Source organism: Pseudomonas pharyngis (assembly GCF_021602345.1).
Taxonomy (GTDB): domain Bacteria; phylum Pseudomonadota; class Gammaproteobacteria; order Pseudomonadales; family Pseudomonadaceae; genus Aquipseudomonas; species Aquipseudomonas pharyngis.
Window position 1 is genome coordinate 115343 of record NZ_BQID01000001.1, and the last position, 57671, is coordinate 173013.

Genomic DNA, 57671 nt, shown 5'->3' on the forward strand with positions numbered 1-57671 from the left:
CATCGTGGTGCCGGTGTTCCTCGGCTCGCTGTACACCCACGACGACGTCCGCTACCGCGCCACCCTGCTGAGCGCCGATGCGCAACCGGCGCTGAAGGTCGAGGCCCATGACGATTACCTGCAAGTCGAGCCGCTGACACTGGCGGCTGTCGATCCTCAGCGAAGTCTGGAACTGTGGGCGATTCCGGCCGATGGCAAGCCGATCTCGCTGGGCGTGATTCCGGCGGGCGGCAAAGGCAAGGTTGAATTGAGTGAGGCGCAGAAGGCGCTGATCGGCAAGCCGATGGCGCTGGCGGTGAGTCTTGAACCCAAGGGTGGATCGCCGACCGGGCAGCCGACGGGGCGGGTGTTGTATCAAGGGGCGTTGGCGGCGTTGTAACAAATCGCAATCAAACATCAAACCCAAATAGCCATTCTATATAAAAAACTGTCATTTCTAACAGTTACCGCTTCCCCGCGCTTTACATAAATTGAACTGACAACACGGGAAGGCGCAGCAGCACCTTCCAGGTGTTGCGCGTGCGGTTTCAAGTCAGCAAGCGGGAGTAGAGATCATGCCAGAAAGACAATCGGGTACGTGCAAGTGGTTCAACGACGAAAAGGGATTCGGGTTCATCACTCCGGAAAGCGGACCGGATCTTTTCGTTCACTTCAGGGCCATACAGGGTAACGGCTTCAAGTCTCTGAAAGAGGGCCAGAAAGTAACTTTCGTTGCGGTCCAAGCGCAGAAAGGCCTCCAGGCAGATGAGGTGATTATCGAGACTTGAGAGATCTTGACCGATAGTCGGTCAATGCTGAAGCCATACATGTCTGCCAACAGGCTCGGACGGGAGGTACGGTGATGGTAAAGCAATGCGTACAGCATGAAGAACTGGTCGATCCAGACGTTCCGCCGATCATCTTCTGCATCGACCCGGACGATCCGATCATCAAACACATCAAGGCGGGGCTGAAGGTCACTTATGACCTTGTATGTGGTGATAACGGCAAGTATTACGCTGTCGACATCAGACTTGCCCAAGACGAGGACATAGCCAGACCGGCCCGGTTCTCTAAGCGTTTGTAATGCGTCAATCAATCGAAACGGGAAGCACGAACATGTCAGATACAAGATTGTACGGGACCGTCAAATGGTTCAATGATGAAAAAGGGTTCGGATTCATCGTCCCAGACGGTGAAGGTGATGACCTTTTTGTTCATTTCAAAGCCATTGAGTCAGATGGATTCAAAAGCTTAAAAGAAGGACAAAGAGTTTCTTTTATAGCTGAAAGAGGGCGCAACGGATTGCAGGCTGCACAGGTACGCCCCGAATAAGGTCTTTGCCGCACCGAACAACTGCTCGTTCATCAAAAAAAACGGCGCTCAAGAGCGCCGTTTTTCATTTGGATCTATTTACGCCGCACTGAACAACTTGTGCGGATCAATCACAAACTTCTTCGGCACGCCTGCATCGAACTCGCCGTAACCTTCCGGCGCCTGGTCGAGGCTGATGACCTGCACGCCCACCACTTCGGCGATGTTGATGCGGTCCCACATGATCGCCTGCATCAGCTGGCGGTTGTACTTCATCACCGGGGTTTGCCCTGTGTGGAAGCTGTGGGATTTGGCCCAGCCCAGACCAAAGCGGATGCTCAGGCTGCCCATTTTCGCGGCGGCATCGACAGCACCCGGATCTTCGGTCACGTACAGGCCCGGAATACCGATCTTGCCGGCTACGCGCACCACGCCCATCAGCGAGTTGAGCACGGTGGCCGGGGCTTCGGATTTGACGCCGTCGTGGCCATGACCACGGGCTTCGAAACCGACGCAGTCCACTGCGCAATCCACTTCAGGCTCGCCCAGCAGCGCGGCGATCTGTTCGTGCAGCGGGGTGTCTTTCGACAGGTCGACGATTTCAAAACCCTGAGCCTTGGCGTGGGCCAGGCGGACGGTGTTGACGTCGCCGACGATCACCACCGCAGCGCCGAGCAAACGGGCGGAGGCGGCAGCGGCCAGACCGACCGGGCCAGCGCCGGCAATGTAAACGGTGCTGCCCGGACCGACGCCTGCGGTAACGGCGCCGTGGTAACCGGTCGGCAGAATGTCGGAGAGGCAGGTCAGGTCACGGATTTTCTCCATGGCCTTGTCGCGGTCCGGCAGCTTCAACAGGTTGAAGTCGGCGTACGGCACCAGCACGTACTCGGCCTGGCCGCCGGTCCAGTCGCCCATGTCGACGTAACCGTAGGCTCCCCCGGCGCGGGCCGGGTTGACGGTCAGGCAGACGCCGGTGTGTTGCTCCTTGCAGGAACGGCAGCGCCCGCAAGCCACGTTGAACGGAACGGAGACCAGATCGCCGATTTTCAGGCTTTCGACGTCGCTGCCCTTCTCGATCACTTCACCGGTGATCTCGTGTCCCAGCACCAGACCGACCTGAGCGGTGGTACGGCCGCGCACCATGTGCTGGTCGGAGCCGCAAATGTTGGTTGAAACCACACGCAGGATGACACCGTGCTCGATCTTCCTGCCACGCGGATCCTGCATTTTCGGATAGTCGATTTTCTGTACTTCGACCTTGCCAGCGCCGAGATACACCACACCACGATTGCCAGACATGCTTTCACCTCGCTGTTGTTTTTATGGAACCGCGTTGCCCAGGCAGGCAGCGCGTAAATGCTCGGGTTATTGCTTGTTGGTTTTGCGTTGTCAGTTATGACTCTTTCGCGGGCAAGCCCGCTCCCACATTGGCTCTCTTGGGTGCATGCCATCTTGCTCAAACCACAAATCCCCTGTGGGAGCGGGCTTGCTCGCGAAAGCGATCTAAAGAACGACGGTTCTATTGGCGTTCAAAAAAACCCTTCTTTCAATGTGATACCCGACAGCCCGGGCCAGGGTCAGGCCTTCGATGTCGCGGCCCTTGGCGATCAGGTCCTCGGGGTAATGACTGTGATCCACCGCCTCGACGCCCTGGGCGATGATCGGCCCTTCGTCGAGGTCGTTGTTGATGTAGTGCGCGGTGGCGCCCACCAGCTTCACGCCCTTGTTGTAGGCCTGGTGATACGGTTTTGCGCCCTTGAAGCCCGGCAGCAGCGAGTGGTGAATGTTGATCGCCTTGCCATCGAGCTTGCGGCACAGCTCCGGCGACAGCACCTGCATGTAGCGGGCGAGGATCACCAGTTCGGCGCCGGCCTCCTCGATCACCTGCCACACCTGCCGCTCCTGGGCCGGTTTGTCGTTCGGGTCGAGGGGGAAATGGTAGTAGGGAATCTGGTGCCAGTCGGCCAGCGGCTTGAGGTCCGGATGGTTCGACACCACTGCCGCCACGTCCATCGACAACTGGCCGATGCGCTGGCGGTAGAGCAAGTCGTTGAGGCAGTGATCGGCCTTGGAGACCATGATCACCACTTTTGGCCGGTAGTTCGGCGCGGTCAGCTCGAAGATCATGCCGAACGCCTGTCCGCGTTCGGCGAGGCCGGCGCGGAAGGACTGCTCGTCAAAACCGTCGGGCTGGCGGAATTCCACCCGAATGAAGAACCGGCCCGAGAGCCGGTCATCGAACGAGTGGTGCTCGGTGACGTAGCAGCCCTGCTCGAACAGAAAACGCGTCACCGCGTCCACGGTGCCGAGAACGCTGGGGCAGTCGGCGGTCAGAATCCATGTGTCTGGGGCGCGGCTCATGGTGCGGTGACTCCTGTTCTTTGTGCGGGGTGTCAGGGAGTTTCCCCTCACCCTAGCCCTCTCCCGGAGGGAGAGGGGACTGACCGAAGTGTCTGCAGAGCTACATCGACCTGAAAGTTCGCGGTTGAATATAGATCGCAAGAACAACCGAGATCGGCTCCCTTTCCCCCTCTCCCCCCTGGGGGAGAGGGTTGGGGTGAGGGGGTGGCTTTTGATCTTTCAGGCCTGAACGCTGAGGCCGTATTCGGCGGACGCATCCTGCAACCACAACCACCAGTAATCCGAGAAGCTGCGGCGGATCAGCAGTTCCCAGGTGTCTTCGGCGGTGTGGCGGATCATCAGCTGCGACTTGGCGAACACCGTGCCAACAGCCTTGCCGACCGGGAAGTTGTTCGGGTGCACGTCGTAGCTGGTGGATTTCATCAGCACCTGACGCACGTTCGGGCCGCTCAATTCCAGCACCTGCTGGCCGCCGCTGACGTTGACGATTGCGATGTGCAGATCGCCCAGCGCTTCGCGCAGTTTCTGCTCGGCGGCGAACTCTTCACCGCTCGGCACGATCAGCAGCCACTCGTCCGGGCCCATCCATTGCAGGCTGGTTTCACCTTTGACGATCACGCTCAGGGCGCCCGGCAACTCGATGCCCAGCGCTTTGTGCACACCGGCGGCGAACGCGGCATCGTGGCCGTCGCCGCGGATGGTCAGATGGCCGAGGAGTTTCTTTTCGCGCACGGTCACGCCGGCGGTCTTGCGGCCCTTGCCGACCAGGCTGGCGAGGTCGGCGTGATGCAGCGACGACTCGGCCTTGGCCCCGGTGGTCGGGCGTTGTTGGTAAACGTTGGCTGCGGTCATAAAGCACCCTTCCTGAATTCGGTGTCGCTCCCGCGCCAGGCGCGGGAGCGATCAGTTAGATGTTCTGGCGATCGCCTTTCGGATCGAAGAACACCGAAGAAACGATTTCCGCCTCGATCACGCTGCCATCCGCCAGCGGTGCGAACACCCGCTCGCCCATGCGCTTGAGACCGCCCTTCACCACGCCCATGGCAAACGAATAACCGAGGGAGTTGTGCGCGTAACTGGAGGTCACGTGGCCGACCATGGTCATCGGGATCGACTGCTTGGTGTTGAACACCAGTTGTGCACCTTCCGGCAGCCAGACGTTCGGATCGATCGGCTTCAGGCCCACCAGCTGTTTACGCTGGTCACGCACGCAGTCTTCACGGTTCATGCCGCGCTGGCCGATCCACGAGAACGGTTTGGTGCGACCGACACACCAGCCCATGTTCAGATCGTCCGGGGTCATCGAGCCGTCGGTGTCCTGGCCGACGATGATGAAGCCCTTTTCGGCCCGCAGAACGTGCATGGTTTCGGTGCCGTACGGGGTCAGGTTGTACTGTTTGCCCGCCTCGACGATTTTTTCCAGCACGCCCATCGCGTAATCGGCCTGGACGTTGACTTCGTACGACAGCTCACCGGTGAACGAGATGCGGAACACCCGCGCCGGCACACCGCCGACCAGACCTTCTTTCCAGGTCATGAACGGAAACGCTTCGTTGGCCAGGTCGATGTCGGTCACGGCGCTGAGCAGCTTGCGGCTGTTCGGGCCGGACAGGGTCATGGTCGCCCAGTGGTCGGTGACGGAGGTGAAGTAGACCTTCATCTCTGGCCATTCGGTCTGGTGGTACAGCTCCAGCCACTGCAGGACGCGAGCCGCGCCGCCGGTGGTGGTGGTCATGACGAAATGGTTGTCGGCCAGACACGCCGTCACCCCGTCGTCGAAGACCATGCCGTCTTCCTTGCACATCAGGCCGTAACGGGCCTTGCCCACGTCGAGCTTGGTCCAGGCGTTGGTGTACACGCGGTTGAGGAACTCGCGGGCGTCCGGGCCCTGGATGTCGATCTTGCCCAGGGTCGAAGCGTCCAGCAGACCGACGCTATCGCGCACAGCCTTGCATTCGCGTTTGACGGCGGCATGCATGTCTTCGCCGTTTTTCGGGAAGTACCACGGACGTTTCCACTGGCCGACGTCTTCGAACTCGGCGCCGTTTTTCAGGTGCCATTGATGCAGTGCGGTGTAACGCACCGGTTCAAAGATGTGCCCGCAGTGACGGCCGGCTACCGCGCCAAACGTCACCGGCGTGTAGTTCGGACGGAACATCGTGGTGCCCATCTGCGGGATGGTCACGTTCAGCGAGCGGGCGGCAATCGCCAGGCCGTTGACGTTGCCGAGCTTGCCCTGATCGGTGCCGAAGCCCAGCGCCGTGTAGCGTTTGACGTGCTCGACCGACTCGAAACCTTCGCGGGTCGCCAGTTCGATGGCGGCGGCGGTCACGTCGTTCTGCAGGTCGACGAATTGCTTCGGCGCCCGCGAAGTGCCCTTCTCGTGGGGCACCTGGAACAGCGCCAGGGTTGGTTCTTCGAGACGGCTCAGGGCTTTCGGCAACACGGCTTCAACGGCCTGGAAACCGGCTTCGGACGCAGCGCGCACGCCGCCTTCAAAACCGTCAGCCAGAGAATCGCCGAGACCGTAGACGCCGTTGATGCCACCGACGCACACGCGTTTCTGCGGTGCTTCGCCCGGTACGAAACCGAGGATGTCTTCGCGCCAGATCGGCTTGCCGCCCAGGTGCGACGCCAGGTGAACCACCGGGCTGTAACCGCCGGAGCTGGCGATCAGGTCGCAGTCAAGCCATTCGCCCGGGCTGGTGACCTTGTGGCCTTTGACATCGATCGCCGCCACGCGGGCAGCGGTCACGTGCTTGCTGCCACGGGCTTCGATCACTGCGCTGCCGGTGAGGATGCGAATGCCTTTGGCGCGCGCCTCTTCAACCAGTGCGCCACGCGGATTGCTGCGGGCGTCGGCGATGGCGACCACTTGCAGGCTGGCATCGAGCCAATCCAGCGCCACGCGGTAGGCGTGATCGTTGTTGGTCGACAGCACCAGCTTTTTGCCCGGTGCCACGCCGTAACGGCGCACGTAAGTCGACACCGCGCCGGCGAGCATGTTGCCCGGCACATCGTTGTTGCCGTAGACCAGCGGACGCTCGTGAGCGCCGGTCGCCAGCACCACACGCTTGGCGCGGACGCGGTGGATGCGCTGACGCACCTGGCCGATCGGCGCGCGGTCACCGAGGTGATCGGTGAGGCGTTCATGAATGGTCAGGAAGTTGTGGTCGTGGTAGCCGTTGACCGTGGCGCGCGGCAACAGCAGCACGTCCGGAGTACTCTTCAATTCAGCGATGACGCCGGCCACCCATTCCATCGCCGGTTTGCCGTCGAGGCTTTCGCGGGAATCGAGCAGGCTGCCGCCGAACTCTTCCTGTTCATCGGCGATGATCACCCGCGCACCACTGCGGGCAGCAGCCAGTGCTGCGGCCAGACCGGCCGGGCCGGCGCCGACGATCAGCACGTCGCAGTGCTGGTTCATGTAGTCGTAGGTGTCCGGATCGACTTCGGTCGGCGAACGACCAAGACCTGCGGCCTTACGAATGTATTTCTCGTAAGTCATCCAGAACGATTGCGGGTACATGAAGGTTTTGTAGTAGAAACCCGGCGGCATCAGCTTGCCGCCGACCTTGCCGAGAATCCCCATCATGTCGTTGTTGACGCTCGGCCAGCCGTTGGTGCTGGTGGCGACCAGGCCTTGGTACAACGCCTGTTGCGTGGCGCGCACGTTGGGAATCTGGGTGGCTTCGGTCGCGCCGATTTGCAGGACAGCGTTCGGCTCTTCGGCACCGGCGGCGAAGATGCCGCGCGGACGCGAATACTTGAAGCTGCGGCCAATGATGTCGACGCCGTTGGCCAGCAGGGCGGCGGCCAGCGAGTCGCCTTCAAACCCTTTGTAGGTCTGGCCGTTGAAGGTGAAGCTCAGCACTTTGTTGCGGTCGATCCGTCCACCGTTGGACAGGCGATTGGTCTGGCTCATACCTTCTCTCCCAGCGCCGTCGTGGCTGTTTTCGCAGTGTCAGCCTTGTCGGTGAATTGCGGCTTGGTGCCGATCTTGTAGGTTTCGAGAATCTCGTAGGTCACGGTGTCGCGGGTGACGTTGAAGTACTGGCGGCAACCGGCGACGTGATCCCACAACTCGTGGTGCAGGCCCCGCGGGTTGTCGCGGAAGAACATGTAGTCGCCCCACTCCTCGTCGGTGCAGCTGTTGGGATCCAGCGGACGCGGGATGTGCGCCTGGCCGGATGCGTGGAATTCCTCTTCGGAGCGCAGTTCGCCGCAGTGAGGACAGAAGATGTGCAACATGGGATTTCTCCTGTTAGTGGGCGACAGCCGCAGCGCCGTGTTCGTCGATCAACGCACCGTTGTGGAAACGGTCGATGGAGAAAGGTGCGGCCAGCGGGTGCATTTCACCCTTGGCCAGGCTTGCGGCAAACACGTTGCCCGAGCCAGGTGTGGCCTTGAAGCCACCGGTGCCCCAACCGCAGTTGAAGAACATGTTCGGGACCGGGGTTTTCGAAATGATCGGGCACGCATCCGGCGTGGTGTCGACGATGCCGCCCCACTGACGGTTCATGCGCACCCGCGACAGCACCGGAAACATCTCGACGATGGCCTGGATGGTGTGCTCGATCACCGGGTACGAACCGCGCTGGCCGTAGCCGTTGTAGCCGTCGATACCTGCGCCGATCACCAGGTCGCCCTTGTCGGACTGGCTGATGTAACCGTGCACGGCGTTGGACATGATCACGCTGTCGATGATCGGCTTGATCGGCTCGGACACCAGCGCCTGCAGCGGGTGGGATTCGATCGGCAAACGGAAACCGGCGAGCTTGGCCATGTGCCCGGAGTTACCGGCGGTGACCACGCCGACGCGCTTGGCGCCGATGAAGCCCTTGTTGGTTTCAACGCCGATGCACACGCCGTTTTCCTTGCGGAAACCGATCACTTCGGTCTGCTGGATCAGGTCCACGCCGAGGGCGTCGGCGGCACGGGCAAAGCCCCAGGCCACGGCATCGTGACGGGCCACGCCGCCGCGACGCTGAACGGTCGCGCCCATCACCGGGTAGCGGGTATTTTTCGAGCAATCGAGGTACGGGATTTCGTCCGCGACCTGCTTGGCGTTGAGCAGTTCGCCGTCGACGCCGTTGAGGCGGTTGGCGCTGACCCGACGCTCGGAATCACGGATGTCCTGCAGGGTGTGGCACAGGTTGTAGACGCCGCGCTGGGAGAACATCACGTTGTAGTTCAGGTCCTGAGACAGGCCTTCCCACAGTTTCATCGCGTGTTCGTACAGGTGCGCCGACTCGTCCCACAGGTAGTTGGAGCGAACGATGGTGGTGTTGCGCGCGGTGTTACCGCCGCCCAGCCAGCCCTTCTCGACCACGGCCACGTTGGTGATGCCGTGCTCTTTGGCCAGATAGTAGGCCGTCGCCAGACCGTGCCCGCCGCCGCCGACGATGACCACGTCGTAGACCTTTTTCGGGGTCGGCGTGCGCCACATGCGCTGCCAGTTTTCGTGGTGGCTGAGGGAGTGTTTGAAGAGGCCGAAGCCCGAATAGCGTTGCATAGTCATGTACTCCAGAACGCTCAGCGATAAACCGGGAAGTCAGCGCACAGGGCCGAAACCTGCTGGGCGACGTTGGCCTCGACATCGGCATCGCCGAGGTTGTCGAGGATGTCGCAGATCCAGCCGGCCAGCGTCACGCACTGGGTCACCTTGAAGCCGCGAGTGGTCACCGCCGGGGTGCCGATGCGCAGGCCCGAGGTCACGAACGGCGACTGCGGGTCGTTCGGTACGGCGTTCTTGTTGACGGTGATGTGCGCGCGACCGAGGGCAGCGTCGGCGTCCTTACCGGTGAGGCCCTGACGGATCAGGCTGACCAGGAACAGGTGGTTGTCGGTGCCGCCGGACACTACATCGTAGCCACGTTTGATAAATACGCTCGCCATCGCCTGGGCGTTGTCGATCACTTGTTGCTGATAGGCCTTGAAGCCCGGCTCCAGCGCTTCCTTGAAGCACACGGCCTTGCCGGCGATGACATGCATCAGCGGGCCGCCCTGGGCGCCGGGGAATACCGCCGCGTTGAGCTTCTTCTCGATTTCTTCGTTGGCCTTGGCCAGGATCAGGCCGCCACGCGGACCGCGCAGGGTCTTGTGCGTCGTGGTGGTGACCACGTCGGCGTACGGCAGCGGGTTCGGGTACAGACCGGCAGCCACCAGACCGGCAACGTGGGCCATGTCGACGAACAGCAGCGCACCGACCTTGTCGGCGATCTGACGGAAGCGCGGGAAGTCGAGGGTTTTCGAGTAGGCCGAGAAACCGGCGACGATCATCTTCGGTTTGCACTCGACGGCCAGACGCTCGACTTCGTCGTAATCGATCAGACCGGTCTTGGTGTCGATGCCGTACTGCACGGCGTTGTACAGCTTGCCCGAGGACGAAACCTTGGCGCCGTGGGTCAGGTGACCGCCGTGGGCCAGGCTCATGCCGAGAATGGTGTCGCCCGCTTGCAGCAGCGCCAGGTACACGGCGCTGTTGGCCGAGGAACCTGAGTGCGGCTGGACGTTGGCGTAATCGGCGCCGAACAGTTGTTTGGCGCGTTCGATGGCCAGCGCTTCAACCTTGTCGACGTGCTCGCAGCCACCGTAATAGCGCTTGCCCGGATAGCCTTCGGCGTATTTGTTGGTCAGGCCGCTGCCTTGCGCTTGCATCACGCGTTTGCTGGTGTAGTTCTCCGACGCGATCAGCTCGATGTGATCTTCCTGACGTTGCTCCTCGGCATTCATCGCCGCCAGCAGTGCATCGTCGTAACCCTGGATCTGGTCTTGCTTGCTGAACATCGCGTCTCTCCCAGCGGCATCTGTGCGCCATTCGTCTCGGTAAGGCACGGCGTTCAGCCAGTGCCCTTTGATGCGATGGTATGGCCGGCGCAGGGAGGTCAAATGCCTACGGACGCCACGCAAAGGTGCGTTTACGACATGGCGGCGGCGACGGACTCAAACAAGCAGCTGGCGCAAGGCCAGAAGAACCATGAAATGCGCGGGATAGAGCGCATACGCCCAGCGCCGCATGGGTGGCGCGTGGAGGCAAGTGGCGTGTCGCAACAGGAACATTCCGAGCAGTGGCGCGATCAGGCAGGTCGCAATCCCGAGGATGGCGACGATGTTGCCGAACTGCGCGGATTCGTAGAGCACCCGCCATTGATTAGCGGCCAGACACAGCAGGCCCGGCAACAGGCTGAAAAACCAGGGTTTGCGAAACACCAGCAACATCGCCAGCGGCAGCAGGACACCGAACAAACCGAACATCAGTCGCTCCGGGAACAGCGCGGCCACCAGCAAAGCACTGACGCCCAGCAGTCGCGAAATCAGCGCTCGATCCTGCCAGCCCCGCGCCACCAGCAGGCCCAGCGCCAGCGTCGGCATCACGTTCAACGTGTCGGGCTCTGGAATGTACAAACGGTAGGGAATCTCGCTGAGCAGACTGAACAGCAACAACCAGCCCAGATAACGCCATTCGGTCTTGCGCGCGCCGTCCCGTGCCAGATTCGCCGCCATCGCCAGGCAGAACCACGGGAACGCCAGCCGTCCCGGCACATACAGCCAATCGGCGCTGATCCCGACATATCGCAGGTGATCGACCAGCATGCTCAGCAGCGCCAGCCACTTGAGCAGATCGAGTGCGCCGTCGCGCTGGCTCAGGTGCATAATCGGCTCGCATCCTTGTAAAGTTCTGACAGCGACATCCCGTGTGCTCCCCGGATGATCTTCGGTAAAGTGCGCACCATCATTGACCAACGGAGCGCCACAAGCGCGCCGACCACGGAAGCCGGCCATGACCGACAAGAGCCAACAATTCGCCAGCGACAACTATTCCGGTATCTGCCCTGAAGCCTGGGCTGCCATGGAACAGGCCAACCACGGCCACCAGCGCGCCTATGGCGACGATGAATGGACAGCCCGCGCCTCGGATGATTTCCGCAAGCTGTTCGAGACCGACTGCGAAGTGTTCTTCGCCTTCAACGGCACCGCCGCCAACTCCCTCGCGCTGTCGTCGCTGTGCCAGAGTTACCACAGCGTGATCTGCTCGGAAACCGCCCACGTCGAAACCGACGAATGCGGCGCGCCGGAATTCTTCTCCAACGGTTCGAAACTGCTGATCGCCGGCACCGAAAACGGCAAGATCACCCCGGCCTCGATCCGCGAAGTCGCACTCAAGCGCCAAGACATCCACTACCCGAAACCGCGCGTCGTGACCCTGACCCAGGCCACCGAAGTCGGCAGCGTCTACACCCCGGAAGAAGTCCGCGCCATCAGCGACACCTGCAAGGAGCTGGGCCTGAACCTGCACATGGACGGCGCGCGTTTCTCCAACGCCTGCGCCTTCCTCGGCTGCTCGCCGGCAGACCTGACCTGGAAGGCCGGCGTCGACGTGCTGTGCTTCGGCGGCACGAAAAACGGCATGGCGGTGGGTGAGGCAATCCTGTTCTTCAACCACAAATTGGCCGAAGACTTCGACTACCGCTGCAAACAGGCCGGGCAGCTGGCCTCGAAAATGCGCTTCCTGTCGGCCCCGTGGGTCGGCATCCTGGAAAATGACGCATGGCTCAAATACGCCCGCCACGCCAACCACTGCGCGCAACTGCTGGCCGAACTGGTCAGCGACATCCCGGGCGTGGAGCTGATGTTCCCGGTCCAGGCCAACGGCGTGTTCCTGCAACTCTCGGAACCGGCCATCGCCGCCCTGACCGCCAGGAACTGGCGCTTCTACACCTTCATCGGCAAGGGCGGCGCCCGCTTCATGTGCTCGTGGGACACCGAAGAAGAACGCGTACGCGAACTGGCGCGCGACATCCGCGAAGTCATGTCTCACTAAAGTCCCGGCTTATACAGCCGCCCTGTGGGAGCGAGCCTGCTCGCGATGAGGCCAGCACATCCAACATGGATGCAAGCTGATATTCCGCCATCGCGAGCAGGCTCGCTCCCACCAAAGCCCACCTGATCGCCCCTCACCTTCTGCGCCTGAAGACTTGGTCTACATTGTCTGTCGAGCCATCGCTCACATAACAATAAGCAGGAGCTTGCGTATGTCGCTAAAAGGCAAAACCTTGTTCATCACCGGCGCCAGTCGTGGCATCGGGCGCGAGATTGCGCTGCGGGCTGCACAGGACGGGGCCAATATCGTGATCGCGGCCAAGAGCGCCGAGCCGCACGCCAAGTTGCCCGGCACCATCCACAGCGTCGCCGCGGAAGTCGAAGCGGCCGGCGGCAAGGCTTTGGCGCTGCAACTGGATGTGCGTGATGAAGACGCGGTGCGTCAGGCGCTGACCCAGGCCAACGAACACTTCGGCGGAATCGACGCACTGGTGAACAACGCCGGGGCGATCAAGTTGACCGGTGTGCAGCACATCGAACTCAAGCGTTTCGACCTGATGCATCAGATCAACACCCGCGCGGTGTTGCTGTGCAGCCAGGCCGCCCTGCCCTACCTGAAGAAATCCTCCGGGCACATCCTTAACCTGTCACCGCCGCTGAATCTGGCCAGCAAATGGTTCGCGCAATACAGCCCCTACACCGTGACCAAGTACGGCATGAGCATGCTGACGGTCGGGATGAGCGAGGAGTTCGCCAACTACGGGATCAGCGTCAATTCGCTGTGGCCGCAGACCATGATCGCCACGGCGGCGATCGAGTTTCAGCTGGGCAATCGCGAGTCGTTCAAGCATGCGCGCACGCCAGCGATCATGGCGGATGCGGCGCATGTGATTTTGAGCAGCAGCGGGCGGCGGATTACCGGGCGGTTGTTGATCGATGAGCAGGTCTTGCGGGAAAGCGGCGTGACCGAGTTCGATCATTACCGCTTTGAACCGGGGAGTGATGCGAGGTTGATGACGGATTTGTTTGTGGATTGATCAGTGTGCCTGTGGGCCCCTCCCCTCACCCTAGCCCTCTCCCGGAGGGAGAGGGAACCGACCGAGTTGTTTTGGCGAGCTACATCGACCTGCAAGACCTTATCGATTATGGATTCGGCAAAGAAAATTCAGGTCGGCGTATTCCTAGAGCATCCCCCAATCAGCTCCCTCTCCCTCCAGGAGAGGGCTGGGGTGAGGGGGCTTTTGAAGCACCCTCAATATTCGATCCGAACATCCCCCTTCGGCACACTGCAGCAAGAAAGAATGTACCCCTCCGCCTCGTCGTCCTCGGTGATCCCGCCGTTGTGATCCATCTCCACTTCGCCACCCAGTTTGAGCACCTTGCACGTCCCGCAGATCCCCATGCCGCAGGCTTTCGGGATCATCAGGCCGACCTTGGCAGCCGCCGCATGCACGGTCTCGCCCGGCGCAACACGGATGCTCTTGTCCGAAGAAGTGAATTCCACCAGGTGCAGATCCGCCGCCGGGACTTCCGGTGCTTCCGCTGCCTGCTCGGCCTGTTCCACCGCATCGGCGCGGGCTTCCGGCGGCGTGGCGCCGAAGGATTCCTCGTGATAGCGCTTCATGTCATAGCCGGCGTTTTCCAGCAGGCGCTTGACCGCGGTCATGTACGGCGTCGGGCCGCAGCAGAAGACTTCGCGCTCGAGGAAGTCCGGCACCATCAGTTCCAGCATCTTGTGGTTGAGGTAGCCGCGATAGCCGGCCCACGGCTCGCCCAGCCCATGCTTTTCGCAGATCAGGTGCAGGCTGAAGTTGTCGATCCGCGACGCCATGTGTTCCAGCTCGCGGTGGTAAATGATGTCTTTCGGCGAGCGGGCGCTGTGGATAAACGTCATGTCGACGTTGCCGTTGGTGTCGTAGAACCAGCGCGCCATGGACATCACCGGCGTGATACCGACACCGCCGCTCAGGTACAGCACTTTCGGGCTCGGGAAGTCGATGGCGTTGAACAGCCCGACCGGCCCGTGTACCGCCAGCTCCTGGCCTTCATGCAGCGTGTCGTGCAGCCAGTTGGAGACCTTGCCCCCCGGCACGCGCTTGATGGTCACCGAAAAGCTGTAAGGCACCGATGGCGAGCTGGAGATGGTGTACGAACGCATGATCGGCTGGCCTTCGATCTCCAGCTCCAGGGTCACGAACTGTCCGGGCTTGAAGAAGAACAGGATCGGTTGGTCGGCCATGAAGCAGAAGGTGCGCACATCCCAGGTTTCCTGGATGACTTTGACGCAACGGACGATGTGTCGGCCATTGGCCCAGGTCTGGGTGGTGACCGGATTCAGGAAGCTGTTCGACATGCTGTTCTCCACGGCCGACTGTCGGCCTTCATGTGGCGATTCTGCGTATAGCGCGAACGGCCCGTTTACCTATCCGCGACATTCACATACTTATCGCGACCAGCCCCCAACCACCGGGGGTTGCGCGTCGGGAACAGATTGCACCATGTCGCCCATGGATAAGGTTCTCGCCTGCGCCGGCCCCACACTCGCCCTCAACACAAACAGATTCTTTACACCTTGCGCTGCAACCCTGATCAGCCACTTTCGCGGCCACGCAGATGGCCTTGAGGAATTCATCGATGGACACCGCAAAAATCAGCCTGGGCGACCCGCTGGAACCCGCACGCAAGGCCACCGCACAAATGCTGCAGGAACGCGAGCGCACCTATTCGCTGCCGCAGCCGTTCTACAGTGACGAGCGCCTGTTCGATATCGACATGCAGGAGATCTTCCAGAAGGAGTGGTTGATCGCCGGCATGACCTGCGAAATCCCGGCCAAGGGCAACTACATCACCCTGCAGATCGGCAAGAACCCGATCATCGTCATTCGCGGCGCCGAAGGCGTGGTGCATGCGTTCCACAACGTCTGCCGCCACCGTGGCTCGCGCCTGTGCACCAGCGACAAGGGCAAGGTCGCCAAACTGGTCTGCCACTACCACCAGTGGACGTATGAGCTGGACGGTCGCCTGCTGTTCGCCGGCACCGAGATGGGCGCCGACTTCGACATGAAGCAGTACGGTCTGAAACCGGTGAACGTGAAGACTGCCGGCGGCTACATCTTCATCAGCCTGGCGGAGAACCCGCCGGCCATCGATGACTTCCTGTCGACCCTGAACCACTACATGGAACCGTACGACATGGAAAACACCAAGGTGGCGGTGCAAACCACCTTGATGGAAAAGGCCAACTGGAAACTGGTGCTGGAAAACAACCGCGAGTGCTACCACTGCAACGGTTCGCACCCGGAGCTGCTGAAAACCCTGCTGGAATGGGACGACGTCACCGACCCGCGCGCCGATCAGGCGTTCAAGGACCACGTCGCCGCCTCCGCCGCTGCCTGGGAAGCCGAGAAGATCCCTTACGCCCACGCCAGTTTCGGCCTGCGCAACCGTATCGTGCGCATGCCGCTGCTCAAGGGCACCGTGTCGATGACCATGGACGGCAAACAGGGCTGCGCCAAGCTGATGGGCCGGATCAAGAACCCCGATCTGGGCTCGATGCGCATCCTGCACCTGCCGCACTCGTGGAACCACTGCATGGGCGACCACATTATCGTGTTCACCGTGTGGCCGATCAGCGCCCAGGAAACCATGGTCACCACCAAGTGGTTGGTGCACAAGGATGCCGTCGAAGGCGTGGACTACGACGTCGAACGCATGCGCCAGGTGTGGGATGCGACCAACGATCAGGACCGTCGTCTGGCCGAAGAGAACCAGCGCGGGATCAACTCCACGGCGTACCAGCCGGGCCCGTACTCCAAGACCTATGAGTTCGGCGTGGTCAACTTCGTGGACTGGTACAGCGAGCGGATGCTGAGCAACCTCGGGGCCGAGCCTGCGCCGTATCTCAAGGGGGTTCCGGTTCAGGGTTGATTCGCGTCATTGATCGTTCCCGCGCCCTGCGCGGGAACGATCAGAACGGATCACGTCGATGACCACCTCACCGATCCATCCTCCCCGATAAACTCCTCGAAAATCTCCTCCCCCACCAACCTGATCTTCGCGTAGCCGTTCAATACCCGCAGCGGATAGTCCGGATCGTTCGCATCCTGCGTCTCCGAAAACAGTACCCGCGAATGTCCGTTCAGCTCGCTGGTAGTCCCGTAGGGAATCGCTCCATGCCCGGCACAGCGCGCGTGCAGCCCACCCTGCGGCGCATAGACGATGCCATTGTGCAGATGCCCCCAGTACCAGTAATCCGGCTCGCGCCCCAGTGCATCGCACACCGGTTGATACAGCGCGGTCTTGTTGTGTCCGGTGATGTCGAAGCCCTGATGGTGGCTGAGCACCATGAGCTTCTTGCGTTTGGGCAGGCTTTTCATCCACTCGATCTGCGGTTTGTTGAGTGTGCCGTCCATGTACAGGTTCATGACGTCCGAGGCGTACGCCGTGTCCAGCCCGACAATCAGCCAGTCGTCATTGATCAGGGCAAAGTAGCTGGTGCCCTGCTGCCCCGGAAAACGCGCGGCCAGTTCCTTGAAATAACCATGGGCGCCGCTGTACATCTCGTGATTGGAGTTGAGGGTGAACGAGCCGTGGGTGCCCATCGGCCAGCCGGCCATGTCGGTGTCTTCCTGGGAGTGGGTGCCGGCGTAATAGACATCCCCCAGGTGAATGGTGAAATCGGCATTAGCCAATTGCATCTGGTTGGCCACCGACACCGCCGGCGCATGGCTGTTGAACGGCCCGGTGCCCCAGTCGCCGGCAATCGCCAGCGTCACCTCGCGCTCCATGGTCACCAGCGCCGGATCGGTGCCGAAGGTCGCGTGATGGCGCAGGTTCTCGATCCACTTCAGCAGCGCCTCGCTCCACAGCAGATCCAGCAGCTCCCATTTGCGGCAGCCCAGCAGCGTGCCGTCCTTGAGCACCTTGGTCTGCAGTTGATCGGGCGATTGCGGCAACGGCGTCGCGTTGCCGATGCGCAGGATCGACAGGCCGTGGGCCAACTCCCACGGCACTGCCGGCTCGTCGTCCGGCAGCTCGCCGTGCTTGAGCACGTATTGCGCCTGATCGTGACCGCGCTGGAGCAACTTGATGATGGCTTGAAACTCCTGCGGCTCCAGCTCGCTGATGAGCTTCATCCAGGCCATTTCGATGCGCGTGAACAACCCGTGCAGGCGCAGCTTGACCTTGTCGTATTCGTGTTTCAGATGACCGACCGCTGACATGGCGTAATCCTCTATCCGTAGGGGTTCACAGGGTTTTCATGAATTCGATCAGCGCACGCTTGTCGTCGTCCGACAGCGTCGTGCCGTACAGGTGACCGCTGTTGTGGTTGCCCTCCAGGCGCGTGTCGTAGGTGAAATCCGCCGAGGCTTTGGCCTGGGCGCCACTGGTCACGAAGCCAACGTTGACCGGGTCGTAGACATCGGAGCCGGTGATGAACACCTGTGGACGTTTTTCCGGCGGTTGCAGCAAGTCCCACAGGGTCGGCACCGAGCCGTTGTGCAGATACGGCGCGCGCAGCCAGATGCCGTCGGTGGGCGTGTTGCTGTAGCTCTGGGTCTTGCGGTAGGCGCCGAAATCGAACGGCGGTTTCTTGAAGGTGTGGAACGCCGCCACCAGCCCGGTGGTGAACGAGTTCAGCCGGTGCGGATCGGTGCCGAGCTGGTCGATATTGGTGGTGACCTGCCCGGTGTCGACGCGACCGAAATCGTGACAACCCGCGCAGTTAGCCTCCCACACCGGTTTGCCCTGAGCGACCTTGGCCTGATCCAGTGCCCACGGCCACGCCGGCGCCTTGTGCCCGAGCAGCCAGTTGGTCACCCGATTGAAGCTCGGCGGCAGCACTGACTCCGGCGTCGCGCCCACGGCCATCGCGGCGGCGTAGTTGCGCTCGTGGATCTTGTTGTTATTGCCGTCCCAGTGCAGGTACATCGATTCCCGGGGTTTCTGGTTCCACACTTGCGGCAGGTCGACGGTGCCGATGGTCGAGTCATCCGGGAAACCGAACACCACCATTTTCGTCGGGTTGAAGGTGTCGGTTCGCCCCGGTCCCTGTTGCGGGCGCAGCTTCTGCCAGGCGTAGGCCTGCTTCTGTTTGAGCAGCGCGGTCTTGGCCATCGGGATGATCAGGTAACGGTTGTAGAGCTTCTCGAAAAAGCCGAGTTGGAATTTGCTGTTGATCGCCGCCATCACCGCGTCGGTGGTGAATTTCGGATCACTGGCGCAATCGTAGGCGAACCACTGGAAGGCCTGCAGTTGCAGGGTATTGGCCGGTGCGCTCGGCACATTCACCGCGACGTCGCTGGCATTCGCCCGGTAGGAACCGGTGTGGCACAGCGCGCAGTTCGGCTCGACGGTCGGGTAGCCGACCTGTCGCTTGGCCATGCCGATCGGCAGGTCCTTGCCGTTCTCGAACAGGAAACCGAAAACTTCCCAGCCACCGGGTTTCGGCAGTTTTTCCGGGCACATCTGCGGCAGCACCGAGAACAGGTAATAGGGAATCCGCGCTTCGATACCGAGACCGATAGCGGCGTATTTGTAGTGGTCTTCGTCGGAGGCGTAATCCTGCTCCGGCACCACGCGCAGCATCTGATACCAGGTCTGGTAACCGATGAACGCCAGCAGCGCCACCACGACCAGCGTGCCGACCTTGAACCCGTGGCTCTGCCAGTGCCGCGCCCACGCCGCCCGCCATTCGCGCCAGCCATCACAGAGCAGCGCCAAGGGTCGGTTTTCAGGAGGGGTGCCGAGGTACAGCAGGATGCCGAGGATCAGGAAAAAGCCCAGGTCGCCCATCAGCATCGGCACGAACACCGAGCCCTGGCTGCTGGTGTTGATCAGGTAGATCCAGAACGCCACGGCGATCAACCGCGTCAGCACGCACAACCAGGAATGCACCACATAGCGCGGCGCGTTGAAGCCCGACGGCATGTAGAACACGCTGATACCCACCAGCAGCATCCCGGCGTTTTCCAGCCACGGGTCGGAGAGTTGCGGCGGCAGGCCGACCACCGATGTCAGCAACCCCGGCGCAAACAGCGCCGGGATCGCGAACACCATGTTCATCGCAATGCCGAGCCAGATGAAGCGTTGAAACCAGCGGATGTAGCTGTCCATGTCATCCATTTCCTTGTGCAGACCGGAGAGATATAGCGCCCGACACCCCGCCATCGCTGGCAGGCCAGCTCCCACCAATGCGCATCGCATTCCAATGTGGGAGCGAGCCTGCTCGCGATTGCAGTCGACTCGGTTTCAAGTCAACCGAGGGCCGTTTTCTCCAGGTGTTCAAGGATGATCGGATACACATCGACCACCGCGTTCTTGCCGAACATGCAGTCGATGTGGCCGTAACCCGGCACCACATGCCGGCTGTAGCGCTCCGGCCCATGCTTCTCGCAAACCTTCTGATAAGTCTTGAGCGTACTTTCCGGCAGATAACACTGGTTATCGGCGCCGCTGATGAAGCAGATCGGCATGGTCAGCCGATCAAAGTGCGGCATGTACACGTCGTGCCCTTTGAAATCCACCAGATGCCCTTTGCGCACGATCAGCGCCAGGTGCTCGAAGGTCTCGATGTTCGACTCGCCGAACAGCTCGTGCAGGTTGTCGTGCAGCGTTTCATTGAGGGTGTCGTGGCGATACAGCGAGGCGTACATGAAGGTGATGCGGTGGCACACCGGATTGGTGCAATAGCCCTGGGCTTCGATTCGCGCGTAGCCGTTGAGCGCCTTGTCGTAGAGCCGGTTGAACCAGTTCTCCTTGCTGTCGGCGTAGGCGGTCATGGATTTGATGCCGATCGCGTCGAGCATTCCCGGCAAGTGCAGACCGGCCTTCAACCCCGTTGCGGTCGCGACCACCGTGTCGGCGGCAATCTGCGAGCAGACCACCGAACGCACGCCCTGCAAGCCGGCGAGCAATGACATGAAGAACGTGGTCGCGCCATAGCAATGCACCACGCACTGCACGTCCTTGGCTTTGGTTTCCTGCTGGATCTGCGCGATGGCGGCCTTGAAGTCGTACTGGGCGATCTGGTCGCCGTTCCATTCTTTCTTGCTTGCCGGCAGCAGGATGCTCACCCGGAAATCCAGCAGCCACACGTCGTAGTCGTGCTTGCACAGAAACTCAAGCAGGTTGGTCTGGATCGTATCGGTGGAAAAGATATTCGAGCCCACCCCCAGGCCATGCACCAGCATCACCGGGCCTTTGCTGCCGGCCTGATAGCGGGTCAGGCGCAACTGCACGCCGTCTTCGGTGGAGAAGAAATGCACGGCCGGCGTCGGCGCATCCAGTGGCCGTTTCAGCCGTGGCGGTGCGTCGGGGTTGAAGTATTTGTCACCGGCGAACACCCCACCGTAACTCTCCCAGAGAATCCCGGCGAAGAACTTGCCGAACCGCGCCAGCCCTTCGATGCGCTCACGCTCGTTGCGCGCATTGAGGACTTTCATGGTGGTCATCTGCTTGGCGAAATCGGTCGGTTTGATGTGCATCACCCCGGAGCCGATCACCTCGCCGGTCTTGTCCGGCCCGCGATACAGCGTGACGTAGAGGGTGCTGGTGTCATGCCAGATATTCAGCACGCCGTTGTCTTCCGGCACGGTCTTGAAGGCGCTGAAGAAGTAGTCGTTGCCGTCCTCGGCGGTCAGTTTCATGTCGTACTTCATGTGGCGCGTATCGACCTGCTGTTCGAATTGCTCGAACAGGTTGAACACACCGTTGCTGGCGGTCAGCGGTTCTGGCGACAGCGCCGGAGCGATCACCGTGCCGACGATGGTCGCGGCGTGTTCCGGCTCCTTGATCATCCGGTTGAGGTCGTTGGCGGTGATGGTCAGGGTGAAGTCGATCGGCGAGTTGTCCGCCTCGCCGCGTTTGGCGGCCGCCTCGTAAACCTTGAGGTCGGTGCTTTGCGCGGCGGTGAAGGCGCGGGAGAAGTAGCCTTTCATGGTTTCAGTGAACTGCACGCCAAGGGTCGGCGGCGCGGTCTGTTTGCGCGGCGCCGACGGCAGCGTGTAGTCGATCGTCCAGCCTCGGTCTGCCGCCAGCAGGCCCATGTTGCGCTCGCTCACGGCGGAGATGGTCAGCAGCGGATTGACCGCCAGTGACGTCGGGATCACCGCGCCGTCGGTCACGTACAGGTTAGCGTAGACATCGGTGCCACTGGCGCCGCTGAACACCTGGCCCTTGTGGTTGACCACGCCTTGCGCGGCGTCTTCGCCCATCACGCAACCACCGAGCGGATGCACCGAGACGATGCTGTGCTTGAGCAGCTTGGTCCAGATCGGATTCTCGACCCAGATCCCGCCCAGGGCCTTGGTGCTCTGGTACAGGCGTTGGTTGCCGATCTTGAAGTTTTCCTGCTCGCCGACACCCGGCCAGTCGATGCGCAGTTGATCCTTGCTGTCGAGAACCATGCGTCCCTGGCCGCTGTCGTGGCTCATGATCAGGTAGGTCTGCATGTTGTGCAGCGCGCCGTGATACGGGCCGCGCAGGAAGCTTTCAGCTTCGCGCTCCTTGTACTTCACCTTGCCACTGAAGCTGTCGTCGGTGGGCTTGCCGATCATTTCGGCGAACCCGGCCATCGCCGGCACCATCGGCCGGCCGAGCGCGCCGGGGATCGAGCCTTCCTCGATGACCATGCGACTGCTGCGGTCACCCTCGGTGCGCATGTCGATGATCGAGGTGATGCATGGGCCGACCGGTTGCAGTTCCTTGGCCGAATGCGCGCCGAAACCGATGCCGTTGATGGTCTGCTCACAGTTGTGGCCGAAGCCGAGGATGTCGCCGTTGCCGCTCATGTTCTCGCCGAGCTGGCCGGACATCGCCAGGCCTTTGTCCCGCGAACGCAGCAGAATTTCAGTGGAGCCGAGGGTGCCGGCAGACACCACTACGATGTCAGCCTTCACGAACAAGGTCGGGGCGTCGAACTTCTCGCGGCCGCTGTCCAGGTACTGGAAGTGCACGATCCAGCCATTGCCGTCCCGCTCCAGATGCCGCACCTGGGCCTGACAGAAAATCTCCGCGCCGTGATTGGTGGCGTCCGGCAGGTAGTTCATCAGCGTGGTGTTCTTGGCCTTGTTGTTACAACCCGAAACGCAGTCGCCACAGTGGTTGCACGGCAGTTGCTCGACGCCGACGTGGTTGAGGTTGTTCGGCAGTTTGTCGAAGGTCACGTTGATCGGCGGCTTGTAGAAGTGCGCGCCTTGCTTGAGGAAGTCTGCCGATTTTTTGTTGGCATCGAGTTTCGGCAGGTTCGGCGCGGTGCTCGGGTAGGGATTGGGTTTGAGCATCTCCCGGGCCCTGGCGTAACCCGCCTTGAGCAAGCCGTCGTGGTCCTCGCGTACCGCCAGGGGCCAGCGCGGATCCTGAAACACATCGACAGTCGGCTCCAGGGAAACGTTGGCATTGATCAGCGACGTGCCACCGAGGCCGCAACCGACCACCACGTTCTGCTGCGCGTTGACGTGCAGGTCGAACAGTCCGGTGCGCGAGCCGATGTGGCCGTCCGGATCGTGCACCTGCAACTCTTCGGTCGCGGCGATCATGGTGTTGGGGTATTCGCCGGGCTGGATCTCCCGACCGCGTTCCAGCAGACAGACCCTTTTACCGGCCCGGGACAGGCGCGACGCGGCAATGCCGCCGCCATACCCGGAGCCGATGACGATCACGTCGTAGTGTTCCTTGATGTCGCTGATGGGCGTTGCGATCCGTGTCATGAGGTGGTTCCTCTCTCAGGCAGATGGGGCAACTCTGCGGTTGCCTGCAATCGATGGGCGAACGGGCACCTGGCCTTCGGGTAATCCCGACGGCAGTACAGCGGTTTGGGCAGGAATCAGGCGCTACAGACGGGCGTGCTGATTGGCGGCACGACGCAACGTGCGCTTGCGCGGCGAAGGTGCCGGCAGAGCACGAAGCATGCAGGGGTTGAGGGGTAAGCGGTAGGGCCGGGTATCCATCACGCGTTCTCCCTGAACCAGATGTGGATAAGTGACAGCTGTCCTTGTGCCATTGCAGTGAAGACAGGCACCGGATCGAAGTCAAGGCAGGCTCTTAGAACTGTATGAAATCTGATCAATTGCCTTTTGGACTAAGCCCGCCGGGGGTTGCAGGGTTTGGCGAACAAGTTATCCACATAGCCACCCACAGCTAATGGGGACAACTGTGGATGATCTGGAAAAATAATCGCGGTTTTGTGAAGAAAAACCGTGACTTATCCAGAAGCAGGGTTTCCATAAGCGATTGACTGTTTTTTGATCAAGTCGCTACATGGCACGGATTACGTGGCTTACAGAGGATGGCGAACACCTTATCCACAGAAGCGCCAACAGAGTTCGGGGGTAACTTGGCGGATGCTGTGGAAAAGCGCTGGGGGCGTTGATAAATCGGGGTTTGCGTGGGGATCGGTGGTTTAAAAAGCTGAATTGAACGTTTTTTGATCAGATCCTTGTAAGCCACGGTTTATCTGGCTCTTAGCGGATAGCGAACATCTTATCCACAGAAGCGCCAACAGAGATTGGGGGCAAGTCCGGGAGTTGTTCTGGAGAAAAACTCAGAAAAAACCGCTAGTTAGACTGGTTGTTTTTTGATCTGGGGGCTGGAGAGCTTGATTGGCGTGGGGTGCAGGGAGGGGCGAACACGTTATCCACAAATCCGCCAACAGGGATTGTGGGTAAAGCGCCCTCTCCCAAAGGGAGAGGGTCAGCAAAGGTCTCAGCGGACAACACCTTCTTCGATCAGCAGTTTGAGAATGGCTTCAGCACCAGCCTGCGCCGTCACGCCTTTCAGGACTTGCCCACCACCGCCACTGGCCTTGGCCGTCGCCGCCTTCATCCGGTCCGCCCCGCTCTTGGCCTTGATCACCTTCAACCGTTTCGGCCGGGGCTTGGCCGGTTGCAGGGTCGCCACCGCGAGCAGTTCGTCATCCACCACTTCCACGTCTTTCGCCTGAAGAACGCCACGTCGCGCCGGGCCATAAGCACTCTGCCGAGGCTTGGGTGCAGCGTTATCCACAGTCGCCAGAAACGGCAGGCGCACCTTCAACCGGCGCCGCTGCCCGCGAGGCAACGCTTGCAGCACCAGCGCCGAACCGTCGTTGATCGACTCGACCTGCGCCAGACCCACCACCAATGGCCAGCCCAGTCCTTCGGCCAGCAGAAACGGCAGCATTCCCGAACCTTCTCCGGTTTCCGCCTGACTGCCGGTCAGTACGACTTGCGCGCCAGCATCACGCAGATAGTCGGTCAACGCCGGCAGCGCATCGGCGCCCGCCGGTTGTTCCAGCACGTGCAACTGTTCCAGTCCCATGCCCAGATAGGCGCGCAGCGCCGGTTCCGCGATGTCGCCGGCGTGCAGCACTTGCAGGTTATCCCCCGCCAGTTGCAGGCCGAGCTCCACCGCGCGGGCGTCCTGATCGGCGCGGCGCGGGCGGCCGGAGGTCGGGTGGGCGCCGATTGAAACCAGACTGATGATCTTTGTGCTCATAACCGTTCCTTAAGCCGCATCGCGCTTGGCTTCGTTGCGGTAAGCCTCTACCGCCGCGATCAAGGCCTGAAGAATTTCCGCGCTTTCGCCGATCACCGACAGGTCGGCACGCTTGATCATGTCGCAACCCGGATCGAGGTTGATCGCCACCACTTTGTCGCAGGCACCGATGCCCTGCAGGTGCTGGATCGCCCCGGAAATCCCCACGGCCACGTATACCCGCGCCGTAACCCAGGTGCCGGACGCGCCGACCTGGCGGTCGCGGGCCATGAAGCCGTCGTCCACCGCCACCCGCGAGGCGCCTTCGGTGGCGCCGAGAGCGGCGGCGGTCCTGTGGAAAAGCTCCCAGTCCTTGACCCCGTTACCACCTGAGAAGATGAACTCGGCTTCGGCCATCGGAATCGCTGCCGGATCCACCGCCACCGCACCCAGATCCTCGATCCGCGACAGGCTGCGTGCGACGGGTGTGGATAACTCCACCGGCAGCGCTTCGTGCCGGGTTTCGCTGACCGGTTCCGCACATTCGGCAGACGCCAGAATCAACCGCGCCACCGGGCGGGCCAGATCCTGCAACCCGGCACCGGCGCGGCCGATGCACTCCTGATCCTTGACCTGCCACACCCGTGTCGCCGGACGTTCACCCAGAGCAGCAGCAAAGCGCCGACCGAGTTCGCCGCCACCGCTGCGGCTGTCCGGCAGCAGCCAGTGACGCGGGTTGAACTGGTTATCCACAGCCCGCAGGCCCTGGATCCGTTGCTCCGGTGCATAACCGCTGAATTCTTCGCCTTCCAGCACCAGCAAGCGGTCAACGCCTGCGGTGGCGAAAGCGTTTTCCTTGTGCTCACCGAACACCACGGCCAGCACCGCGCCGTCGCTGCCGGCCAGCTGATGAGCCAGACCGAGCAGGTCACGGTCGTGGCTGCTTAGACGACCACCGACCATGTCCGGAACCACGCTGATGTAGAACGCCGGGGCCGGCACCTGATGCAGCGGCAATTGCACTTCGACCGCGGCCGAGCGTTTGACCGCCCCGCCCTGTTGAGCGCCGCTGCGGTCGATGCGCTTGATGCCGTTCGGTCCGATGAAGCCGATGCCGTGCAGGTTCTTGCGGATGATCCCGTTGGGGCCCATCCAGCTGTGTTGCGCCGGTTGCATGGCCGCGTGCAGCGGGTGCAGGCGGTTGCGTGCGATCCATTCGGCGCGGGGGTCGCGGCGGATAATGTCGCTCATCAGTGGGCCTCCGCAGGTTCACGTTTGGCCGGGGTGGCAGGCTTGTTCGGCGCGGCGTCTTCAAGCAGCGCGTCGGCCACCAGTTCGGCAATGTCCTTGATCAGCGGGCGCGGCTCGACCACGCCTTCGAGCATCGCCGTGCACTGTGGACAACCCACGGCCACCAGTTCGGCACCGGTCTCGCGAATGTCTTCCATGCGCATGTCGGGGATCCGCTGCTTGCCCGGAATATCAGTGATCGGCGCCCCGCCACCGCCGCCGCAGCAGCGCGAACGGAAGCCGGAACGTTGCATTTCCTTGATCTCGATGCCGAGCGCGCGCAGCACTTCGCGCGGCGCTTCGTACTCGCCGTTGTAGCGGCCGAGGTAGCACGGATCGTGATAGGTCACGCTGTTGCCTTTGTGCTGACCGAGGTTCAGCGCGCCGGCCTGAATGATTTCCGCCAGATAAGTGCTGTGGTGCTGCACGAGGTAGTTGCCATCGAACGCGCCGTACTCGTTTTTCAACACGTGGAAACTGTGCGGATCGCAGGTGACGATGCGGTTGAAGCTGTATTTGGCCAGGGTCTGGATATTGCGTTTGGCGAGCAGCTGGAAAGTCGCTTCATCACCCAGACGGCGGGCCACGTCGCCGCTGTCGCGCTCTTCCAGACCCAGTACCGCGAAGTCGACCTTGGCCGCTTTCAGCACTTTGACGAACGCCCGCAGAGTACGCTGGTTGCGCATGTCGAAGGCACCGTCGCCAACCCAGAACAGCACGTCGGTGGACTTCTTCTCGCTGAGCAGGTTGAGGTTCAGGTCGGCCGCCCAGTTCATTCGACCGCCCGGGGCGAAACCGCCAGGGTTGTCGGTGGCAATCAGGTTTTCCAGGACTTCGGCGCCCTTGTTCGGGGTCGCGCCTTTCTCCAGGGTCAGGTGCCGGCGCATGTCGACGATGGCATCGACGTGCTCGATCATCATCGGGCATTCCTCGACGCAGGCGCGGCAGGTGGTGCACGACCACAGGGTTTCGGCGTCGACCAGACCGTTGACGATCGGTTGATGCGGATTGCCGCTGTGTTCGCCCACCGGTTTGCCCGGATACGGGCTGCCGGCAAACTTGGCATCGGTGCCGCCAGCAAGGCCGACCACCATGTCCTGAATCAGTTTTTTCGGGTTCAGCGGCTGGCCGGCGGCGAACGCCGGGCACGCCGCTTCGCACTTGCCGCACTGCACGCAGGCGTCGAAACCGAGCAATTGGTTCCAGGTGAAATCCTTGGGTTTCTCCACGCCCAATGGCGCGGTTGGATCATTCAGATCCAGCGGTTTCAAACCGGTCGAACGGCCGCCGCCAAAGCGTTCGGCGCGACGGTGCCAGGCCAGGTGCAGGGCACCGGCGAAGGCGTGTTTCATCGGGCCGCCCCAGGTCATGCCGAAGAACAGTTCCGACACGCCCCACAACACACCGATGCCGAGAATCGCTGCGAGCACCCAGCCGCCGAAGTTCTCCGGCAGGATCCCGGCCACCGGCAAGGTCACCAGGAAGAACGAGGCCGAGAACGCCAGCAGGCTTTTCGGCAGGCGCATCCACGGGCCTTTCGACAGCCGCGCCGGCGGGTTGAGCCGGCGCCGATAAACGAAGATCGCGCCGACGAACATCACCGCCGTCATCAGCAGCAACGCGTAGCCGAGAATGCGGTTATGCAGGCCGAAACCGTGCACCAGAATCGCCAGCACGATCGACGCCACCGCACCGCCCGCCGTGGCGACGTGGGTGTTGGCGATGTATTTGTCCCGCGCCACCACGTGGTGCAGATCGACCATGTAACGCTTGGGCATGGCGAACAGGCCGCCGATCAGATCGACCTTCGAGGCCCGGCCCCGGCGCCACATGGCCACCCGCCGCAACGCTCCCAGCACCGCGAGGGCCAGGGCTGCGAACAACAGGATTGGAAGAAGGGTGTTCAACATGGTGAAGCTCCCACCAGTACAGCCTGGAGAAACACGTTCGGCGTGTTCCTGTGGGAGCGAGCTTGCTCGCGAAAGCGCCGGGTCAGTCGATGCAACGGTGACTGACAGAATGCATTCGCGGGCAAGCCCGCTCCCACAGGGTCTTGTGCAAGCTTTTAGAAATCCTTGCAGAGGCGCAGGGCGTCGTAGATGGCGGCGTGGGTATTACGCTGCGCCACGCAGTCACCGATGCGGAACAGCAAGTAACCGTCGCCGGTGCTGCTCAACGAAGGTTGCGGCTGGATCGCGAACAGCGCCTCGACGTCGATCTGGCCCTTGTTGCGCGAGCCGTCCTTGAGGGCGTAGTAGATTTCCTCGTCCGGGCGCACGCCGTTCTCGACGACCACCTGATCCACCACCCGCTCTTCTTTGGCGCCGGTGTATTCGTTTTCCAACACCGCGACCAGCTTGTCACCTTCGCGGTAGACCTTCTCCAGCATCATGTCGCCGGTCATGATCACTTCTTTCGGGTACATGCTGCGGTAGTAGGTCGGGAACGACGTACCGCCGATGGCCACGCCCGGCTTGATGTCGTCGGTGACGATCTCGACCTGGCTGCCCTTGTCGGCGAGGAAGTCGGCCACCGACATCCCGGTGAACTCGCAGATGGTGTCGTAGACCAGCACGTTCTTGCCCGGCGCGACCTTGCCGTCGAGCACGTCCCAGCTGCTGACGACCAGCCCTTCGGCGGCGCCCCAGTGTTCGTTCTGTTCCAGGTACGGATGCCCGCCAACGGCCAGCACCACGATGTCCGGACGCAGGTCCATGATGGTGTCGGCGTCCGCCGCAGTGCCCAGGCGCAGATCAACTTTCAGCCGCGCCAGCTCCAGCTGGAACCAGCGGGTGATACCGGCAATCTGGTCACGCTGCGGCGCTTTCGAGGCGGTGGTGATTTGCCCGCCGATGAATTCCTTCTTCTCGAACAGGGTCACGTCGTGGCCACGTTCGGCCGCCACACGGGCCGCTTCCATCCCCGCCGGGCCGGCACCGACGATCACCACCTTGCGTTTCGGCCCGGTGGATTTCTCGATGATGTGCGGCACGCCCATGTATTCACGGGAGGTCGCGGCGTTCTGGATGCACAGCACGTCCAGACCCTGGTACTGACGGTCGATGCAATAGTTGGCGCCGACGCACTGCTTGATCTGGTCGATCTGGCCCATCTTGATCTTGGCGATCAGGTGCGGGTCGGCGATGTGGGCGCGGGTCATGCCGACCATGTCGACGTAACCGCCCTCCAGAATCCGCGTGGCCTGGTTCGGGTCCTTGATGTTCTGCGCGTGGAGCACCGGAACCTTGACCACTTCCTTGATCCCGGCCGCCAGGTGCAGGAACGGCTCCGGCGGATAACTCATGTTCGGAATCACGTTGGCCAGGGTGTTGTGGGTATCGCAACCCGAGCCGACGACGCCGATGAAATCGAGCATGCCGGTGTCGTCGTAATACTTGGCGATCTGCTTCATGTCTTCGTGGGACAGACCGTCCGGGTGGAACTCGTCACCGCAGATGCGCATGCCGACGCAGAAGTCGTCACCGACTTCGGCACGCACGGCTTTCAAGACTTCCAGACCGAACTTCATCCGGCCCTCGAAAGTGCCGCCCCATTCGTCGGTCCGCTTGTTGACGCGCGGGCTCCAGAACTGGTCGATCATGTGCTGGTGCACGGCCGACAGTTCGACCCCGTCCAGGCCACCGGCCTTGGCGCGGCGCGCGGCTTGCGCGTAGTTGCCGATCACCCGCCAGATTTCTTCCGGCTCGATGGTCTTGCAGGTGGCGCGGTGCACCGGTTCGCGGATGCCCGACGGCGACATCAGGGTCGGCCAGTGGAAACCGTCCCAACGGGAGCGACGGCCCATGTGGGTAATCTGGATCATGATCTTGGCACCATGCTTGTGCATGGCGTCGGCGAGATTCTGGAAGTGCGGGATGATCCGGTCGGTGGACAGGTTCACCGAACTCCACCATTGCTGCGGGCTGTCGATCGCCACCACGGACGAACCGCCACAGATCGCCAGGCCGATGCCGCCCTTGGCTTTCTCTTCGTAATACTTGACGTACCGCTCGGTGGTCATGCCGCCGTCGGTCGCGTAGACCTCGGCGTGCGCGGTGCTGAGCACGCGGTTGCGGATGGTCAGTTTGCCGATCTGGATCGGCTGGAACATTGCTTCGAAAGCCATGGCGGGTTCCTCGACTTACAACGGCTTGACGGTGAACAGGCCGTCGTCGTGGCCTTCTTCGGAGCCACCGTAAACCTGCTCGGCCACGGTGCGGATCTGGCTGCCGCGCGCGGCGAGAATCTGGTCCATGGCACCGGCAAACCAGCCGGTGAACATGTAGTCGACCTTGCGCCCGACCTTGCCGTAGACGTAGACGAACGCCGAGTGTTCGAGCTTGACGCTGGCGGTGCCTTTGTCGAGGTCGATGTCCTGGATCTTGAACAGGCCCCAGCCGCGCTGCGACAGGCGCTTCATGTAGTGTTCGAACACCGCGACGCCTTCCAGGCCGTGGCACTCGGCTTCTTTTTCACACCAGTGCCAGGCGGATTTGTAGCCGGCCTTGTAGAGGATTTCGGCATAGGCGTCAGCGCCCAGCACTTCCTCGATGCCCATGTGGTTGTTGACGAAGAAATGGCGCGGCACGTACAGCATTGGCAGGGCGTCGGAGGTCCAGACACCGGTCTCGCTGTCGACTTCGATTGGCAATTGCGGGGCGATCTTGGCCATGGAAACTTAACTCCAGAAAAATTTTGGTGTTGCCCCCGGCGCGGACGGCCGGGGGAAAGTATTCGGGAAGCGGCGGCTTATTCGCCCCAGACGTCTTTCAGGACGTTCACCCAGTTTTCGCCCATGATCTTGCGTACCACGCGCTCGGAGTGGCCGCGCTTGAGCAGGGTTTCGGTCAGGTTCGGGAACTCGCCGACTGTGCGGATGCCCAGCGGGTTGATGATCTTGCCGAAGTTGGTCAGACGGCGGGCGTAGCCCTTGTCGTGGGTCAGGTATTCGAAGAAGTCCTGGCCGTGACCCTGGGTGAAGTCGGTGCCGATGCCGATGGCGTCTTCGCCGACCAGGTTCATGGTGTATTCGATGGCTTCGGCGTAGTCGTCGATGGTCGAATCGATGCCCTTGGCCAGGAACGGCGCGAACATGGTCACGCCGACGAAACCGCCGTGGTCGGCAATAAACTTAAGCTCTTCATCGGATTTGTTGCGCGGGTGCTCTTTCAGCCCCGACGGCAGGCAGTGGGAATAGCAGACCGGTTTTTTCGATTCGAGGATGACTTCCTCGGAAGTCTTGGAGCCGACGTGGGACAGGTCGCACATGACACCGACGCGGTTCATCTCGGCGACGATTTCGCGACCGAAACCCGACAGGCCGCCGTCACGTTCGTAGCAACCGGTGCCCACCAGATTCTGAGTGTTGTAGCACATCTGCACGATGCCGACGCCGAGCTGCTTGAACACCTCGACATAGCCGATCTGGTCTTCGAACGCGTGGGCGTTCTGGAAGCCGAAGAGGATGCCGGTCTTGCCTTGCTCCTTGGCCTTGCGGATGTCGGCGGTGGTGCGGACGGGGATCACCAGGTCGCTGTTTTCACGAATCAGTTTCTGGCTGGCGGCGATGTTGTTGACCGTGGCCTGAAAGCCCTCCCACACCGACACGGTGCAGTTGGCCGCCGTCAGACCGCCCTTGCGCATGTCTTCGAACAGCTCGCGGTTCCATTTGGCAATGATCAGACCGTCGATAACGATGCTGTCGGCGTGTAATTCGGCTGGGCTCATCAGGCGTCCCCTTATTGGCGATTCATGCGCCGAATCGTCTGCCGGCGCTTTGGGGCCAGCATATGCCTCGGTGCGCGACCAGCCGGGTGCAAAAACGACAGGGGAATTGCCGAAAGCGTCAATCCGCGACAAAGGGTCGCCAACCGGTCCGACCGGCCACCTGTTCAAGCCCGCGAGCTTGAGCCAGAATCTGCCGCATCCCGGAAACACCACTGGATTAGAGCGGCGACATCAATGAAATCGATCTTCCTGGCCCTGGCCCTGATTGCGACCGGCGTACACGCCGCCGAAGAGTCCGACAACAACCCGTGCGATGCGGTGGAAAACGACATCCAGACCCTGGAATGCTCGGCCTACAGCCGCACCACCGCCGAAGACCTGCTCAAGGACAACTACGCCAGCCTCAACGAACGCATGCAGACAGCCTACGGCAAGAACCCGGCGCAACTGGCGGACATCACCGCCAAACTCAAGACCGCCCAGCAACAATGGCTCAAGACCCGCGACGCCGACTGCGCCGTAGAAGCCTTCCCGGCGACGGACGGCAGCAAGGCGTTCAAGATTGCGCAGAATGACTGCGTGGCGCGGATGAGTGACGAGCGGTCGGAGTTTTTGGAGTCGATTGGACAGGAGTGAGGGCTTGAGCTGTAAGCTGCACCTCTTCAGCCAATCAAGGGATTCACATGAATATCTGCGGTATCGAAATCAAAGGCAGTGAAGCGATCATCGCCGTGGCGTCCCTCGATGGTTCGGGGCTGAGCCATGTGGCTCTGGGCACCAAGAAAATCGCGCTGGACGATGACGACGAGGCGGCCAACGTGAAGCTGTTCGCCGCTCAAGTGGCGTCGTTCGTGCGCGAGAACTCCATCGATCGCATCGCGATCAAGAAGCGCAGCAAGAAGGGCGAGTTTGCCGGTGGGCCGACTACGTTCAAGATCGAGGGCGTGTTTCAGTTGCTGGACGGTTGCGAGGTGACGCTGCTGTCGCCGCAGACGATCAATGCCCAGGCCAAGAAGCACAACTTTGAGCTGCCGGGCACGCTGAACAAGTATCAGCATGAAGCCTACAAGGCAGCGTGTTCGGCATTGGTGAAGAAGTAACTAGCCCTTTTTACGTGCGCTCAGCCAGTCGCCAAAGGACTTGTCTTCCAGCGCATAACCACCACGGCTCGACTTCCACACCAGTTCCTTGTCGCGCAGGGCATCGATGCAGGCCTGAATGGTCTGGGTGCCCGGCACCACGTCGCTGCCCATGTTTTCCAGTGCCTTGCCGACTGCCATGAGTGTGCTGTCGGTGAAAGGGGCAAAAGGCTCGTTGTGCTGTGAGCGCTCCACCATCACCTCCAGCACGGCGCGCTGAGGGATGGTCAGGGCGTTCCAGGCGCTTTCGAACTCGGTCCACACGCCGGCGCGCAACAATTCGGCGCGGCTCTGCAGCAATTGGCCCAGATTGCTGGCCTCGCCCAGCTCCAGCGCGACTTCGCCGATGATGGTGCGCAACATCTCCGGGCGCCGCCCCACCAATTCAAAGGCCTCGTCGATATCGGCCGCACTGAACTGGTTGGTCTCGGCCAGATGGGCGTTGAGGTGCAAGGTGTACGCTTGGGTGAACTCTTTCCCCAGCAACGGAAAGGGCGTGATGCTCGAGCCGAAAAACGGTTGGCTTTTGCCCAGTACCAGGTGGGCGAGTTTGTCGCGATTGGAACCGGTGAACACCAGATGCAAACCGCTGCCCTCGCCTTCACGCCCCTGATTGAGCTGATCCCGTGCAGCCTTCAGGGCAAACATCGCGTTGATGCCTGCGGCGGTGGTGAGCGCGTGCTGAGCCTCATCGATCACCAGCACTACGGATTTTTCGGCGGCGCTGTGGAGCAGTTCCAGCGCTTGCGTCAGGGTCGCGCCGGCCGGCAGTTGCGGCTTGGTGAAATCCCAGGACAAGGTGCGCAGGAAGCTGAGTTTTTCGATGCCGATATTCTTCGCCAGTTTGCGGATGCCCTTTTCAAAGGGGACCAACGCACCTGCAATGGCACTGGCGATCAGGTCAGCAGGGTCTTTTTCCTTGTCGGCCCACAGGTCGACGTAAACCGTCAGCCAGCCTCGGGCCTGACATTCCGGGATCAGGTCCTCTCTCAGAAAAGTACTTTTGCCGGTGCGGCGCGGCGCTGCCAGAAAAAGACCGGAGGTGAAATCCTGCAGACCTGCACCCACCAGACCATCGGCAACGCTGCGGGCCAGAGCGGGGCGGCGGAAAACGAAGCCGTTGTTTCGGGACATGGTTTTACACTCAATTATTCAAACGACTGTAATTTATACCTTGAAGTATAATTAACTATAATCGTCCGTCAAACGGCCTCCCGTCGCCGATCCTCCCGCGGACACCGGGCAAACTTCGCCCGGTAGCTGCGGGTGAAATACGACGGGGATTCGAACCCGCAGGCGATGCTCACTTCGAGCACGCTCATGTCGGTCTGGCGCAACAGCTGCCGGGCCTTCTCCAGTCTCAAGCGCAGATAGAAATTGCTCGGCGTGTCGTTCAGGTGCAGACGGAACAACCGCTCCAGTTGCCGCCGGGTCACCTTGATCGATTCCGCCAACTCCAGGGTGGTCAGCGGCGGTTCGCTGTGCTGCTCCATCTCGCCGATGACATGCACCAGCTTCTTGTTGCTGATGCCATAGCGCGTGGCGACCTCCATGCGCTGGTGGTCTTTGCGCGGACGAATCCGCCCCAATACAAACTGCTCGCTGACCTGGATCGCCAGTTGCGGGCCGTGGGCCTGGGCGATCAGGTCGAGCATCAGGTCGATGGACGCGGTGCCGCCGGCGGATGTGATGCGCCGACGGTCGATCTCGAACAGCTCCTGGGTGACGCTGAGCTGTGGATAAGATTCCTTGAAGGCGTCGATGGCCTCCCAGTGCAGAGTCAGCCGATGACCATCGAGCAGGCCCGCCTCGGCGAGGACGAAGCTGCCAGTGTCGATGGCGCCGAGGGTCACGCCTTCGTTGTCCAGCCGTCGCAGCCAGTGCTCCAGCGCCGGGGTGGCGAACTTCAGCGGTTCAAAACCGGCGACCACCAGCAGCGTCGCCCCTTTCTTCAGCGGCTCCAGCGCCGCATCGGCGTTGACCGACATCCCGTTGCTCGCCAGCACCGCCCCGCCATCGGCGCTCAACACGTGCCAGCGGTACAGCTCGCCGCGAAAGCGGTTGGCCACCCGCAGCGGTTCGATCGCAGAGATGAACCCGATGGCGGAAAAACCCGGCATCAACAGAAAGTAGAAATCCTGGGACATGGCGCGCACTCGGTCAGCGGGTAGCGTGCAACGTTGATACGCCAGTTGTCGGCGGCATTCAAGAGCACAGGTCGCTGCAGTGCAAGAGCTGGTCGCCGCAGTGCGTTTTTACAGGGGCATTGCTGCGTAATTTGAGCATCACCGGCGCACAGATGCCGGAACCCACAATAACGACCTGCCGAGGAACCCGACATGAAACGACTGATCAGCAGCTGTGTTCTTGCACTCAGCGGTACCGCGTTTTTAAGCGCCAGTGTCATGGCGGCCGATTCCGCATCGTGTCAGAACGTGCGCATGGGCGTGGTGAACTGGACCGACGTGATCGCCACCAGCGCCATGGCCCAGGTTCTGCTCGACGGCCTCGGCTACAGCACCAAACAGACCAGCGCCTCCCAGCAGATCGTCTTCGCCGGCATCCGCGACCAGCGTCTGGATCTGTTCCTCGGCTACTGGAACCCGTTGATGACCCAGACCATCACCCCGTTCGTCGAGGCCAACCAGGTCAAGGTGCTTGAAGCGCCGAGCCTCAAGGACGCCCGCGCCACCCTCGCCGTGCCGACCTATCTGGCGGACAAGGGCCTGAAAACCTTTGCCGACATCGCCAAGTTCGAGAAAGAGCTGGGCGGCAAGATCTACGGCATCGAACCAGGCTCGGGCGCCAACACCCAAATCAAGGCGATGATCGCCAAGAACCAGTTCGGCCTCGGCAAGTTCCAGCTCGTGGAATCCAGCGAGGCCGGCATGCTCGCCGCCGTCGATCGCGCCGTGCGCCGCAAGGAAGCCGTGGTGTTCTTCGGCTGGGCGCCGCACCCGATGAACGTCAACGTGCAGATGACCTATCTGACCGGCAGCGACGACGCCCTCGGCCCGAACGAAGGCATGGCCACCGTGTGGACCGTCACCGCACCGAAATACGCCGAACAATGCCCGAACGTCAGCCGCCTGCTGAGCAACCTGACGTTCACCGCCGAAGACGAGAGCCGGATGATGCAGCCGCTGCTCGATCACAAGGACGCTTTCGAATCGGCCAAACAATGGCTCAAGGATCACCCGCAGGACAAACAGCGCTGGCTCGAAGGCGTTACCACTTTCGATGGCAAACCGGCGGCTGAAAACCTCCAGCTCACCAGCAAATAAACCGCAACGAATGAACCACTTCGCAGCCCGCCACGGGCTGTGAACAGACCCATCACGCCTGAAGGAAAACGCACCATGAATCACGACGTCATCATCACCTGCGCACTCACCGGTGCTGGCGACACGACCGCCAAAAGCCCACACGTGCCGGTCACTCCAAAACAGATCGCCGCAGCCGCAGTAGAAGCGGCCAAGGCCGGCGCCACGGTCGTGCACTGCCACGTTCGTGACCCGCAGACCGGCCAATTCAGCCGTGACGTGGCGCTGTACCGCGAAGTCATGGAGCGCATCCGCGAAGCCGACGTCGACATCATCGTCAACCTCACCGCCGGCATGGGCGGTGACCTGGAAATCGGCCCGGGCGAGAACCCGATGGAGTTCGGCCCGAACACCGATCTGGTCGGCCCGCTGACCCGTCTGGCCCACGTCGAAGAACTGCTTCCGGAAATCTGCACCCTGGATTGCGGCACCCTGAACTTCGGCGACGGCGACACCATTTACGTTTCCACCCCGGCCCAACTGCGGGCCGGCGCCAAACGCATCACCGAGCTGGGCGTGAAGGCGGAGCTGGAGATTTTCGACACCGGCCACCTGTGGTTCGCCAAACAGATGATCAAGGAAGGCCTGCTCGACAATCCGCTGTTCCAGCTGTGCCTGGGCATCCCGTGGGGCGCGCCAGCCGACACCACCACCATGAAAGCCATGGTCGACAACCTGCCCGCCGACGCGGTGTGGGCCGGCTTCGGCATCGGCCGGATGCAGATGCCGATGGCTGCGCAAGCGGTGCTGCTCGGCGGCAACGTGCGGGTCGGTCTGGAAGACAACCTGTGGCTGGACAAAGGCGTGCTGGCGACCAACGGTCAACTGGTCGAACGTGCCACCGAAATCCTCAGCCGCCTCGGCGCCCGCGTGCTGACCCCGGCGGAAGGCCGCAAGAAGATGGGCCTGACCCAGCGCGGCTGAAATCACCCTTTCCCCCGGTGGGCGGGCCATTGACGCCCACCGTTTTTTTGCCTCATTCCAGGAAGTGACCATGAGCTTTATCACCGAAATCAAAACCTTCGCAGCACTGGGCAGCGGCGTCATCGGCAGCGGCTGGGTCGCCCGCGCCCTCGCCCACGGCCTCGACGTGGTGGCCTGGGATCCGGCGCCGGGTGCCGAAGCGGCGCTGCGCAAACGCGTGGCCAATGCCTGGGGCGCGCTGGAGAAAAACGGTCTGGCGCCGGGCGCGTCGCAGGATCGCCTACGCTTTGTGGCGACCATTGAAGAGTGCGTGCGCGATGCGGATTTCATCCAGGAAAGCGCCCCGGAACGCCTCGAACTGAAACTGGAACTGCACAGCAAGATCAGCGCGGCAGCCAAGCCGAATGCGTTGATCGGTTCCAGCACTTCCGGCCTGTTGCCAAGCGAGTTCTACGAGAGCTCGACCCACCCGGAACGCTGCGTGGTCGGTCACCCGTTCAACCCGGTTTACCTGCTGCCGCTGGTGGAAGTGGTCGGCGGCAAGAACACCGCGCCCGAAGCCGTGCAGGCCGCGATGAAAGTCTACGAATCCCTCGGCATGCGCCCGCTGCATGTGCGCAAGGAAGTGCCAGGCTTCATCGCCGACCGCCTGCTCGAAGCGCTGTGGCGCGAGGCGCTGCATCTGGTCAACGACGGGGTGGCAACCACCGGTGAAATCGACGACGCGATCCGCTTTGGCGCCGGTCTGCGCTGGTCGTTCATGGGCACGTTTTTGACCTACACCCTGGCCGGAGGTGATGCCGGCATGCGCCACTTCATGTCGCAGTTCGGCCCGGCGTTGCAGTTGCCGTGGACATACCTGCCGGCACCGGAACTGACCGAAAAGTTGATCGACAATGTGGTGGACGGCACCAGCGATCAGTTGGGCCGGCACAGTATTTCGGCGCTGGAGCGCTATCGTGATGATTGCCTGCTGGCGGTGCTTGAGGCGGTGAAGACCACCAAAGAGAAGCATGGGATGAGTTTCAGCGAGTAACCGGCCAGCAGGACTGGCCCCATCGCGAGCAGGCTCGCTCCCACATTTGGAATGCAGTCACCTGTGGGAGCGAGCCTGCTCGCGATGACGATAGCCCAATCACCCATTGCTCTGGATCAGCCACCATGCCCACCCTCACCACCTACCAAACCCGCATCATCCCCGACTGGGTCGACTACAACGGCCACCTGCGCGACGCCTTCTATCTGCTGATTTTCAGCTACGCCACCGACGCCCTGATGGATCGCCTCGGCATGGACAGCAACAACCGCGAAGCCAGCGGTCACTCGCTGTTCACCCTCGAACTGCACCTCAACTACCTGCACGAAGTGAAGCTCGATGCCGAAGTCGAAGTGCGCACGCAGATCATCGGTCACGACCAGAAACGCCTGCACCTCTATCACAGCCTGCATCTGGCCGGCGGTGACAAGGAGCTTGCCGGCAACGAACAGATGCTGCTGCACGTCGACCTGGCCGGGCCGCGTTCCGCGCCGTTTACCCCGGACACCCTGAGCCGTCTGCAAGCCATCGTCGCCGAGCAGGCCGACCTGCCCGCCCCGGCTTACATCGGCCGGGTCATCGCCCTGCCCCCAGCCCGGTAAACTCATCCATCGCAAGGAGCCACCATGCAAACCGCCGCCGCAGTTGCCGATTTTCGTACTTATCCGTTGATCAGCGCGCTGAACGGCGTGCAGAACCTGGCGGATCGCGTCCTGATTGAATGGGCCGACGGGCGCGTCAGCCCGTTTCACCACGTGTGGCTGCGGGACAATTGCCCGTGTCCGCACTGCGTCTACAGCGTCACCCGTGAGCAGGTGTTCGAGATCATCGATGCGGCTCCCGACCTGACGCCATCCGCGGTGCACATCGACACCGATGGCTGCCTGCGTATCGACTGGCAGGACGGCCACCTCAGCCGCTTCGATGCCGGCTGGTTGCGCGCCCACGCCTACGATGATGAATCGCGCACCGAACGCCTCGCCTCCAGGCCGAAACCCTTCCTGTGGCGCAGTGATTTGCAGTTGCCGGTGTTCGACTATGCGGCGCTGATGAACGACAACGCCGCACTGCTGCAATGGTTGCTGGCGGTACGCGACATCGGCCTGACCCAAGTGCGCGGCGTACCCACCGAACCCGGTTCGCTGAAGCTGGTCGCCCAGCGCATTTCGTTCATCCGCGAGAGCAACTTCGGCGTGCTGTTCAACGTGCAATCCAAGGCCGACGCCGACAGCAATGCCTACACCGCTTTCAACCTGCCATTGCACACCGACCTGCCGACCCGCGAGCTGCAACCGGGCCTGCAATTTCTGCATTGCCTGGTGAACGACGCCGAGGGTGGCGAGAGCATTTTCGTCGACGGTTTTGCGATTGCCGAAGCGTTGCGCCAGGAAGATCCCGCGTCGTTTCAGGCGCTGTGCGAAATCCCGGTGGAGTTTCGCAACAAGGACCGCCACAGCGACTATCGCTGCCTCGCACCGATCATCGTCCTGGATGCCTTGGGCCGGGTCGCGGAAATCCGCATGGCCAACTTCCTGCGCGGCGCGTTCGACACGTCCGTGGAGCAGATGCCCCTGCTGTATCGCGCTTATCGGCGCTTCATCGCCATGACCCGCGAGCCACGCTTTCGGGTAATGCAGCGGCTCAATCCGGGCGAGTTGTGGTGCTTCGACAACCGCCGCGCTTTGCACGCGCGCAATGCGTTCGACCCGACCACCGGGGCCCGGCATTTTCAGGGCTGCTACATCGACCGGGATGAATTGCTGTCGCGGATTCTGGTGTTGCAGCGCTAGACCGCGTCATCGTTCATCGCCAGCAGGCTGGCTCCCACAAAGAGCGCATTTCAATGTGGGAGCCAGCCTGCTGGCGATGAATGCACCTCGATTTACCTGACACACAGGCAAAAAAAGCCCCGATACAAGCCGTGACAGGATCGGGGCGAGGGTACTGTTGAGGAGCTGCCGTGGCGAGGGTGACCAAACCTTCGTGAAGCGAGCTGAGGCCAGTGTGCCCACTCCCCTTGACGGCGAGTTAGCCGAAAACGACCTGTTCATAGCCGTCGCGGCCAATGCGACAAATCGCCCTTGCCGTGCCTGGGCAGGCCTACCAGAATCGAGCCACGACCTCCGTTGCCGAAGAAGGATTCGCGTCATGATGTATGCCGATTTGATCGATCAGGAAGACCTGTTGGGCCAACTCAAGTCGTTGGGTTTTCAAGTGCCGAGCGGTTCAACTGCCGAGCAGGCCTGTGAGTATGCGGTGCGCGGTCTGGATAACGTTCGCGCCTTTGAACTGCGCAAGATGGTCAAGGACATGTACACCAGCGGCGCCAGCATCCAGCCTGCAGTGCGTCAGGCCATCGACAAACAATTGTTGCCGGCATTGGCGCAATACCAGCAAACCCATAGCGCCTGAAAAATTCATTCGCGAGCAGGCTCGCTCCCACATTGGAATGCATTCCTGTGTGGGAGCGAGCCTGCTCGCGAAAAACGATGACCCGGTCTACAGCCTTACACTGGCGAATGTGGATTCGTTGCGTGCCTGGCTCAACGCCGACATCGGCCCGGAAAGCGGCGACATCACGATGGCCTGCGGCAGCGGCATCATCGCCACCTGCTGGGTGGTGTTGGAGCCGACGCGCTCGTCACGCGGCGGAATGCCGAAGTATTCGCGGTAGCACTTGGAGAAGTGCGGTGTCGACACGAAGCCGCAGACCGACGCCACTTCGATGATCGACATCGGCGTCTGCTTGAGCAGTTGCCGCGCGCGGATCAGGCGCAGCTTGAGGTAGTAGCGCGACGGCGAGCAGTGCAGGTATTTCTGGAACAGGCGCTCGAGCTGGCGACGGGACACGGCGACGTACACCGCCAGTTCGTCGAGGTCGATCGGCTCCTCCAGGTTGGCTTCCATCAACGCAACGATTTCCTGCAGTTTCGGCTGGTTGGTGCCGAGCATGTGCTTGAGCGGCACACGCTGGTGATCCTGCTCGTTGCGGATGCGCTCGTAGACGAACATCTCGGAGATCGCGGCGGACAGTTCACGACCGTGATCGCGACTGATCAGGTGCAGCATCATGTCCAGCGGCGCGGTGCCGCCGGAGCTGGTGAAACGGTTGCGGTCGAGGGTGAACAGACGGGTGCTCATCGCAACGCGCGGGAAAGCTTCCTGCATCGCCGCCAGACATTCCCAGTGCACGCTGCAATCGAAACCGTCGAGCAGGCCGGCGCAAGCCAGGGCCCAACTGCCGGTGCACACGGCACCGAGGCGGCGCGACTGGCGCGCCTGGCTTTGCAGCCACGACACGTGTTCACGGGTAACGGTGCGTTGAATGCCGATCCCGCCGCACACGATGACGGTGTCGAGGGCCGGGGCTTTGTGCATGGAAGCGTCGGGGGTGATCTGCAGACCGTCACTGGCCCAGACCTGGCCGCCGTCGACGGTGAGGGTGGTCCAGCGATACAGCTCGCGACCGGACAACTGGTTGGCCATGCGCAGCGGTTCGACTGCGGATGCCAGGGAAATCAGCGTGAAATTGTCCAGCAGCAGAAAGCCGATGGATTGAGGCGCACGGTTCTGGGGTTGAGCCCCGGAGTTGAACGACGTCATCGCGGTATCTCCTCACACAAAGCGGGTGATGGCCTCAGGCGGAGGCTCTTGTTATTGCCATCGTTCTCTTGCGTGAGACGGGCTTTGTTATGACAGAGCAATTGCCATGCCTAAAATTGAATGGCTGTTCAATAACTCCTGAAAACGACGTCGCGACGCGTCTATACAAGCGCTCCGCCGGAGGGTAATTCGAAGTGCCATCAGCGGCCGCGAAAGCCCTGCCCCGGAGCGTGTGAGCAAATCGGTAGCACTTGTGGGAACTGGCCTGCGCGCGATTGTCCTACAGTGTCACCGCAGGCACGGGTGACGGACGGTAGCGCCTGCGAATCAGGCGCTGGAGGCAGGAAAGACTCTTATCCGATAGCGACGCGCCAAAAGGTGGCGCGTTTTGATTCCGGTGTGCACTTTACGCGCAGTTTTGACTGGTCCGGCCTCATCGCCAGCAGGCTGGCTCCCACAGTTTTTGCGAACGCCGCAAATCCAGTGTGGGAGCCAGCCTGCTGGCGATAGGAGGCAACTCGGAATCAGCACTCCACCGCGCTGACCGCCAACCCGCCCCGCGAAGTCTCTTTATATTTGTCATGCATGTCGGCGCCGGTATCGCGCATGGTGCGGATCACCCGGTCCAGCGAGATGAAGTGCTGACCGTCCCCACGCAAGGCCATCTGCGCCGCGTTGATCGCCTTCACCGCCGCAATCGCATTGCGCTCGATGCACGGCACTTGCACCAGGCCGCCCACCGGATCGCAGGTCAGGCCAAGGTTATGTTCGAGGCCGATTTCCGCCGCGTTGCACAATTGCTCCGGGCTTGCGCCGAGAATTTCCGCCAGACCAGCCGCCGCCATTGCGCAGGCCGAACCGACTTCCCCCTGACACCCGACTTCGGCACCTGAGATCGAGGCGTTCTTCTTGCACAGAATCCCCACCGCCGCCGCCCCGAGGAAGTAATCGACCACATTGGCGTCGGTCACCGCCTCGCTGAATTTCATGAAGTAGTGCAGCACCGCCGGAATGATCCCCGCCGCGCCGTTGGTGGGTGCCGTGACCATGCGCCCGCCGGCGGCGTTTTCCTCGTTCACCGCCAGGGCGAACAGGTTGACCCACTCCATCGCGCTGAGGGTCGAGCCGATCACGTTGGGCTTGTTCAATTCCTGAAGACTGCGGTGCAACTTCGCCGCACGGCGGCGCACGTTGAGGCCGCCCGGCAGGATGCCTTCGTGCTTGAGGCCCTGCTCGACGCAATCCTGCATCGCCCGCCAGAGCTTCATCAGGCCAGCGCGAATTTCCTCTTCGCTGCGCCAGACCTTCTCGTTGGCCATCATCAATTCGGCCACGCGCAGGTTGTGGGTCTTGCACAGCTCCAGCAGCTCCACCGCGCTGGAAAAGTCGTAAGGCAACTCGGTGCGATCCAGATCCACCACGCCGCTGGAGGCCTGCGCCTCGTCCACCACAAAACCGCCGCCGACCGAATAGTAGGTGTCGCGATGCAGCTCGCCGTGATCGCCTTCGGCAACCAGGGTCATGGCGTTGGGGTGGAACGGCAGGTTCTCGTCGATCAGGCGCATGTCCCGGCCCCATATAAAGGGCACCGACAAACGACCGTCGAGCAACAGCGTATGGGTTTCACGCAGGGCCTGGATCCGCGGGCCGATCTGCGACGGGTCGATCGCGTCCGGCCACTCGCCCATCAGCCCCATGATCACCGCGTTGTCGCTGCCGTGACCGACCCCGGTGGCCGACAGCGAACCGAACAGCTGCACCTCGATGCGGCGCACCTGCTCCAGTAGATGTTTGTCGCGCAACGACTCGACGAACAGGGCGGCGGCGCGCATGGGCCCGACGGTGTGGGAACTGGAAGGGCCAATGCCGATTTTGAACAGGTCGAAAACGCTGATAGCCATTGCTGCAGAGCTCCTGAGAGTGCCGGTCCGGGGCGTGAAGCGCCCGCTGGCGGAGCTGCTACGCTCAAGCTGCGATCCGCCGGAATGCCCGCATCATCGGGCTTTTCCCCGGTCGCTCGGCGTCTGACACCGACGCACTCATGCCCACTAACGCCGTGCCGGTTTCAGCCCGTGTTTTCGCCGTTTTTATGCGGTTCAGATGGCCAGAAAGGGCAGAAAAAAGCTGTAAACGACGTCACTGACACTGGATGCGACCATCCCTGTACTGGATACGACGCACCCTGTAGGCGTCAGATTTTCACTGGTACATGATCGTATCGACTCGATTGCAAGGCGCTGCGGTAGAGCTGTCTCCAGAACGCCATCCAACCGCAACCCATAAGTGCGGTGGTCCAATCGGAACACTGCCAAAAAAAACACCAAGGAGTCCATTCATGAAAGGTTCCCCGTCGTTGTTGTTGGCCGCCATGCTGAGTCTGCCGTTACTGGCTCAAGCCGCAGAACCGGCGCAGTGCAGTACCGTGAACTTCTCCGATGTCGGCTGGACCGATATCACCGCAACCACCGCCACCACCTCCGTCGTGCTTCAGGCCCTCGGCTACAAGACCAAGACCACCATGATTTCCGTCCCCGTGACCTACAAGTCGCTGGCCGACGGCAAGAACATGGACGTGTTCCTCGGCAACTGGATGCCGACCATGGAAAACGACATCAAGGCCTACCGCGACGCCGGCACCGTGGAAACCGTGCGCACCAACCTCAAGGGCGCCAAGTACACCCTCGCCGTTCCCCAGGCCTTGTATGACAAGGGCCTGCACGACTTCGCCGACATCGCCAAATTCAAGAAAGAACTCGACGGCAAGATCTACGGGATCGAGCCGGGCAACGACGGCAACCGTCTGATCCAGAGCATGATCGACAAGAACGCCTTCGGCCTGAAAGACGCCGGCTTCAAGGTCGTCGAGTCCAGCGAGGCGGGCATGCTGTCGCAGGTCGACCGCGCGCAGAAACGCGACACCGCCGTGGTATTCCTCGGCTGGGCGCCGCACCCGATGAACAAGCGCTTCAAGATTCAGTACCTGACCGGTGGTGACGATTTCTTCGGCCCGGATTTCGGCGCCGCCACCGTGGCGACCAACACCCGCAAGGGCTACGCCGAGGAATGCAGCAACGTTGGCCAGCTGCTGAAAAACCTGGAGTTCACCGTCGACATGGAAAGCGAACTGATGGGCAACATCCTGGACGACAAGATGAAGCCTGACGCGGCCGCCAAGGCCTGGCTGAAAAAGAATCCACAGGTGCTCGATACCTGGCTCGCTGGCGTGACCACCATTGACGGTAAACCTGGCCTGGAGGCCGTGAAAGCCAAACTCAACCAGCCTTGAATTAGAGAGCATCGCTTATGCCGGACGGCCTAAGCCGTCCGGGCTGTTTATTTCCTTGCATGCGGACGTTCACTACCATGCTGATTGATCAGAAAATCCCTTTAGGCCAGTACATCGCGGGCTTCGTTGAATGGTTGACGCAACACGGCGCCAACACCTTCGACGCAATCGCCGTGACACTGGAAACGATGATCCACGGCGTGACGTTTGCGCTGACCTGGTTCAACCCGCTGGTGCTGATCGGCCTCATCGCCCTGCTGGCCCACTTCATTCAACGCAAATGGGGCCTGACCGCGTTCGTGGTCGCCTCCTTCCTGCTGATCCTCAACCTGGGGTACTGGCAGGAAACCATGGAAACCCTCGCCCAGGTCATGTTCGCGACCCTGGTCTGCGTGGTCATCGGCGTGCCGCTGGGCATCGTCGCCGCGCACAAACCGATGTTCTACACTTTGATGAGACCGGTACTCGATCTGATGCAGACCGTACCGACCTTCGTTTACCTCATTCCTACCCTGACCCTATTCGGGCTGGGTGTGGTGCCGGGCCTGATCTCGACGGTGGTGTTCGCCATCGCCGCGCCGATCCGCCTGACCTACCTGGGCATCCGCGATGTCCCGCAAGAACTGATGGACGCCGGCAAGGCCTTCGGCTGCTCGCGTCGCCAACTGCTTTCACGGATCGAACTGCCTCACGCCATGCCGAGCATCGCGGCCGGCATCACCCAGTGCATCATGCTGTCGCTGTCGATGGTGGTGATCGCGGCACTGGTGGGCGCCGACGGACTCGGCAAACCGGTGGTCAACGCACTGAACACTGCTGATATCGCCCTGGGCTTCGAAGCGGGCCTGGCGATCGTACTGCTGGCGATCATGCTCGACCGTATCTGCAAACAACCCGACGCCAAAGCAGGGGGTGACGCATGAGCATAATTCGCTTCGATAACGTTGACGTGATCTTCACCAAGGATCCGCGCGAAGCACTGAAACTTCTCGATCAAGGCCTGACTCGCAGTGAGATCCTGAAAAAGACCGGGCAGATCGTCGGCGTTGAAAAGGCCAGCCTGGACATCAACAAAGGCGAGATCTGTGTGCTGATGGGCCTGTCCGGCTCCGGCAAGTCGAGCCTGCTGCGCTGCATCAACGGCCTCAACACCGTGAGCCGCGGCAAGCTGTTCGTCGAACACGAAGGCAAGCAGATCGACATCGCCTCATGCACCCCGGCCGAGCTGAAAATGATGCGCACCAAACGCATCGCCATGGTGTTCCAGAAGTTCGCCCTGATGCCCTGGCTGACGGTGCGCGAGAACATCAGTTTCGGTCTGGAAATGCAGGGCCGTCCGGAGAAGGAACGGCGCAAACTGGTCGATGACAAACTCGAACTGGTGGGCCTGACCCAATGGCGCAACAAGAAGCCCGACGAACTGTCCGGCGGCATGCAGCAGCGTGTCGGCCTGGCCCGCGCGCTGGCGATGGACGCCGACATTCTGCTGATGGACGAACCCTTCTCCGCGCTCGACCCGCTGATCCGTCAGGGCCTGCAGGATGAACTGCTGGAACTGCAACGCAAGCTGAGCAAGACCATCGTGTTCGTGAGCCACGACCTCGACGAGGCGCTGAAACTCGGTAGCCGCATCGCGATCATGAAGGACGGCCGGATCATCCAGTACAGCGTGCCGGAAGAGATCGTGCTCAACCCTGCGGACGATTACGTGCGCACCTTCGTCGCCCACACCAACCCGCTGAACGTGCTGTGCGGTCGCAGCCTGATGCGTACCCTGGACAACTGCAAACGCATCAACGGTTCGGTGTGCCTGGATCCGGGCGGCGATTCGTGGCTGGACCTGGCCGAGGGCAACACCATCAAGGGTGCGCGGCAGAACGGTTCGGTGCTGAACCTGCAGAATTGGGCACCGGGGCAAGCCGTGGAAGGCTTGGAGCGCAAACCAACGCTGGTGGACTCGAACATCGGCATGCGCGACGCCTTGCAGATCCGTTACCAGACCGGCAACAAACTGGTGCTGCACGACAACAACCATGTGGTGGGGATTCTTGGGGACAGCGAGCTGTATCACGCGCTGCTCGGGAAGAACCTGGGGTAAGGCGGAATAAAAAAAAGGGATCGCGGTGAGCGATCCCTTTTTTATTGGGCCAGGGAAAAGAGCCCCTCATCGGAACGCCGCCCGCCTAACCCTCTCCCGGAGGGAGAGGGAACCTACCGAGTTGTCTTCCGCTATACATCGACCTGAAAGATCAGCGTCGATTATGGATACAGTGAAATTCGTTCAGGTCGGCGTAGTTCTCAAGCATCCCCCAATCAGTCCCCTCTCCCTCCGGGAGAGGGTTAGGGTGAGGGGGAGCTTTTGACTTTAGCTATAGACCCGGCCAAGGAGCTGCCGATGGCTTTCAAACTGATCGAGCACATCACGCGTGATCTGATCCTGTGTGAAGCCCATCAGGTCGTAGTCCTGGCTGCCGTTGTGCAGGTACACCTCGGCGCGGTAGAAACGCTGACGCGCTTCATCGGACTGGACCGACTCGCTCGGGGTGGCCAGGTAGCCGTCCAGGCTCACTTCGTAGACAAAAGGGTTGCCCTCTTCCATCTCGACCCGCACGCCCATGCAGCGCTTGGATTTGCCCAGCAGCGTCTGCACTTCCAGACCCTGTGCACGCATTTGCGCCGCGGCATCTTCCAGCGCCGGGCTGACGTGTTTGTCCATGAAGCGCTGCACCACCGACTGGCTCGGTTGCAGATCCAGCTGGGTCAGGCGCTCGCTGAAACCACGACGACCGCGTTCAGCCAGTTGCGCCTGCTCCTGTTCGATCTGCATGTCCTGGCGCATCGCCTTATGCAGGCCGAACATGAAGCACACCAGCACCACCGAGAACGGCAGGCCGGCCAGCACCACCATGGTCTGCATGGCTTCGAAGTTACCGGCAAACAGCAGGCCGATGGTCACCAGCGTGATCACGACCGACCAGAAGATTCGCAGCCAGTGCGGAGCGTCTTCGTCGACGTTGCCGCCCTTGCAGGACAGGTTCGCCATCATCACCGCGCCGGAGTCGGCCGGGGTCAGGAACAGCACGAAACCAACGAAGATCGACACACCGATCACGACTTTCGACGCCGGGTAGTGTTCCAGCAACTGATAGATCGCCATCGACGGCTGTTCCAGCGCCGTCTTGCCGAGTTCCACCGCGCCCTGGTTCATCACCAGATCCAGCGCCGAGTTACCGAAGATCGACAGCCACGCCAGGGTGAAACCCAGCGGAATCAGCAGCACGCCAGCCACCAGTTCACGCACGGTACGACCACGGGAAATACGCGCGATGAACATGCCGACGAATGGGGCCCAGGAAATCCACCAGGCCCAGTAGAACAGCGTCCACAGACCCAGCCAGCGGTCGGACTTCTCGCTGTCGCCTTCATAGACGTACAGGTCGAAAGTCTTCAGTACCACGCCGTTAAGGTAGTCCCCGATGTTCTGCACGAAGCCGTTAAGCAAGTGCAGGGTCGGGCCGAACAGCAGGACGAAAATCAGCAGGCCGCTGAACAGGATGATGTTGAGGTTGGACAGACGACGGATGCCGTTTTCCACACCGGACACGGCGGCGATGGTGGCCACGGTGCTCATCACGATGATCACGATCAGCAGGTTGGTGTTGCTGTGTTCCATGCCGAACAGGTTTTCCAGACCCGAAGACACTTGCAGCGAGCCGATCCCCAGGTTGGTCACCAGACCCAGCAGGGTCACGAACATGCCGAAACCGTCCACCGCATGACCGGCAGCGCCCTTGACCCAACGCTCGCCCACCAGCGGGTACAGCGCCGAACGCAGGGCCAGCGGCTGGTTATGACGGTAAGCGAAATAGGCCACGGCCAGACCGACCAGTGCGTAGATCGCCCAGCCGTGCAGGCCCCAGTGCAGGAAGGTCAGCTGAACAGCCTGACGTGCCGCCATGTTGGTAGCGGACGCGCCTTCCGGCGGATTGAAGTAGTGATCCAGCGGCTCGGAGGCGCCAAAGTACAGCAGCGAAATACCGATACCCGACGAGAACAGCATCCCCGCCCAGGCGCCGTAACTGAAATCCGGGGTGTCGTCCTTGCTGCCCAGTTTGAGTTTGCCGTACGAGGAAAACGCCAGGCCCACCACAAATACCAGGTAAGCGGCGATCACCACCATGTAGTACCAGCCGAAGCTGCGGGACAACCAGGCCTGAGCCACTCCCAGCATTCTGCCGGCCTCTTGCGGGGCGATGATCAGAATGGCGGTCAACAACAGAATCAGCGCGGTAGAGGTGTAGAACACCCAACCGTTGACCGTCACCTTCTCGGGCGGGGTCTTTATAAGCGAGGCAGAACTCATGGCACAAATGCTCCAGGCAGTGCGAGAGAAGAACACAAGGCAACACGGAACCCGACCAATCGGTTAGTTGGCAGCCGACCGGCGGGTGATATAAAGACACCCCGAAAAAAGCCCGAACCTGCAGAGATGGCACCGCGAATCGCCGTCGTGGCCGAGGCATGGACGTTCATCCGAAACCTGGCCTTGAGCGTCTTGCCCATTCAACACGTCCATCGAACGTCGAACCGCGCCTTGCCCCGCGCAGGTTTCGAGCATTTTCGGATGTCGGTTTTATCGCCACTTACACGTAAGAAAATTCTGTAGGCAGCGACGATTTGTCGCAGATCTTATTCTTTGTTGATTGAACGTTCAATCAAAACAAAATAGACTGGCCCTCAATCCGATAGGCGTCATTCGCCCGTCGGAAGGCCTAAGGAGATGTGCAAGATGCCCAAGGTCGGTATGCAACCCATCCGCCGCCAACAACTGATCGAAGCCACTTTGCAGGCGGTTGATCAGGTCGGAATGGGGGACGCCAGCATTGCGCTGATCGCCCGTTTGGCCGGTGTCTCGAATGGCATCATCAGTCATTACTTTCAGGACAAGAACGGCCTGATCGCCGCCACGATGCGGTATCTGATGAGCGTCCTCAGCGAGAGCGTCACCGCGCGCCGTCAGGCGCTGGCAGACAGCAGCCCCCGGGCGCATCTGCAGGTGATCATCGAAGGCAACTTCGACGCCAGCCAGGTCAATGGCCCGGCAATGAAAACTTGGTTGGCCTTCTGGGCCACCAGCATGCACCAGCCGTCTTTGCACAGGTTGCAGCGGATCAACGATCACCGTCTGTATTCCAACCTGTGCTGCGAGTTCCGCCGTGTGTTGCCGCTCGAAGATGCGCGCACCGCCGCCCGTGGACTGGCAGCTCTGATCGACGGCTTGTGGTTGCGCGGCGCGCTGTCGGGAGACGCTTTCGACACTGCGCAGGCGCAACAGATCGCTTACGAATACATGGATTTCCAATTGGCCAAGCAGGTGAGCTAGAGCACAGAGAAAACGCTCGGCCCCTGAACTGTCACCGACCAGCGATGCCACAGCTACATGGCTCACCCGGTGATCAACGCCAACCACTAATGCACTTGCGAGGACACTATGGCCCGTTTCGAACTGCAAAAACTCTACATCGATGGCGCGTACTCCGACGCCGGCAGCGATGCCACCTTCGAAGCCATCAACCCGGCTAACGGTGAAGTCCTCGCACTGGTGCAACGTGCGACCAAGGAAGACGTCGAGCGTGCTGTGGTCAGCGCCGAAAAGGGCCAGAAGATCTGGGCCGCAATGACCGCCATGGAGCGTTCGCGCATCCTGCGTCGCGCCGTCGACATCCTGCGCGAGCGCAACGATGAACTGGCAGCCCTGGAAACCTTGGACACCGGTAAAGCCTTCTCCGAAACCAAGTATGTCGACATCGTCACCGGCGCCGACGTGCTGGAATACTACGCAGGCCTGGTACCCGCCATCGAAGGCGAGCAGATCCCGCTGCGTGACACCGCATTCGTCTACACCCGTCGCGAGCCGCTGGGCGTTGTCGCCGGTATCGGCGCGTGGAACTACCCGATCCAGATCGCCCTGTGGAAATCCGCGCCAGCCCTGGCGGCCGGTAACGCGATGATCTTCAAGCCAAGCGAAGTCACCTCGCTGACCACCCTGAAACTGGCCGAGATCTACACCGAAGCCGGCGTTCCGAACGGTGTGTTCAACGTACTGACCGGCAGCGGCCGTGAAGTCGGCACCTGGCTGACCGAGCACCCGCGCATCGAGAAGATCTCCTTCACCGGCGGCACCGACACCGGCAAGAAAGTCATGGCCAGCGCTTCGGCTTCGTCGCTCAAGGACGTGACCATGGAACTGGGCGGCAAGTCCCCGCTGATCATCTGCGACGACGCCGACCTGGATCGCGCCGCCGACACCGCCATGATGGCCAACTTCTACAGCTCCGGTCAGGTCTGCACCAACGGCACTCGCGTGTTCGTGCCGAGCCACCTGAAAGCCGCTTTCGAAGCCAAGATCGTCGAGCGCGTTGCGCGCATCCGCATCGGCAACCCGGAAGACGAAAACACCAACTTCGGCCCGCTGGTCAGCTTCCCGCACATGGAAAGCGTGCTGGGCTACATCGCCAAGGGTAAAGAAGAAGGCGCCCGCGTCCTGTGCGGCGGCGAACGTCTGACCGACGGCGAATTCGCCAAGGGCGCGTTCGTGGCCCCGACCGTGTTCACCGACTGCACCGACGACATGACCATCGTCCGTGAAGAAATCTTCGGCCCGGTGATGGCGATCCTGAGCTACGAAACCGAAGAAGAAGTGATCCGCCGCGCCAACGACACCGACTTCGGCCTGGCCGCCGGCATCGTCACCCGCGACCTGAATCGCGCCCACCGCGTGATTCATCAACTGGAAGCCGGTATCTGCTGGATCAACGCCTGGGGCGAGTCCGACGCAAAAATGCCGGTTGGCGGTTACAAGCAGTCGGGCGTCGGTCGTGAGAACGGCATCAGCTCGCTGAACAACTTCACTCGCATCAAATCGGTACAGGTCGAGCTGGGCGATTACGTCTCGGTGTTCTAAGACCCGCCATTGTGTGCTGCCCGCGAAGCCGCCTTCGCGGGCAAGCCCGCTCCCACAAGGGAAGCGCTGGCTGTCTGACCTGACCAACTTCAAAGAGGGTGCATTCAATGTCCCAAGAATTCGATTACATCATCGTCGGTGCCGGCTCTGCCGGTAACACCCTGGCGACCCGTCTGACTGAAGACGAAGGCGTCACCGTCCTGCTGCTCGAAGCCGGCGGCCCGGACTACCGTCTCGACTTCCGCACGCAGATGCCGGCAGCCCTGGCATTCCCGCTGCAAGGTCGTCGCTACAACTGGGCCTATGAAACCGATCCGGAGCCACACATGGACGGCCGCCGGATGGAATGCGGTCGCGGCAAGGGCCTCGGTGGTTCCTCGCTGATCAACGGCATGTGCTACATCCGCGGCAACGCAATGGACTACGACGGCTGGGCCAAACTGCCGGGCCTGGAAGACTGGTCGTACCTCGATTGCCTGCCGTATTTCCGCAAAGCGGAAACCCGCGACATCGGCCCGAACGACTACCACGGTGGCGACGGCCCGGTCAGCGTGACCACGCCGAAAGCGGGCAACAACCCGCTGTTCCACGCCATGGTTGAAGCCGGCGTGCAGGCCGGTTACCCGCGCACCGAAGACTTGAACGGCTACCAGCAGGAAGGCTTCGGCCCGATGGACCGCACCGTGACGCCGAACGGCCGTCGTGCTTCCACCGCCCGCGGTTACCTGGACGTGGCCAAGAAGCGTTCGACCCTGACCATCGTCACTCACGCCCTGACCGACAAGGTTCTGTTCGAAGGCAAGCGTGCGGTCGGCGTGCGTTACCTGGTCGGCGCCGCTGAAGAGCGCGTCGAAGCCCGCGCCCGCAAGGAAGTCATCGTCTGCTCCGGCGCGATCGCTTCGCCGCAATTGCTGCAACGCTCCGGCGTCGGCCCGGCAAAACTGCTGGAAAGCCTCGACATCCCGGTGGTTCACGATCTGCCGGGCGTTGGCGAAAACCTGCAGGATCACCTCGAGCTGTACCTGCAATACGCTTGCACCCAACCGGTCTCGCTGTACCCGTCGCTGCTCTGGTACAACCAGCCGGCCATCGGTGCCGAGTGGCTGTTCAACGGCACCGGCATCGGCGCCAGCAACCAGTTCGAAGCCGGCGGCTTCATCCGTACTCGCGAAGAGTTCGAATGGCCGAACATCCAGTACCACTTCCTGCCAGTGGCGATTAACTACAACGGCAGCAACGGTGTGAAAGAGCACGGCTTCCAGGCGCACATGGGTTCCATGCGTTCGCCGAGCCGCGGTCGCATCCAGGTCAAATCCAAGGATCCGCGCCAGCACCCGAGCATCCTGTTCAACTACATGGCCACCGAGCAGGACTGGCAGGAATTCCGCGACGGCATCCGCCTGACCCGTGAAATCATGCAACAGCCTGCACTGGACGCGTTCCGTGGCCGTGAAATCAGCCCGGGCATCGAAGTGCAAACCGATGAGCAGCTGGACAAGTTCATCCGCGAGCACGCCGAAACCGCGTTCCACCCGTCCTGCTCGTGCAAGATGGGCACCGACGACATGGCGGTAGTGGATGGCGAAGGCCGCGTGCATGGCATGCAGGGTTTGCGTGTGGTCGATGCGTCGATCATGCCGATCATCACCACCGGCAACCTGAACGCGCCGACGATCATGATCGCCGAGAAAATCGCCGACAAGATCCGTGGCCGCCAGCCGCTGCCGCGCAGCAAGGCGCCGTACTACGTCGCTGGCGATGCGCCGGTGAAAGGCAAGCCGATGCGTGATGTGAGTGCTGTTGCTCAGTAATTCAGCTACACCGCATCAAGGCTAATCGCGAGCAGGCTCGCTCCCACATTTGGAATGTATTTCAACTGTGGGAGCGAGCCTGCTCGCGATGAGGCCCTACTAATCACCACCTATCTCCCTGCTTCCTACAGTAAATCCCCCTACACCCCCTCTTCACTTGATCCTACACCCCGCGCAGGCCTACTCTAGTCCTCGCCTGATCGCTTCATCCCTCCCCGCCGAATCCGCTTCGCCGCTGCTCCCATGACAAGGAGGTTCCCTGATGTTCGATTTCCACCCCCAGCTCAAGCAGCGCTTCGCTGCCTTGCGCACGGGCGCCGAATTTTTTTCCCTGCGGTATGTGCGCGAATCCGGGCAGTACCTGTCGGTGCGCAAGAACGTCGCCGAACCGCCGAGCCTGAGCCGCGACGAAGGCGCGATGCTGACTGTCCGGGTCAATGGCGTCGAGGCCTACGCAGCGACCAATGACCTGTCGCAACAAGGCCTGCAAGCCGCCCTCGAGCGCGCCGAGCAGCAGGCCCGGCGGCTCAAGCCCCATGCCCTGCTCGACCTGAGCCAGCAGCCGGTCTCCAGCGACCGCGCCGACTATCTTTCGCCCAATCTCGAACAACCCTTCCCGTCCTTGAGCGAATGCTTCGAGCTACTCGGCGCGGAATCCGCCTCGGTGCCAAGGGATGAGCGCCTGGTGAATTGGCAAGTGAGCATCGGCATCACCCACGTCGAACAGATCTACCTGAGCAGCGCCGGCGCCGAATTGCGCCAGGCCCAACGCTTCGTCTACCCGGGCCTGGACGTCACCGCCTACGACGGCAACGACAGCCAGACCCGCAGCCTCGGCCGCGAGAACTTCGGCCAGCAGGGCGGCGCCGACGTAATCAACCGTTGCGGCCTGATCGGTGCCGGCCCGCAAGTCGCCGATCAGGCGCTGCAATTGCTGCTCGCGCCGAACACCCCGCAAGGCCCGCGCGACCTGCTGCTGATGCCCGACCAGATGATGCTGCAGATCCACGAGTCCATCGGCCACCCGCTGGAGCTCGACCGGATTCTCGGCGACGAGCGCAATTACGCCGGCACCAGTTTCGTCAAAGCCTCGGATTTCGGCAGCCTGCAATACGGCTCGAAACTGCTCAATGTGACGTTCGATCCGGACATTCCCGAAGAACTGGCGAGTTACGGTCACGATGACGACGGCTCCAAAGCCAGCAAACAATTCCTTATTCGCGAAGGCCTGCTGGTCCGTCCGTTGGGCGGTGCCTTGTCGCAATTTCGCGCAGGTCTCGACGGCGTTGCCAACAGCCGCGCCTGCAGTTGGAACCGACCACCGATCGACCGCATGGCCAACCTCAACATCGAGCCGGGCGACCAGCCGCTGGAGCAACTGATCGGCGGCATCGAAAACGGCATTCTGATGAGCACCAACCGCTCATGGTCGATCGACGATGCACGCAACAAATTCCAGTTCGGCTGCGAATGGGGCCAGTTGATTGAAAACGGCGAACTCAAGGGTGTGGTGAAAAACCCGAACTACCGGGGCATTTCCGCGCACTTCTGGAAGAGTCTGCGCGCCGTCGGCAACGCCGCCACCACCCAGGTGCTGGGCACGCCGAACTGCGGCAAGGGCGAACCGAACCAGGTGATCCGCGTCGGCCACGCTTCACCGGCCTGCGTGTTCAGCAATGTTGATGTGTTTGGGGGAGACGCCTGATGAGTATTTCCAAGAGCCAGTCCGAGGCGTTCAAGCTGCTGGTCAACTGGTTGCGCGATGCCGTGCGCGAGCCGGAACAGTTCACCCTGAGTTACGACGCCGAATCGTCGGCCTTCGTCCGTTTCAACCACGCCAAGGTGCGTCAGGCCGGGCAAGTTCAGCAAGCCGGTATCGGTCTGAAACTGATCGACGACGGTCGCCATGCCGATCTGCAGATCACCTTGTCCGGCGATCAGGAAGCCGACCTGCAACGCCTTGCCGAAGGCCTGCAACAGCTGCGTGAAACCCTGCCGCTGCTGCCGCAGGACCCGTACCTGCTGCTCAACCACAACGGCTGGCAGAGCAAGAATGTGCAGGAGCATCCGCTGCCGGACACCGAGCAAGTTGTCGCTGAAATCGCTCAAGCGGCCGAAGGTCTGGATCTGGTCGGTTTCTACGCTGCTGGCCCCATCAGCCGTGGCTTCGCCAGTTCTTCCGGCGCATTCGGCTGGCATCAGGCCAACAGCTTCAACTTCGACTTCAGCCTGTTCCACGAGAACGGCGAAGCGGTGAAGGCCAGCTACGCCGGACATGACTGGAACAGCGAAGACTTCGCCCGCCGCTTCCAGCAGGCCCGCGAGCAACTCGAATTTCTCGGTCGCCCGCTGCGCACCTTGCCGCCCGGCCAGTACCGCGCCTATCTGGCGCCGGCGGCGCTGGAAGAAATCATGGGCATGTTGTGCTGGGGCGGTTTCTCGGCGCAGTCGATTGCCAGCAAGAGCAGCCCGTTGCAGAAGCTGTATGCCGGCGATCAGGCGTTCAGCCCGCTGGTGTCCCTCGATGAAAAAGTCAGTGGTTCGCTAAGTCCGGCGTTTTCCGGCGAGGGTTACCCGCGCAGCGATCTGCGGCTGATCATCGAAGGTCAGGCCGGCGAGCAACTGGTCGGTTCGCGCAGCGCCGCCGAATACGGCCTGACCGCCAACGGCGCCGGCGGCGGTGAATCGCCCAGCGCGCTGAACATGGCCGCCGGCGACTTGTCCCAGGCCGAGATCCTCAAGCAGTTGGGTACCGGGTTGTATATCAGCAACCTTTGGTACCTGAACTTCTCGGACCAACCGGCGGCGCGCCTGACCGGCATGACCCGATTTGCCACGTTCTGGGTGGAAAACGGCGAGATTCAGGCGCCGGTCAGCACCATGCGTTTCGACGACAGCGCCTACAGCCTGCTGGGTTCGCAGCTGGAAGCGTTGACCGCCGAGCGTGAGTTGCTGCTGTCGGCGAGCACCTATAGCCAGCGCAATACCTCGTCGGCGTTGTTGCCGGGGGCGCTGGTGAGCCGATTGACCCTGACCTTGTAAAAGCATCGCGAGCAGGCTCGCTCCCACAGGTTCGCGCAGTCCATGTGGGAGCGAGCCTGCTCGCGATGAAGTCACCTCGGATTTACTGCGCTCATCACCAGAGGTTCCATGCCCAACCGCCCGCCTCTCGACGCCATCACCGCCCGCTGGTTGCCATGGGTCGTCGCCATCGCTTTCTTCATGCAGTCCCTCGACGGGACCATCCTCAACACCGCCCTGCCGGCCATGGCCCGGGACCTGGCCGAAGACCCGCTGCGCATGCAGGGCGTGATCATCGCCTACATGCTCACCGTGGCCCTGCTGATCCCGGCGTCGGGCTGGATTGCCGACCGCTTCGGCACCAAGAAAATCTTCTTCGGCGCCATCCTGCTGTTCAGCCTGGGCTCGCTGCTCTGCGCCTTGTCGAGCAGCCTGAGCATGCTGATCGGCGCCCGCGTGATCCAGGGCCTCGGCGGTGCGCTGATGCTGCCGGTGGGGCGCCTGGTGGTGCTGCGCGCCTACCCGCGTTCGGAACTGGTGCGGATCATGGGCTTCATCACCATTCCCGGCCTGCTCGGCCCGCTGATCGGCCCGACCATGGGCGGCTGGATGGTGGA

The 57671-nt window shown here is 61.7% G+C and carries 47 protein-coding genes (2 of these 47 running past the window's edge); 24 read left to right on the forward strand and 23 right to left on the reverse strand.

Annotation, left to right across the window (positions count from 1 at the left end):
* The 4 genes from L6D74_RS00510 to L6D74_RS00525 all read left to right on the forward strand — a co-directional run.
* Positions 1–379, forward strand: partial view of an anti-sigma factor gene (locus tag L6D74_RS00510; RefSeq protein WP_236187457.1) — the 3' portion only. The gene continues 296 nt to the left of window position 1, outside the view; only the last 379 of its 675 coding nucleotides appear in the window; the start codon falls outside the window, past its left edge; the stop codon is at positions 377–379.
* 175 nt (positions 380–554) lie between these two features.
* The gene (locus L6D74_RS00515) at positions 555–767 is read left to right on the forward strand and encodes a cold-shock protein (RefSeq protein ID WP_236187458.1); all 213 of its coding nucleotides are present in this window, start codon (positions 555–557) and stop codon (positions 765–767) included.
* A 74-nt stretch (positions 768–841) separates the two neighbouring features.
* Positions 842–1066: a hypothetical protein gene (locus L6D74_RS00520; RefSeq protein WP_236187689.1), complete on the forward strand. Its 225-nt coding sequence runs from the start codon at positions 842–844 to the stop codon at positions 1064–1066.
* A 32-nt stretch (positions 1067–1098) separates the two neighbouring features.
* Positions 1099–1314 carry a cold-shock protein gene (locus tag L6D74_RS00525; protein ID WP_236187690.1) on the forward strand — a complete coding sequence of 72 codons (216 nt, stop codon included), beginning with the start codon at positions 1099–1101 and terminating at the stop codon, positions 1312–1314.
* Between the two features lie 78 nt (positions 1315–1392).
* Here L6D74_RS00525 and fdhA read toward each other — a convergent pair whose 3' ends face one another.
* The 8 genes from fdhA to L6D74_RS00565 form a co-directional block, all read right to left on the reverse strand.
* Positions 1393–2592 carry a formaldehyde dehydrogenase, glutathione-independent gene (fdhA, locus tag L6D74_RS00530; protein ID WP_085612977.1) on the reverse strand — a complete coding sequence of 400 codons (1200 nt, stop codon included), beginning with the start codon at positions 2590–2592 and terminating at the stop codon, positions 1393–1395.
* A 204-nt stretch (positions 2593–2796) separates the two neighbouring features.
* Positions 2797–3654 (reverse strand): formyltetrahydrofolate deformylase, encoded by an 858-nt coding sequence (gene purU, locus L6D74_RS00535; RefSeq protein ID WP_007959808.1) that lies wholly within the window; start codon positions 3652–3654, stop codon positions 2797–2799.
* Positions 3655–3873: 219 nt separating this feature from the next.
* Positions 3874–4506: a sarcosine oxidase subunit gamma gene (locus L6D74_RS00540; RefSeq protein ID WP_064599941.1), complete on the reverse strand. Its 633-nt coding sequence runs from the start codon at positions 4504–4506 to the stop codon at positions 3874–3876.
* A gap of 55 nt (positions 4507–4561) precedes the next feature.
* Positions 4562–7579 (reverse strand): sarcosine oxidase subunit alpha, encoded by a 3018-nt coding sequence (locus tag L6D74_RS00545; RefSeq protein ID WP_039768017.1) that lies wholly within the window; start codon positions 7577–7579, stop codon positions 4562–4564.
* Entirely contained in the window at positions 7576–7905 is a 330-nt protein-coding gene (locus tag L6D74_RS00550; protein WP_011336273.1) for a sarcosine oxidase subunit delta, read from the reverse strand. Before L6D74_RS00550 ends, L6D74_RS00545 begins: the two co-directional genes overlap by 4 nt.
* 13 nt (positions 7906–7918) lie before the next feature.
* Positions 7919–9169, reverse strand: a complete 1251-nt coding sequence (locus L6D74_RS00555; RefSeq protein WP_003206307.1) for a sarcosine oxidase subunit beta — start codon at positions 9167–9169, stop codon at positions 7919–7921.
* Between the two features lie 20 nt (positions 9170–9189).
* Positions 9190–10443, reverse strand: coding sequence for a serine hydroxymethyltransferase (gene glyA, locus L6D74_RS00560; protein WP_011336274.1), 1254 nt, complete (start codon positions 10441–10443; stop codon positions 9190–9192).
* Positions 10444–10599: 156 nt separating this feature from the next.
* Positions 10600–11310 (reverse strand): TraX family protein, encoded by a 711-nt coding sequence (locus tag L6D74_RS00565; RefSeq protein ID WP_236187459.1) that lies wholly within the window; start codon positions 11308–11310, stop codon positions 10600–10602.
* A gap of 127 nt (positions 11311–11437) precedes the next feature.
* Between L6D74_RS00565 and L6D74_RS00570 the strand changes: the two genes are divergently transcribed.
* Together L6D74_RS00570 and L6D74_RS00575 are read left to right on the forward strand one after the other, a co-directional pair.
* The gene (locus tag L6D74_RS00570) at positions 11438–12478 is read left to right on the forward strand and encodes a threonine aldolase family protein (RefSeq protein ID WP_236187460.1); all 1041 of its coding nucleotides are present in this window, start codon (positions 11438–11440) and stop codon (positions 12476–12478) included.
* A 211-nt stretch (positions 12479–12689) separates the two neighbouring features.
* Entirely contained in the window at positions 12690–13514 is an 825-nt protein-coding gene (locus L6D74_RS00575) for an SDR family oxidoreductase (protein ID WP_236187461.1), read from the forward strand.
* Positions 13515–13729: 215 nt separating this feature from the next.
* On the opposite strand, the gene gbcB is transcribed toward L6D74_RS00575, so the two are convergent.
* Positions 13730–14830, reverse strand: a complete 1101-nt coding sequence (gene gbcB, locus L6D74_RS00580; protein ID WP_011336281.1) for a glycine-betaine demethylase subunit GbcB — start codon at positions 14828–14830, stop codon at positions 13730–13732.
* Between the two features lie 281 nt (positions 14831–15111).
* On the opposite strand from gbcB, the gene gbcA reads away from it, so the two are divergent.
* Positions 15112–16404 (forward strand): glycine-betaine demethylase subunit GbcA, encoded by a 1293-nt coding sequence (gene gbcA, locus L6D74_RS00585; protein WP_039768012.1) that lies wholly within the window; start codon positions 15112–15114, stop codon positions 16402–16404.
* 50 nt (positions 16405–16454) lie between these two features.
* On the opposite strand, the gene L6D74_RS00590 is transcribed toward gbcA, so the two are convergent.
* The 9 genes from L6D74_RS00590 to L6D74_RS00630 all read right to left on the reverse strand — a co-directional run bounded on the left by L6D74_RS00590 (position 16455) and on the right by L6D74_RS00630 (position 31947).
* Positions 16455–17699 (reverse strand): metallophosphoesterase family protein, encoded by a 1245-nt coding sequence (locus L6D74_RS00590; RefSeq protein WP_236187462.1) that lies wholly within the window; start codon positions 17697–17699, stop codon positions 16455–16457.
* Positions 17700–17724: 25 nt separating this feature from the next.
* Positions 17725–19593: a c-type cytochrome gene (locus tag L6D74_RS00595; protein ID WP_236187463.1), complete on the reverse strand. Its 1869-nt coding sequence runs from the start codon at positions 19591–19593 to the stop codon at positions 17725–17727.
* A gap of 140 nt (positions 19594–19733) precedes the next feature.
* On the reverse strand, positions 19734–23186 hold the full coding sequence (locus L6D74_RS00600; RefSeq protein ID WP_236187464.1) for a GMC family oxidoreductase N-terminal domain-containing protein: 3453 nt from the start codon (positions 23184–23186) through the stop codon (positions 19734–19736).
* A gap of 994 nt (positions 23187–24180) precedes the next feature.
* On the reverse strand, positions 24181–24951 hold the full coding sequence (etfB, locus tag L6D74_RS00605; RefSeq protein ID WP_236187465.1) for an electron transfer flavoprotein subunit beta: 771 nt from the start codon (positions 24949–24951) through the stop codon (positions 24181–24183).
* A 9-nt stretch (positions 24952–24960) separates the two neighbouring features.
* Complete coding sequence (gene etfA / locus L6D74_RS00610; RefSeq protein WP_007959785.1) at positions 24961–26181, reverse strand: electron transfer flavoprotein subunit alpha; 1221 nt, start codon at positions 26179–26181, stop codon at positions 24961–24963.
* Positions 26181–28130, reverse strand: coding sequence for a dimethylglycine demethylation protein DgcB (gene dgcB, locus L6D74_RS00615; RefSeq protein WP_236187466.1), 1950 nt, complete (start codon positions 28128–28130; stop codon positions 26181–26183). The genes etfA and dgcB overlap by 1 nt, the downstream gene beginning before the upstream one ends.
* Positions 28131–28285: 155 nt before the next feature.
* Complete coding sequence (dgcA, locus tag L6D74_RS00620) at positions 28286–30346, reverse strand: dimethylglycine demethylation protein DgcA (protein ID WP_011336289.1); 2061 nt, start codon at positions 30344–30346, stop codon at positions 28286–28288.
* 15 nt (positions 30347–30361) lie between these two features.
* Complete coding sequence (locus L6D74_RS00625) at positions 30362–30892, reverse strand: DUF5943 domain-containing protein (protein ID WP_011336290.1); 531 nt, start codon at positions 30890–30892, stop codon at positions 30362–30364.
* A gap of 77 nt (positions 30893–30969) precedes the next feature.
* Positions 30970–31947 carry a dipeptidase gene (locus tag L6D74_RS00630; protein ID WP_039768004.1) on the reverse strand — a complete coding sequence of 326 codons (978 nt, stop codon included), beginning with the start codon at positions 31945–31947 and terminating at the stop codon, positions 30970–30972.
* A 234-nt stretch (positions 31948–32181) separates the two neighbouring features.
* Between L6D74_RS00630 and L6D74_RS00635 the strand changes: the two genes are divergently transcribed.
* Together L6D74_RS00635 and L6D74_RS00640 are read left to right on the forward strand one after the other, a co-directional pair.
* Positions 32182–32583, forward strand: a complete 402-nt coding sequence (locus tag L6D74_RS00635) for a lysozyme inhibitor LprI family protein (RefSeq protein ID WP_064599962.1) — start codon at positions 32182–32184, stop codon at positions 32581–32583.
* A 47-nt stretch (positions 32584–32630) separates the two neighbouring features.
* Positions 32631–33047 (forward strand): DUF3010 family protein, encoded by a 417-nt coding sequence (locus L6D74_RS00640; RefSeq protein WP_236187467.1) that lies wholly within the window; start codon positions 32631–32633, stop codon positions 33045–33047.
* Here the strand turns inward: L6D74_RS00640 and L6D74_RS00645 are convergent, their stop codons facing one another.
* Positions 33048–34220, reverse strand: coding sequence for an ATP-binding protein (locus tag L6D74_RS00645; protein ID WP_236187468.1), 1173 nt, complete (start codon positions 34218–34220; stop codon positions 33048–33050).
* A 68-nt stretch (positions 34221–34288) separates the two neighbouring features.
* The gene (locus L6D74_RS00650; RefSeq protein ID WP_011336294.1) at positions 34289–35233 is read right to left on the reverse strand and encodes a GlxA family transcriptional regulator; all 945 of its coding nucleotides are present in this window, start codon (positions 35231–35233) and stop codon (positions 34289–34291) included.
* A gap of 192 nt (positions 35234–35425) precedes the next feature.
* Between L6D74_RS00650 and choX the strand changes: the two genes are divergently transcribed.
* The 6 genes from choX (at position 35426) to L6D74_RS00680 (ending at position 40781) form a co-directional block, all read left to right on the forward strand.
* Entirely contained in the window at positions 35426–36370 is a 945-nt protein-coding gene (gene choX, locus L6D74_RS00655) for a choline ABC transporter substrate-binding protein (protein WP_039768001.1), read from the forward strand.
* Positions 36371–36445: 75 nt separating this feature from the next.
* Entirely contained in the window at positions 36446–37333 is an 888-nt protein-coding gene (cdhC, locus tag L6D74_RS00660) for a 3-dehydrocarnitine:acetyl-CoA trimethylamine transferase CdhC (protein ID WP_236187469.1), read from the forward strand.
* A 70-nt stretch (positions 37334–37403) separates the two neighbouring features.
* Positions 37404–38369 carry an L-carnitine dehydrogenase gene (locus L6D74_RS00665; RefSeq protein ID WP_236187470.1) on the forward strand — a complete coding sequence of 322 codons (966 nt, stop codon included), beginning with the start codon at positions 37404–37406 and terminating at the stop codon, positions 38367–38369.
* A gap of 125 nt (positions 38370–38494) precedes the next feature.
* Positions 38495–38971 carry a thioesterase family protein gene (locus L6D74_RS00670; protein WP_102685739.1) on the forward strand — a complete coding sequence of 159 codons (477 nt, stop codon included), beginning with the start codon at positions 38495–38497 and terminating at the stop codon, positions 38969–38971.
* 24 nt (positions 38972–38995) lie between these two features.
* Complete coding sequence (locus tag L6D74_RS00675) at positions 38996–40159, forward strand: gamma-butyrobetaine dioxygenase (RefSeq protein WP_236187471.1); 1164 nt, start codon at positions 38996–38998, stop codon at positions 40157–40159.
* A 358-nt stretch (positions 40160–40517) separates the two neighbouring features.
* Positions 40518–40781: a hypothetical protein gene (locus L6D74_RS00680; RefSeq protein WP_039767996.1), complete on the forward strand. Its 264-nt coding sequence runs from the start codon at positions 40518–40520 to the stop codon at positions 40779–40781.
* 87 nt (positions 40782–40868) lie between these two features.
* Here L6D74_RS00680 and gbdR read toward each other — a convergent pair whose 3' ends face one another.
* Both gbdR and L6D74_RS00690 read right to left on the reverse strand, forming a co-directional pair.
* Positions 40869–41972 (reverse strand): choline metabolism transcriptional regulator GbdR, encoded by a 1104-nt coding sequence (gene gbdR / locus L6D74_RS00685; protein WP_011336300.1) that lies wholly within the window; start codon positions 41970–41972, stop codon positions 40869–40871.
* A gap of 524 nt (positions 41973–42496) precedes the next feature.
* On the reverse strand, positions 42497–43873 hold the full coding sequence (locus L6D74_RS00690) for an L-serine ammonia-lyase (protein ID WP_007959754.1): 1377 nt from the start codon (positions 43871–43873) through the stop codon (positions 42497–42499).
* A gap of 434 nt (positions 43874–44307) precedes the next feature.
* Between L6D74_RS00690 and L6D74_RS00695 the strand changes: the two genes are divergently transcribed.
* The 3 genes from L6D74_RS00695 to choV all read left to right on the forward strand — a co-directional run bounded on the left by L6D74_RS00695 (position 44308) and on the right by choV (position 47356).
* A complete protein-coding gene (locus L6D74_RS00695) occupies positions 44308–45258 on the forward strand; it encodes a choline ABC transporter substrate-binding protein (RefSeq protein WP_064380214.1) in 951 nt (316 codons plus the stop codon).
* A 77-nt stretch (positions 45259–45335) separates the two neighbouring features.
* The gene (choW, locus tag L6D74_RS00700; RefSeq protein WP_039767993.1) at positions 45336–46181 is read left to right on the forward strand and encodes a choline ABC transporter permease subunit; all 846 of its coding nucleotides are present in this window, start codon (positions 45336–45338) and stop codon (positions 46179–46181) included.
* Complete coding sequence (gene choV, locus L6D74_RS00705) at positions 46178–47356, forward strand: choline ABC transporter ATP-binding protein (protein WP_041063385.1); 1179 nt, start codon at positions 46178–46180, stop codon at positions 47354–47356. Before choW ends, choV begins: the two co-directional genes overlap by 4 nt.
* A gap of 267 nt (positions 47357–47623) precedes the next feature.
* Here the strand turns inward: choV and L6D74_RS00710 are convergent, their stop codons facing one another.
* Positions 47624–49564, reverse strand: a complete 1941-nt coding sequence (locus L6D74_RS00710) for a BCCT family transporter (protein ID WP_223290698.1) — start codon at positions 49562–49564, stop codon at positions 47624–47626.
* Between the two features lie 483 nt (positions 49565–50047).
* Here L6D74_RS00710 and betI point away from each other — a divergent pair, with 483 nt between their 5' ends.
* The 6 genes from betI to mdtD form a co-directional block, all read left to right on the forward strand.
* Positions 50048–50641, forward strand: a complete 594-nt coding sequence (gene betI / locus L6D74_RS00715; protein WP_064599977.1) for a transcriptional regulator BetI — start codon at positions 50048–50050, stop codon at positions 50639–50641.
* Between the two features lie 108 nt (positions 50642–50749).
* Complete coding sequence (betB, locus tag L6D74_RS00720; protein ID WP_236187472.1) at positions 50750–52222, forward strand: betaine-aldehyde dehydrogenase; 1473 nt, start codon at positions 50750–50752, stop codon at positions 52220–52222.
* 107 nt (positions 52223–52329) lie between these two features.
* Complete coding sequence (gene betA, locus L6D74_RS00725; protein ID WP_236187473.1) at positions 52330–54033, forward strand: choline dehydrogenase; 1704 nt, start codon at positions 52330–52332, stop codon at positions 54031–54033.
* Between the two features lie 262 nt (positions 54034–54295).
* Positions 54296–55738, forward strand: a complete 1443-nt coding sequence (locus L6D74_RS00730) for a TldD/PmbA family protein (RefSeq protein ID WP_236187474.1) — start codon at positions 54296–54298, stop codon at positions 55736–55738.
* Positions 55738–57075 (forward strand): TldD/PmbA family protein, encoded by a 1338-nt coding sequence (locus tag L6D74_RS00735; protein ID WP_236187475.1) that lies wholly within the window; start codon positions 55738–55740, stop codon positions 57073–57075. The genes L6D74_RS00730 and L6D74_RS00735 overlap by 1 nt, the downstream gene beginning before the upstream one ends.
* Positions 57076–57183: 108 nt before the next feature.
* On the forward strand, positions 57184–57671 hold the start of the coding sequence (gene mdtD / locus L6D74_RS00740; RefSeq protein WP_039767988.1) for a multidrug transporter subunit MdtD. Its footprint extends 940 nt past the window's final position; the window shows 488 of its 1428 coding nt (coding positions 1–488); its start codon is at positions 57184–57186; its stop codon lies beyond the right edge, outside the window.

Coding starts and splice junctions, on each gene's coding strand:
- L6D74_RS00515 (WP_236187458.1), top strand. CDS start 555: ATGCCAGAAAGACAATCGGGTACGTGCAAGTGGTTCAACGACGAAAAG.
- L6D74_RS00520 (WP_236187689.1), top strand. CDS start 842: ATGGTAAAGCAATGCGTACAGCATGAAGAACTGGTCGATCCAGACGTT.
- L6D74_RS00525 (WP_236187690.1), top strand. CDS start 1,099: ATGTCAGATACAAGATTGTACGGGACCGTCAAATGGTTCAATGATGAA.
- fdhA (WP_085612977.1), bottom strand. CDS start 2,592: ATGTCTGGCAATCGTGGTGTGGTGTATCTCGGCGCTGGCAAGGTCGAA.
- purU (WP_007959808.1), bottom strand. CDS start 3,654: ATGAGCCGCGCCCCAGACACATGGATTCTGACCGCCGACTGCCCCAGC.
- L6D74_RS00540 (WP_064599941.1), bottom strand. CDS start 4,506: ATGACCGCAGCCAACGTTTACCAACAACGCCCGACCACCGGGGCCAAG.
- L6D74_RS00545 (WP_039768017.1), bottom strand. CDS start 7,579: ATGAGCCAGACCAATCGCCTGTCCAACGGTGGACGGATCGACCGCAAC.
- L6D74_RS00550 (WP_011336273.1), bottom strand. CDS start 7,905: ATGTTGCACATCTTCTGTCCTCACTGCGGCGAACTGCGCTCCGAAGAG.
- L6D74_RS00555 (WP_003206307.1), bottom strand. CDS start 9,169: ATGCAACGCTATTCGGGCTTCGGCCTCTTCAAACACTCCCTCAGCCAC.
- glyA (WP_011336274.1), bottom strand. CDS start 10,443: ATGTTCAGCAAGCAAGACCAGATCCAGGGTTACGACGATGCACTGCTG.
- L6D74_RS00565 (WP_236187459.1), bottom strand. CDS start 11,310: ATGCACCTGAGCCAGCGCGACGGCGCACTCGATCTGCTCAAGTGGCTG.
- L6D74_RS00570 (WP_236187460.1), top strand. CDS start 11,438: ATGACCGACAAGAGCCAACAATTCGCCAGCGACAACTATTCCGGTATC.
- L6D74_RS00575 (WP_236187461.1), top strand. CDS start 12,690: ATGTCGCTAAAAGGCAAAACCTTGTTCATCACCGGCGCCAGTCGTGGC.
- gbcB (WP_011336281.1), bottom strand. CDS start 14,830: ATGTCGAACAGCTTCCTGAATCCGGTCACCACCCAGACCTGGGCCAAT.
- gbcA (WP_039768012.1), top strand. CDS start 15,112: ATGGACACCGCAAAAATCAGCCTGGGCGACCCGCTGGAACCCGCACGC.
- L6D74_RS00590 (WP_236187462.1), bottom strand. CDS start 17,699: ATGTCAGCGGTCGGTCATCTGAAACACGAATACGACAAGGTCAAGCTG.
- L6D74_RS00595 (WP_236187463.1), bottom strand. CDS start 19,593: ATGGACAGCTACATCCGCTGGTTTCAACGCTTCATCTGGCTCGGCATT.
- L6D74_RS00600 (WP_236187464.1), bottom strand. CDS start 23,186: ATGACACGGATCGCAACGCCCATCAGCGACATCAAGGAACACTACGAC.
- etfB (WP_236187465.1), bottom strand. CDS start 24,951: ATGAGCACAAAGATCATCAGTCTGGTTTCAATCGGCGCCCACCCGACC.
- etfA (WP_007959785.1), bottom strand. CDS start 26,181: ATGAGCGACATTATCCGCCGCGACCCCCGCGCCGAATGGATCGCACGC.
- dgcB (WP_236187466.1), bottom strand. CDS start 28,130: ATGTTGAACACCCTTCTTCCAATCCTGTTGTTCGCAGCCCTGGCCCTC.
- dgcA (WP_011336289.1), bottom strand. CDS start 30,346: ATGGCTTTCGAAGCAATGTTCCAGCCGATCCAGATCGGCAAACTGACC.
- L6D74_RS00625 (WP_011336290.1), bottom strand. CDS start 30,892: ATGGCCAAGATCGCCCCGCAATTGCCAATCGAAGTCGACAGCGAGACC.
- L6D74_RS00630 (WP_039768004.1), bottom strand. CDS start 31,947: ATGAGCCCAGCCGAATTACACGCCGACAGCATCGTTATCGACGGTCTG.
- L6D74_RS00635 (WP_064599962.1), top strand. CDS start 32,182: ATGAAATCGATCTTCCTGGCCCTGGCCCTGATTGCGACCGGCGTACAC.
- L6D74_RS00640 (WP_236187467.1), top strand. CDS start 32,631: ATGAATATCTGCGGTATCGAAATCAAAGGCAGTGAAGCGATCATCGCC.
- L6D74_RS00645 (WP_236187468.1), bottom strand. CDS start 34,220: ATGTCCCGAAACAACGGCTTCGTTTTCCGCCGCCCCGCTCTGGCCCGC.
- L6D74_RS00650 (WP_011336294.1), bottom strand. CDS start 35,233: ATGTCCCAGGATTTCTACTTTCTGTTGATGCCGGGTTTTTCCGCCATC.
- choX (WP_039768001.1), top strand. CDS start 35,426: ATGAAACGACTGATCAGCAGCTGTGTTCTTGCACTCAGCGGTACCGCG.
- cdhC (WP_236187469.1), top strand. CDS start 36,446: ATGAATCACGACGTCATCATCACCTGCGCACTCACCGGTGCTGGCGAC.
- L6D74_RS00665 (WP_236187470.1), top strand. CDS start 37,404: ATGAGCTTTATCACCGAAATCAAAACCTTCGCAGCACTGGGCAGCGGC.
- L6D74_RS00670 (WP_102685739.1), top strand. CDS start 38,495: ATGCCCACCCTCACCACCTACCAAACCCGCATCATCCCCGACTGGGTC.
- L6D74_RS00675 (WP_236187471.1), top strand. CDS start 38,996: ATGCAAACCGCCGCCGCAGTTGCCGATTTTCGTACTTATCCGTTGATC.
- L6D74_RS00680 (WP_039767996.1), top strand. CDS start 40,518: ATGATGTATGCCGATTTGATCGATCAGGAAGACCTGTTGGGCCAACTC.
- gbdR (WP_011336300.1), bottom strand. CDS start 41,972: ATGACGTCGTTCAACTCCGGGGCTCAACCCCAGAACCGTGCGCCTCAA.
- L6D74_RS00690 (WP_007959754.1), bottom strand. CDS start 43,873: ATGGCTATCAGCGTTTTCGACCTGTTCAAAATCGGCATTGGCCCTTCC.
- L6D74_RS00695 (WP_064380214.1), top strand. CDS start 44,308: ATGAAAGGTTCCCCGTCGTTGTTGTTGGCCGCCATGCTGAGTCTGCCG.
- choW (WP_039767993.1), top strand. CDS start 45,336: ATGCTGATTGATCAGAAAATCCCTTTAGGCCAGTACATCGCGGGCTTC.
- choV (WP_041063385.1), top strand. CDS start 46,178: ATGAGCATAATTCGCTTCGATAACGTTGACGTGATCTTCACCAAGGAT.
- betI (WP_064599977.1), top strand. CDS start 50,048: ATGCCCAAGGTCGGTATGCAACCCATCCGCCGCCAACAACTGATCGAA.
- betB (WP_236187472.1), top strand. CDS start 50,750: ATGGCCCGTTTCGAACTGCAAAAACTCTACATCGATGGCGCGTACTCC.
- betA (WP_236187473.1), top strand. CDS start 52,330: ATGTCCCAAGAATTCGATTACATCATCGTCGGTGCCGGCTCTGCCGGT.
- L6D74_RS00730 (WP_236187474.1), top strand. CDS start 54,296: ATGTTCGATTTCCACCCCCAGCTCAAGCAGCGCTTCGCTGCCTTGCGC.
- L6D74_RS00735 (WP_236187475.1), top strand. CDS start 55,738: ATGAGTATTTCCAAGAGCCAGTCCGAGGCGTTCAAGCTGCTGGTCAAC.